This window comes from Schnuerera sp. xch1, assembly GCF_019931165.1.
Taxonomy (GTDB): domain Bacteria; phylum Bacillota; class Clostridia; order Tissierellales; family Tepidimicrobiaceae; genus JAIOUP01.
This window is the reverse complement of the sequence record NZ_JAIOUP010000014.1, coordinates 1-57,671: the sequence shown is the minus strand read 5'-3', so window position 1 is coordinate 57,671 and position 57,671 is coordinate 1. Positions and strand designations below refer to the sequence as shown.

Genomic DNA, 57,671 nt, shown 5'->3' with positions numbered 1-57,671 from the left:
TATGTAATCTGATTTATTATAGGGTCTGTTTACCGCTATAAGTAAATCTGATATCTCTCTACCGAAAGGAGTAGTTCTATAAATTGGTGATTTGCAGATATAGCCGTCTAAAAATATTTCATTAGGAGATTTTAAGTGTTCTTTTATTTCTTCTTCATCCTTTAAAAGCTTTATATCCCTTGCAAATACTGTCAATACTAATCTGCTAGAACCATTTTCATATCGATTATAAGAGCGCAATTGACCAGAAATATCTACATATGAACCCTCTGATAAATCAATGTTAATAATCAATCTTTCAGATATCGTTACTGGCAAAATATCTACAGATTCACTTAATCTTAAAACTTCCAAATCAAAATTATAAAATCCTTCTCCATACATCTCATGGCTAAACTCAATTGGGGTTATTATCTTCCCCGTAACGTCCACCTTGTTTGTTTCCATCAGATTTTTAACCACAAATATCATCTCCCCCTTATTCTTATGTTTCTAACAATCTATAATTATGTTTATTCAATGAATTTTATTATTATGATTAAGAGCATGAATTTTTTAATTATAGATAATTTATCATTAGCAAATTCCCTTGATAATATTTTATCAAATATAAAATGCTTTTTCTAGTCGATTTTTAGACTTTCTAAATAAATCAAAGCTTTTTTGTCTATTTACCCTTTATCTGTCTTCCTGTATTATCCATGTGAAAATCATCTTTATATATTAATTCTGACACGGGTACTAGCTCAAATCCTTCTTCCTGCAATCTTTCAATAACTATAGGTAGGTATTCTAATACATATTTCGCATTGTTGTGGAATAACACTATTGATCCGTTTTGTACATTTCTTGTCACTCTATCCACTACAGGTTGAACTCCTAATTCCTTCCAATCCAGTGAATCGACATCCCATTGGATAGCATAATAGTCGTTTTCTCTACATAGATTTACTATTCTATCATCATAGTCACCAAATGGTGGTCTGAATAATATAGGTCTTTCATTTATTAGTTTCTCTATTTTATCCGAAGTTGTATCTATCTCTTTTATTGCTTCTCCATCGGATAGTTCGGTCATATACGGATGATTGGTAGAATGGTTTCCTATCTCATGACCCCTTGCATGTATTTCTTTTACATCTTCTGGAAATTTGTCTACCCAAAATCCAACTAAAAAGAATGTTGACTTGACATCATATTCATCTAGTATGTCCAATATCCCTCTAGTAAACTCGTTTCCCCATGCTGCATCAAATGTAATAGCTATTTTCTTCTCTTCCGTATCTACACTATATATGGGTAATTCTTTGCTGTAAGAAAATGCCTCCAGAATATTATTATTTGTCTTTAAAGTCATATAAGATATAGAGATCATAACTAAAATTGTAATAATCATTATTCTATATAACATTCCATTTTTAGCTTTTATCACTTTCAATATATCCCCTCCCACAGTTTCTATTATTACAATCTATTCTAAAAAACTCATTATATTACTTTGCTGAATAGAATTTATTGATTTCTATGTAAATATTGAAAAATAACTTATAAGAGATAAGTAAAATTTTACTTACCTCTTAAATATGGTATAATTTAATATAATTACATAAAAGTTAAAGAGGTGTTAAACATGTTTTTCGAAAATAGTGAAGAGCTAGCACAAAATAAGTTGCTTTTATTATATATTATAGATAAATCCAAAAAATTACTTACAAATGAACAACTTACTGAATTTGTATTAAAAGAGGATTATATGAATTATTTTTTAGTTCAACAATACTTATCTGAACTTGTATCTGCTAATTTCCTAGAATATGCAGATACAAAAGACAAAAAAGTTTATCATCTGCTAAACAAAGGAAAAGCTACTTTATCATATTTTGAAAATAGAATTTCTCAAAGTATTAAAGACAACATTAATGATAGATTCAAACAGATAAATAAAAATGAAAAAAAAGCTACTCAAGTTTCAGCAGAATACTTTAAAAAAAATAATAATGAATTTGTGGTTAATTTAAAACTTATTGAAAATACTGAAACTCTTTTTAGCCTTTATCTAAATGTTGCTACAATCAAACAAGCGGAAAAAATCTGCGAGATATGGAAAGATAATACTGAATATATCTACAAGAATATACTAAATATGTTAGTTGATGATGAAATAACTTCAGTTTAGGGTTAGGATACCACTAGGCTCTTTTCCTACCTCTATGTTTTCTATGATCTTATTTGTGTTTATATTAAACAAGATCAACTTGTTGGTGGATAAATTGGAAATAAAAAGGATATTATCTCCATTCCATCCTAATTTATTAGGCATTCCTGCTAAATAGGTTTTGCTTAATAAATCCTTTTTCTCCAAATCCATCCTATATAAATATCCATTGTCCATACTGGTGATAAAGATTATTTCACTGCTATTTATTTTAAACATGTTATTGAATATCCCTTTAAAAACTCTACTATCCTTTTTCTTATGGGTTTTTATGTCCATTATAGAAATATTGCTATTGTTGATTATACTATTATTTATATTTGCTAATATAAACATCTGGTCTCTATCAATAACCATCTTTACTGGATTATTATCTAATTTTATTGTTTCTATGGTTTTTCCTTTTAAATCTATCATATCTATGCTATATCCATTGCTATTCGCAACATACATTTTAAAATTGTTTTCATCTATTTCAATGTCTATTGGTTTTTCCCCTACAGGAATATTTTCGATTAAAGAAAATTCATCTGCATCAACTATTGATATAGAGTTAGAATCACTATTGGTTATATAGAGTTTGTTTTGAAAATATTTTATACAGGTTGGATATTTCCCTACGGATATAATATCTACTATCTTCTTATGTTTCAGATCAATCTTCAAGACTGAATTATCATATACATTTGTACAATAGAGACAATCTTTTCTATTGTATTCTAAATCATAAGGACCAATTGGAAATCCATGAAATCTAATAGTTTGCCTATTACTGCTATTGATTGAGTCCTTTAAATCTAATGTGTCAATTTTGTTCCCATCTTTAAAGTCTATAAATGTTAATGTGTCATCTCCAGTATTGGCTACTATCACTTTCTCTCTTAATTGCAATTTATCACCTCCAACTGCTATATAAGTTAATCTATGCTTTATAGTAGTCAGAGGTGATGAAAAACACTAAATTATTCTTTCATTTTTCATCAAATATTCTTTTTATCAAAAAAGGTTTTTCTATATATAATTTTCTTCTTTTTATTTCCTGTATCAGTAAATCTACTGTAGTCAGTTTTCTCTTCCATTGCTCAAAGTAACCAGCTTTTTCTAACAATTTTAATCTATCCATTTCCTTTATAGTAATATCTATTAGCTCTCCGTCTCCCATTGACTTGTAAGGATAAAACTTTACATTATTCATAAAAAACCCTCCTATAGAATATATAATAATGTATATTCTATGGAAGGGTTACTTATAACTAGTAATTATTGAGCAAAATCCTTCTTATATTACCTATTAAATATAAAGATCCAGCAAACACTATTAAGTCATCATTGTCAGCTAATTCATAGGCTTTATCTATGGCTTTTTCATTGTCCTTTTCTATGTGAGTATTTTTATTATATTTATTTATTATTCTTTCTAGGTCTTCTGCTTCCATCTTTCTAGACATATTAACTTCTGTAACTATTATTTCATCAGCCATAGGAGTTAACATCTCTACCATATGTTCCACGTCTTTATCCTTCAGAATTGCTGTTCCAAGTATTAATCTATTGTATTCAAATCCCTTTAAGCTCTCAACTAATGATCTTATTCCCTGAATGTTGTGGGCTCCATCAATCATAAATGTAGGAGCTTTTTTTAGTATCTCCATTCTCCCTGGCCATTTTGTGTTTTTTAGTCCATCTCGTATATTATCTTCGGTTGCATTGACTAACCCTTTTTCCTTTAGTATCAATACTGCCGTTAGTGCTAAAGCAGCATTATAAGTCTGATGTTTTCCTAACAAACTAATTTCTATATTCTTAAATTCCTTGTCATTATATTTGAAATTAAATACTCCACCATGTTTAGTTAAATTTACTATTTCCACACTTTTCATAGGACACACTATTAGTTCTGCCTCTTTGTCAGCAGAGATTTCCTTTATAACATCTATTGCCTCTTTTTCCTGAGTATAGGATAATACTAGACCATTATCCTTTATTATTCCACCTTTTTCATATGCAATCTTTCCTAGTGTATGTCCTAATACATCCATATGGTCATAATCTATGGTGGTTATAATAGAAATTAAGGAATCTTTTATCACATTTGTAGAGTCAGCTCTTCCACCTAATCCAACTTCTAATACAACATAATCAACATTCTCTTCATTAAAATATACAAAAGCAATGGTAGTTACTATTTCAAAAGTAGTTGGGTGTTCATATCCTTCTTCTAACATAATTTGAATTCTATCCTTAATTCTCTTTGTTATGTCCGCTAACCTTTCATCAGGTATATCTGCTCCATTAATAGAAATTCTCTCATTAAACCTTTCCAAATATGGCGAAGTAAACAATCCTACCTTATAGTCTGATTCCTTCAATATATTTGCTACAAATGCTGCAGTGGAACCTTTACCATTAGTACCTGCTAAATGAATATATTTCATTCCCATATGAGGATTACCGAGTAAGTTTAGCAGTCTGTCTATTGTATCCAGTCCTAATCTTGACCCAAATTTATTCTTATCATTTATATAATTTAATGCCTCTATATAATTCACTTCGACCCCTCGTCTCATGTTAATATTAATTGGATTTTAAACCTTTAAGTCTTTCTAATACTTTCTTCATCATGTTTTCATATTTCTTTTCTTTTTCTCTTTCTTTTGCTACAACTTGTTCTGGTGCTTTGTTTACAAATCCTTCATTTGAAAGCTTACCTCTTACTCTTTTTAATTCCGAATCCAATTTTTCCTTTTCCCTTTCCAATCTTTCAATTTCCTTATCAAAATCTATTAAATCTTTTAATGGAATAAATACTTCACATCTATCTAGTACCACTGATAGGTTATTTTCTCCTAACCCTTCTTTGTTTTCTTGAATTATAATGTCATCGGCACTTGCTAAGTTAATGAAGTATCTCTTACCATAATCTATTATATCCTTTATAGTTTCATCCTTAGTTACAAACATAAGAGAGGCTTTTTTAGAGAGAGCAATATTCATCTCTTGTCTTGCATTTCTTATTCCCTTTATCGCTTTCATGATAAATGCCATTTTTTTTTCAGCTTCCCTATTAGTATCTTCTTCATTATAGTCTGACCACTGACTGATAATTAAAGGCTTCTCTCTTCCAGGTAAGTGTTGCCATATCTCTTCAGTGATAAAAGGCATGAATGGATGCAACAATTTTAGTGTATTTTCTAGAACATATAGAAGTACCTTTTCTGCTGTTTCCTTACTTTCAATGCTATCACCATATAATCTAGGTTTAACCATTTCTATATACCAGTCACAGTACTCATCCCAAATAAATTCATAGATCTTTTGAGCTGCTAAACCTATTTCATATTTTTCGAGGTTTTCCGTTACTTCCTTGATAACACTATTTATTCTTGATATTATCCATCTATCTTCTTCCTCTAATAGTTCTTTATCAATTGTTTCCATTGATATCTTTTCATCCAGATTCATGAGTACAAACCTAGTGGCATTCCATAATTTATTTGCAAAGTTTCTGTTTGCTTCGACTCTTTCCATATAAAAACGCATATCATTTCCTGGAGTATTTCCAGTAACAAGAGTAAATCTTAGTGCATCTGCACCATATTCATCAATAACATCTAGCGGATCTATACCATTTCCTAAAGATTTACTCATCTTTCTACCTTGAGAATCCCTTACAAGTCCTGTCAAAAATACATCTTTAAATGGTACTTCCCCCATCTGTTCTATACTTGAAAATACCATCCTTACAACCCAGAAGAATATGATATCATAACCTGTAATCAATACATCTGTTGGAAAGAAATAATTCAATTCCTCTGTGTTTTCAGGCCAACCTAATGTTGAAAATGGCCATAATGCTGATGAAAACCAAGTGTCCAATGTGTCCGGGTCTTGATGTATATTGGTACTGTTACATTTAGTACATCTTTTTGGTTTTTCTTTAGAAACCATTATTTCATCGCAGTCTTCGCAATAATAAACTGGTAATCTATGCCCCCACCATAGCTGCCTAGAAATACACCAATCTCTTATATTTTCTAACCAATGGGTATATATCTTCCCGAATCTTTTAGGAATAAAGTTTAATTTTCCTTCATTATACGCTTTTAGTGCAGGCTCTGCTAGTGGTTTCATATCTACAAACCATTGTTTTGATATTATTGGCTCAACTGTTGTTTTACATCTTTCACAATGACCTATGCTGTGATCATGGTCTTTTACTTCAACTAGATAATCCTGTTCTTCTAAGTCTTCTATTATCTTCTTTCTTGCCTCATATCTATCCAATCCATTATATTTACCACCATTTTCATTTATTCTAGCATCATCAGTTAATATCTTGCATTGTCCCAATTCATGTCTTTCTCCTACTTCAAAGTCATTAGGATCATGAGATGGGGTTATCTTAACTGCCCCAGTACCAAATTCCATCTCTACATATTCGTCAGCTATTATTGGTATCTCTCTGCCTACTAATGGTAGTATAGCAATCTTGCCAACTAAATCCTTATATCTGTCATCTTCCGGATGTACAGCTATGGCTAAATCGCCTAATATTGTTTCCGGCCTTGTGGTAGCTATTGTTATATATCCATCTTCATCCTTTAACGGATATCTTACATACCAAATATGTCCTTTAGTATCTTCATGTTCCACTTCTGCATCTGATATAGCAGTCTCACAATTCGGACACCAATTTATTATTCTGTCTCCTCTGTATATTAACCCTTTGTCGTATAGTTTAATAAATACCTCTTCAACTGCATCGCTTAAACCTTCATCTAAGGTAAATCTTTTCTTGCTCCAATCGCATGAAACACCTAACTTTTCAAGCTGATTGTTTATATTTCCACCGTATTTCCTGGTCCAATCCCAAGCCTCTTGAATAAATCCTTCTCGTCCAAGATCATCCTTATTTTTCCCTTGTTTTCTTATCTTTTCTACTACTTTTGCTTCTGTAGAGATACTTGCATGGTCAGTTCCTGGCTGCCATAAGGCTTCATAGCCTTGCATTCTCTTCCATCGAATAAGGATATCCTGTATTGTATTATTCAATGCATGCCCCATATGAAGATTCCCTGTTACATTTGGTGGGGGCATCATGATGGTATATGGCTTTTTATCTCTATTTACTTCTGCTTTAAAATATTCATTTTTGTTCCAAAAATCATATAATCTATCTTCAAAGTCTTTAGGGTTATATGTTTTTGATAAATTCTCAATCATCTTTTTACCTCCTAATTTTTTGTATGTTGTAATGCTTCACAGATCTTGAAAATGTCACTAATTACACAATTTACAATTTAAAAACCCTTCGTCCTTAATTGTCAAGGACGAAGGGTAATATTCGCGGTACCACCTTAATTCCATAATAAAAAATATTATGACTCTTGCAGATTTTAACGGCATTGCCGTTTAAGCCTACTATACATTCAGCTCAAATGCTCAGAAGCTACCTTCAGTAAATATTGACTAAAAAAGTCTTTCAGCCTTTGGACTTTTTTCTCTATATAGGATATTAACTTACTCCTCTTCTTCATAGCTTAATATAAAATTATTATCAATATTATATATACAAAGTTATTTCTTGTCAATATAGTTTTACAGAAAGTCTTCTTCTTTATCCTTGGATAGGAAAATTCTTAAATAATTCATAAAAGCTATTACATTTAATGATACTGTGATTATAATTAATACTTCTTGTAAACTGAAGAAAGATATATCCAGTACAATTGCTAATATAGCAACATAAAAGGAAATTGTAGCACCTTTGCCAAATTTATTGGATGGTAATACCTTATTACCTTTGAATAAATAAAGAATTAATCCGCCTGTAATCATCAATATTTCTTTTGCTCCAAGAATCAATAATACCCAAGATGGAATTAATTTTCCTATGGTAAAACTGATGAGTACAGCAAAAGTCATTAACTTATCTGCAAGAGGGTCCAAAGCAGCTCCTACTTTTGAAGTCAAATTATATTTACGTGCTATGCGACCATCTAGAGCATCTGTTAATCCTGCTATTATAAATATTATTCCTGAATAGAGTAGGCTGTTATTCTCGCTATTGAAAAAAAAGTATAAATACATTGGCACCAAAATAACTCTAAGTACAGTTAATATGTTAGGAATGTTCACATTAAGCCCTCTTTTCAATTATTAATATAGTTTAGTCACCAAAACATACGACTAGAATATTATAACTATATAACGATACTTATTATTTTTATAATATTACAGAGGTGATGGGATGTCAAAGGTTTTTAAAGTAATTTCATTGATTTTGTTACTGACTTTATTAATGGTTACTGTATTAACTGGTTGTCAACAAAATAAGAAACTAAGAAAAATTACACTAGTAGAAGTAACCCATTCATTATTTTACACTCCACAATATGTAGCTTTAGCTCAGGGGTTCTTTGAAGAAGAAGGATTGGATGTTGAGATTGCTGATGGAAAAGGTGCAGACAAGGTTATGGCAGCTCTACTAAGCGGTGAAGCTGATATTGGATTCATGGGACCTGAAGCTTCAATATACGTTTATAATGAAGGTAGGGGAAATTATGCTATTAACTTTGCACAATTAACTCAACGAGACGGTTCTTTCCTTGTAGGAAGAGAGCCTGATCCAAACTTTACATGGGATAAACTTGAGGGGAAGGAAGTCCTTGGAGGAAGAAAAGGTGGAGTACCTTACATGACTTTAGAATATGTTATCAAAAAACATGGATTGACACCAGGAGAAAATGTAAATCTAAGAACTGATGTACAATTTGATGTACTATCAGGAGCATTTGTTGGTGGCGAAGGTGAGTATGTTTCTCTATTCGAACCTGTAGCTTCTAGTTTAGAAAAGGAAGGCAAGGGATATGTTGTTGCATCAATAGGTAGAGAAGGAGGATATATTCCTTATACATGTTATTCTGCACTAAAAAGTACAATTGAAGAAGATCCTGAGCTAATCCAATCATTTACAAATGCATTATATAAAGGTATGCTATGGGTACAAAATCATTCTCTAGAGGAAATTGCTAAGGTAGTAAAACCATATTTCCCAGACACTGAAGATGATATATTGGTATCACTTATAGAAAGATATAGGGATCAGGATAGTTGGAAACCAGATCCTATAATATCAGAAGAAGGATTAGACCATCTGATGGAAATAATGGAAATGGCAGGAGAATTAGATCAAAGAGCAGATTATGATGAAATAGTTATAACTACATTTGCTGAAAATGCGATGAAAAATATTAAATTAGAGTAAAAACAGTGGAAACGATATTGGTTGTTTAAACAATCAATATCGTTTCTAAATTTTGAAATGCATAAATAAGTTACAAATTAGTTACATTTTCCTCTTTTCTTATTCTTAATTATAATATATACTAAAACATGTAAGTTAAAATGACAAAAAAGGAGCTGATTTGACAATGTTAAATATTAAACCTTTGAAAAATACAGTGATAGCTTTTACTATAGCTGGAGCTATATATATAAATCCCATGTCAGTACAAGCTGAATTAGGAGATAAAGTCCTAAAAAAAGGAATAACCCATGAAGATGTGCAGGTACTTCAACAACACCTAAAAGATTTAGGTTATTTAGAACTGGAAGAAACTACTACATATTACGGTGATATGACTTTTAACGCCGTAAAGGATTTTCAAAAATCTCAAGGGCTGAGTGTGGATGGTTGTTTTGGTTCTGCTTCATTTAAAACTTTACAGAATGTTTTGGACAAGCATGAACCTTTAGAATATAACCGAGTGCTAAAAAAAGACTTAACCGGAAAAGATGTACAAGCTTTACAAGAAAGACTTAAGAGTTTAGGCTTTTTAAAAATAGATAATTGCACTACTTATTATGGTTCAATGACTGAAGAAGCTGTTAAGAATTTTCAAGATGAATATAATATTAAAGTTGATGGGATAGCTGGACCTGAAACCATTAAAACTATAAATGGTGTATTAAGTGGAAAAATTCGCAAACCTGCTCCAACATCTAGTAGAGGCGGATCAACATCTAGTAGTATAGGAAAAAGAATTGTAGCAACAGCAAGAAAACATCTGGGTGTATCTTATGTATATGGTGGTTCTAGTCCGAGTGGTTTTGACTGTTCAGGATTCACTCATTACGTATATAAACAATATGGTATAAGTATACCTCGCTCTTCTTCATCTCAGGCAAGTGTAGGTACTAAGGTTAGTAAAGGAAACTTGCAGGTTGGAGATTTGGTGATCTTCAGCAATACTTATAAATCTGGACCTAGTCATGCTGGAATATATGTAGGAAATAATAAGTTTATACATGCTAGTACTTCGCATAAGGGAGTAATTATATCAGATCTTACTTCTAGTTATTATAGTAAGCATTTCTCATATGGTAGAAGAGTATTTTAATCCAATTTGCAATTTTTAGAGTCAAATAAGGAATGATCCTTGTGTGTCAGAAAGATCATTCCTTTGTTTTAATCGTAAATTATCTAACTATCTCTGTATAAATCCTACCTTTCTATATACTTTTCTTAAAGTTTTCATGGATATATAGTTAGCTTTTTCCGCTGCTTGTTTATATACTTTTTCTAGATAGTCCTTATTTTTCATGTAGTAATCATATTTTTCCTGAATTGGGGTCAATCCTTCTACTACTACTTCTGCTACATCTTCTTTAAATTTACCATATCCAGTACCTCCATATCTGTTTTCTATCTCTTGTATGGAATCGCCTGAAAATACGCTGTATATATTCATCAGGTTTTTGATGCCTAATTGTTCATCATTATATTTTACTTTTCCTATGGAATCGGTTACTGCTCTTTTTACTTTTTTTCTAATAACATCTGGCTTGTCGAGGATCAGTATATATCCATTTTCATTTTCATCGGATTTGGACATTTTACTTTTTGGATTTTGAAGACTCATAATCTTTGCGCCCTCTTTCTTAATTAAAGGTTCTGGAACTTTAAATGTTGGGCTATATCTATTGTTGAATCTCTCTGCTAAATCTCTAGCTAGCTCCAAGTGTTGCTTTTGATCTTCTCCTACTGGTACTAAATCAGTTTGATATAGTAGTATATCTGCTGCCATCAATACTGGATAGGTAAATAAACCTGCATTTAAATTTTCTTCTGATCTCTGTGATTTTTCTTTATACTGTGTCATCCTACCTAGTTGTCCCATATAGGATATGGTATTAAGTACCCAAGTTAATTCTGCATGTGCCGGTATATGAGATTGGATAAATATGGTGCTCTTCTCTGGATCGAGCCCACTAGCCAAATATATAGACAATAATTCTAAGGTATTTTTTCTTAAATCTTTAGGTACCTGAGGTACTGTAATAGCATGTAAATCAACTATACAATAATAACAGTCATATTCATTCTGTAGGGAAATCCAATTCTTTATAGCTCCAATATAATTTCCTATGGTTAAACTACCTGATGGTTGAATTCCACTAAATACGGTTTTCTTTCCCACTTTGATACCTCCTATCAATTCAAATATTTCTATAAAGTTTGTAAGATAATCATACTAGTGAAAAAATTAAACCCTTTCGTCTCTATATAGAGACGAAAGGGTTACTTCCGTGGTACCACTCAAATTGGCATATTGCCCACTTTAATCTTTTAAGGATGATTAGCCCTAATATCCTACTATGATTTCAGACATTACCTCTCAGGTCCATTCAGCATAATAGTATCATCAGGCTTCCACTATCCCCGATTCGCTGATAGACCTTTATTATGCCTACTAATCCTGATCAACGTGTTAGATTATATTTAATTCCATTATATACATTTTTTTATAAAAGTAAACCTTTTATTTTATTCTACTACAATTAATTCCTTATCATAATCATTTAATATTTCATGGCCATCCTCTGTTACAAGTACTAAGTCTTCAATTCTAACTCCAACTTCTCCTGGTATATATATTCCTGGCTCAACAGAGAATATCATTCCTGGTTTTACTTGATCTGTGTTAACTGAAGATACATCTCCAAATTCGTGTACCTCTGCACCTATAGAGTGACCAGTCCTATGAGTGAAGTATTTGCCATATCCTGCTTTTTCTATATGATCTCTCGCTGCAGCATCTATATCGCAAAATCTTACCCCAGGTTTTATTATTTCTATGGCCTTTTTATTTGCTTCTAGTACAATATTATATATTTCTTTAGATTTCTCAGATACTTCTTTATAGAATACAGTTCTAGTCATATCTGAACAATAGTAGTCCTTTACACATCCAATATCAAGTACTATGCTATCTCCAGGTTTTGTAGTAACATTTCCTGGTACTCCATGAGGATCTGCTGCATTGGCACCAAAGGCTATTATTGGATCAAAGGAAAATCCTTCTGCTCCAAGTTCATCATATATCCTGTTAAGTTCTTGTACTAAATCCTTTTCTGATAATTCGCTTGATATTACTTTTATTAATTTTTCTACTGCTTTATCATTAAGCCTTGAAGCTTCTCTCATCAATTCTCTTTCTTCTTCATCTTTACACATTCTTACCTGATCTATTAAAAATGATGAATTTACAAATTTTGATCCTCCACCTAATTCCATAAGTCTAAGTAAAAATCTTGATGGCCAGTTTTTATCTATTCCCATTACCTCGTCTTTTTCTACATGTTTTGAGATAATTTCTACAGCATCTTGTGTATCATCAAACCATGTGACTTCTATACCTAAATCTTCTGTAATAGGAAATAATTCATTGACAAAAAGTTTATAATTCCCATTAATATTTAAATAAAGAGCTAATAGTCTTTCTCCAGGATTTATCCATTTTCCTGTTAAATAAAATATTGCTGCTGGATCTGATATTATCATCTGGGGAATATCATTTTTCTTCATTTCTTCTAGGACTTTATTTACTCTATTTTCTTTCATAAAACCACTCCCTAAAATTTATTTAATTTTATTATTGATATTTTTATACTATATAATAATACCATATCCAGAGCAATTATGAAAATGTCTATTTTAGTATTTCTTTTATATCACATACATCAAATTGTCATCTCTGTTGTTTTTTACTACCTTGGCAGGCATACCTACAGCAGTGGTATATGGAGGTATATCGTCCAATACTACTGCATTAGCCCCTATCTTTGCACCTCTTCCTATGGTTATTGGACCTAGTATTTTAGCTCCTGAACCTATCATCACATTATCTTCTACGGTAGGATGACGTTTGGAATTAGGATCTCCACCAAGTCCTCCTAGGGTTACTCCATGATACATTGTTACATTGTCTCCAACTTCTGCAGTCTCCCCTATTACTACTCCCATACCATGATCTATAAAGAAATTTTTCCCTATTTTAGCACCTGGATGTATTTCTATTCCTGTTTTTCTTCTTGCTATTTGAGAAATAATCCTTGCCAATATAAATCTCTTCTTGTTATAAAGCCTATGGCATAATCTATGATATATTATTGCTTTTAGACAAGGATAACAAAAAATAGCTTCAAACATATTTTTTGCCGCTGGATCCTTTTCTAATATATTTTTTGCTTCCTCTTTTATAATCTTAAACATTAATATCACTCCTTATTGAATAAAGCTGTAGATAGGTATCTTTCTCCTGTATCAGGAAGTACTGTTACAACTTTCTTACCTTTACCTAATCTCTTTGCAATCATCATTGCAGCCTTTATATTTGAACCTGAAGATATTCCACAGAAAATTCCTTCTTTATCTCCAACTATTCTAGCTTGGGATAATGCGTCCTCATCTTCCATTTTAATTATCTCATCAATTATATCTCTATCTAATATACTTGGTATAAAATTAGCTCCTATTCCTTGTATTCCATGACTACCCGGCTGACCTCCAGATATTATTGGAGATTTACTTGGTTCTACTGCAACTATTAGTGTATTAGGATTTACCTCTTTTAACTTCTTGCCTATTCCTGATATAGTCCCTCCTGTTCCTACACCTGCTACAAAAGCATCTACATTTTTATTCATATCCTCCAATATTTCTACTGCCGTAGTTTCATAGTGAGCTTTTACATTGCTTAAATTATCAAATTGACCTGGCATAAAATATCCATTTTTATCTGCAAGCTCTTTGGCTTTATCTACTGCGCCTTGCATTCCAAGTTTTCCTTCCGTAAGAATTAAATCTGCACCATAAGCTTTCATCAGTTTTCTTCTTTCTATACTCATAGAATCTGGCATTACTATTATTACCTTATATCCTTTTGATGCTCCTATCATAGCTAGAGCTATACCAGTGTTTCCACTAGTTGGTTCTATAATGGTGCTATCTTCTTTAAGAACACCCTTTTCTTCAGCATCTTTTATCATATACAATGCTGCCCTATCTTTGACACTTCCTCCGGGATTAAATGATTCTATCTTTACATATATATCCGCCATATCTTCTGTAGTTATATTATTTAATTTAACCAATGGTGTTCTACCTATGGTTTCATAAATATTGTTATATTTCACTACTATTACCTCCATATATATTAATTTTTGTTACTTAATAATTTCATAATAATTCAATTAAAATAAAAGCTTATGATTAAATGGATATAATATATTATGCTCAAATTAGCAAAATAAAAAAACCCTTTACCTCATGTATATCACTATACAGAGGCAAAAGGTTAACTTTCGCGGTTCCACTCTGTTTAGGACAATATAGTCCTATCTTTTTCGAGTACTAGCATACTCTAGTTCTGTAACGGGAACTACCGTTTTAGTCTACTTGTATTTCGACCAAAAGCTCAATGGTGCACTTCAAATATATTCAGTATAGATTCATCTCACCATTTAGAATCCTCTCTGTGTTACTTCCTACATTCTACTTTACCATCTCACAGCTTTTAATATATAAATATATTATAATTAATTATACCACATTTTTTTTAAATTGAAACATTTCTATCAAAATTTATAAATTGAAATTTAATAATGCTAAAATTGAATAAACATATGAACTAGGTCTTTTATTGATATTTTCACCAAATGAATGAATTAAATTTTGATATTTTTCATAGATGTTTTCATCTTTTGTAATGCGATATAATTTGCTCAAAACTAAAATAGCAAATGAATTTCCTGAAGGTATTGCTCCATCATAAATATCCTTTGGTCTAAGTATAAGTTCCTCTGAAATATCACTGTAATAAAACATTCCTCCATCTTTTTCATCTAAAAATAGTTCTATCATATCATATGCTAAATTTTTACCTATTTTAAAATAAGCTTCATCTTTTGTTACATCATATAACGATAATAATCCAAATGTGAAAAAGGCATAATCTTCTAGAAAACCATAATTATAGCTTTCTCCTCCTATATGTGTGGACAATAGATGTCCATCTTCATCTACAGAATTAGCTATTATAAAATCTGCAGCTTCCTTTGCTTTATTTGTAAATATATTGTTATCCATTACTTTACCACCATAAGCTAAGGCTGCTATCATAAGCCCATTCCATGATGTAAGTATTTTTTCATCTCTGTGAGGTTTTGTTCTTTTCTCCCTGTAAGTAAGTAACATATCCCTTAGGCTGTCTAATCTATTCTTATTCTCTTCACTTATGGAATCTAAATCTTTATCTATCAAATTTGGAATATTCTTTCCTTCAAAATTCCCTTCGTCTGTTATATCATAATTATCACAATAAAATTCCCCAAGTTCTTCTCCTAAAAGACTTATTACTTCATCATATTCAAATATATAATATTTGCCCTCTTCCCCTTCACTTTCTGCATCCAATGCAGAATAAAATCCACCTTTGTCAGATGTAAGTTCTTTTAATACAAATTTAAATATCTTCTCTGCGACGTCTCTATATAGTGATTTTTTTGTTATTTCATATGCTTTAGTATATGCAATTCCAAGAAGAGCATTGTCATACAACATCTTCTCAAAATGAGGTACAAGCCACTTTTCATCTACTGAATACCTATAGAAACCAAAACCAACGTGATCAAATATTCCTCCCTTGTACATGCTCTTCAAAGTAGTTTCAGCCATATACAAAGCCTTATTATCATCTACACTTTGCCCATATTGTAATAAAAATAAGACGTATTGAGGTAACGGGAATTTGGGTCGTCGTGAAAATCCACCATTGTTTTCATCAAATATACTTTCTAACTCATCTTTTGTCTTTTTTAATATATCGCCATCTAAGTTTCCTTCAGATAATATATTATACCTTGAATTCACTTCCCTTACTATTTGGTTACTGTCTTTAATTATCTCTTGTTTCTTATCTTGCCACAAATTCTTTACCTTTGTTAATAAATCAATCAATCCTGTGAGACCTCTTTCTGACCTTTTAGGAAAATATGTCCCGGCAAAGAAAGGCTCCTTTTCAGGTGTTAACAATAGATTTAGAGGCCAACCAGCGCTTCCTGTCATGGCTTCTGAAAAAGTTATATATACCTTGTCAATATCTGGTCTTTCTTCTCTATCTACCTTTATAGGTATGAAATGACTGTTCAATATTTCTGCTACTTCTTCATCTTGAAATGATTCTCTGTTCATATTATGACACCATCTACAAGTAGAATATCCTATGGATAAAAATATAGGTTTATCTTCTTTCTTAGCTCTATCTAAGGCTTCCTCTCCCCATGGATACCATTTAACTGGATTGTAAGCATGTTGCAGTAAATAGGGGGATTTTTGATAGATCAATTCATTCGGATTTTTATTTTTATCTCCGCTCATTTTGCCATATCCTTTCTATTTTTATTCTTAGTTCTATTCTACCCGTACCTATTATCAATATTCCAAAATTATAAGGATTCCTTTTTACTCTCTAACCATAATAATTTAATTATAAATACTAGAAATAAGGAAAAACTAGATTGCGTATCATATTTTGAAATGGAGGTTTAGCATATATGGAATTATCTCCAAGACTATATCATTATTTTATTAGACCTAAATGGTTTTCGAATATATTCTATAATACATTATTTCAAGATTACTTTGAGTTTGAAGGAAAAAATGTTCTTGATTTTGGGTGCGGTATTGGCTCTGCTTCACATTTATTTGAACCAAAATATTATCTTGGAGTTGACTGTGACAATAGAAGAATTGAGTATGCTAAAAAATTATATCCTAATCATAATTTTATGGGAGTTCAAGATGCTCAACTTCCTATACCAGAAAACTCCATTGATTGTATTCTAATTTTGTCAGTACTTCATCATATACCTACTGAATCACTATTAAATTATCTAAAGAGCTTTCAAAATATATTAAAACCTGATGGTAGCGTAATAACTGCAGAACCATGCTTTTATAAAGATGCTCATTTACCTAACTGGTATATGTCCAATTTTGATAGGGGAAAATATATAAGATATGAACATGAATATTTAGATATATTTAGGAATGCTAATTATGAAATAAAATCTATAAGAAGATGTAATCAACTACTATTCTATAACAAAATTATATTTTCAGCCTCGCCTGTTAAATAAAAAGGAAAATCCTCTTAAAAGGACTTTCCTTTCTATTCTTTAAACACTCCTGATGTTCTATTAACATCCAGTACGAATATGATGCCTTTTCCTGGCTTATCAATATCAATTTTTTCTTTAATGGCATTTACTATTGAATCTGTATTTTTGACTTCTGATAGAATTAATATGATTTCTTTTTCTGGCTCTATTTCTATATTGAATAGCTTCGCTTTTTCTTTAGACCCAGCTCCTCTTCCATGAATCACTGTACCTCCTGTTGAACCAGCAGATTTTGCCGCCTCTATAACATCATCAGATACTCCTTTATCCACTATTATGAATATGGCTTCGTAACCCATATTATTTACACCTCTCTTTTCAGCTTTTAGTATATATTCATATTCTCTCATTCCTAACAAATATTTTATTGGCATAGAAAAAGCTATGCCGTGATTAGGCTTATGGAAACAAAACTTTTTTGTCAATTCATCATGAAAAGTTTCTTCTAAATTTTGATCGATTGCCATAATGAGTATCTCTCTTCTCATCTCATCAAGACCTAAAAAGTTTAACAATGGATTCTTAATTGTCCCTTTTCCTAATATGAAAGTTCCTCCAGTCGCACCTAGTTTTCTAGATTCCTGTAAAATTTTATCTCCTTTTCCAAAATCCACAATTGAACAAAATAATGAAAACTTTCTATTTGGATGATCCATTTATATGAATACCTCCTTTTTCTGCCTTTATTTTAAATATAAATCCAAGTATTTGTATTGCTACTAATGGAGTCATAGCAACCATTGCTATAACACCAAATCCATCTATTAACACATTTGCTGTTGGAATAGCTTCGGCAGCTCCCTGTGCAAAAGCTAATATAAACGTGGCGGTCATTGGTCCTGATGCAACTCCTCCAGAGTCAAATGCTATACCAACAAAAATAGGAGGAATTTTATAACTTAATAATATAGCTATTGCAAATCCTGGCAATAGAAAATGCCATAGTTTCAACTCTGGTATCATTATTCTTAACATGGACATAGATACTGCAAATGCAATTCCAATGGATAATGCTCCTAAGATAATCTTCTTTCTGATATGTCCTGATGTTACATCCTCTACCTGCTCTGTTAATACATATACTGCTGGTTCAGCAAGTACAACCATCATACCTAGTAAAAATCCAACAATTGGCAATATCCAATTAAATTCAAGACTTGCTATACCGTATCCAATCACTCTCCCTACTTCCATAAATCCTGCATTGACTCCGACTAAAAATAATACTAATCCAAGATATGTATATAGAAGTCCTTTTAGTATCTTATTCATATTTTTTCTATTTAATTTAAATTTAACCGCATTAAAAATTAAAAACAATAATAAAATGGGTAATAATGTTATAACAGATTCTCTCATTAGCTTTGGAAATTCTTCTAGGTATGGTCCTAAAATTCCAGCATGTAACACAAACGTTTCAGCTTCACCTTGTATATCGGCTACACCTGATAATATACTCATCATCATTACAGCAATAATTGGACCTGTCGATGCAATACCAACTAATCCAAAACTATCCTCTTCTGATGTTTTTCCACCTTTTAGCTGAGCAACACCTAATGCCAAAGCTAAAATAAATGGTGTAGTCATGGCTCCTGTAGTTGCTCCTGATGCATCGACTGAAATAGCTAAAAACTCTTCTGAAACCTGTAATCCTAAAATAAATATTATAAAGTATAGTATAGTAAATACCCTGTTTAATGGTTTTTCAAATAATATTCTAATCAATCCTATAGATACCATGGCACCTACTCCAATAGATACCACAATGATGATTGAATATGCCGGTATTATTCCTCCAGTTGCATCATTTACTTGATTAGCAAGTATCTGAAGATCGGGCTCTGCTATTGTTATTAGTAATCCTAAAACAAGCCCAAGTATTCCTACTATATTTACTTTATTACTTTTTGCTATTGTTTCACCCATTAGATTTCCTATTGGACTTATACCAATATCAACTCCAAATAGAAAAATCCCGAGTCCAATTATAATTAATATAGCACCTATTATAAATCTAACAAGTACCTCAGCTTCTATAGGAATTAAAGTAAAACTAAGTATAATTACAAATAAACTTATAGGTAGTACTGACAGCAATACCTCTTTAAATTTATTGAACAATAAATTCAAATATATCAGCTCCTTTCTAATGTTATGTGAAATCTTATCAATAGTAAAGTGAAAATTATATAAAAAATAGAATAGATATATATGAACGTCTTTAGAAACAAAAAAATGTGTTAAGACAACATATATATTATAACATATGGTATGTATAAATTGAATTAAATAAACAAAATAGGATAATGAAACTGTCATGCTTCGTAAAATGCTGATCGCCTTGCCTCTTACTAAATCAAGAGGCAAGGCGTCCCACAAAAATCATTCCCTTTTATTGCTTACCTACTGCTTCTTTTAATGTATGCCATGATAGTACTGCGCATTTTACTCTTGCTGGCATGTTTGAAATATTTTTGAAGACTATGGAATCTTCTAGGACTTCAAGTTCTTCTTCATCTGTTATTTCCTTTTTTATCATGGATATGAATTTCCCTGCTAATTCTAGAGCTTCTTCTAGAGTTTTACCTGTGATTAAGTCTATCATCATTGAAGTTGAAGCTTGAGATATGGCACATCCGCTTCCTGTGAATGAGGCTTCTTCAATTTTATCGCCATCACATTTTAATTCCAGTGTTATATCGTCTCCACAGCTTGGATTATGCCCTCTTTGGGTGCAATCAGCAGAATTTAAGTGTCTCTTGTTGTGTCCGCTCTGACTATGCTCTAATATTAATTCTGTATATAACTGATTAAGATCCATAACCTAACCACTTCCTTACATTCTTTAAACTATCTATAAAGATATCTATTTCTGATTTGGTATTGTAAATGTAAAAACTAATTCTTGATGTTGCAGGGGCATTCAGATATTTCATTAAAGGCTGAGCACAGTGATGTCCTGCACGCAGTGCCACACCATAGGTATCAACAATTGTAGATACATCATGAGGGTGACAGCCTTCTACACTAAAGGATATTACAGCTCCTCTATTATCTAAATCCTTAGGTCCATATATTTTTACATATGGAATAGCCATCAATTTTTCTAATGCATAGGATGTTAACTTATGCCCATGTGTATTTATGTTGTCAAGTCCTATTTCCTCTATATAGTCGATTGCAGCTGTCAAACCTACTGCACCTTCCACATTAGGTGTACCTGCTTCAAATCTATGAGGCAGTTCTGCAAATGTTGTATTCTGTTCTTCTACATATTCAATCATATCTCCACCCATTAAAAAAGGTGGCATCTCTTCTAACAGTTCTTCTTTTCCGTATAATACCCCTATGCCCATTGGTCCTAACATCTTATGCCCTGAAAAGACAAGGAAATCAGTATTTATATCTATAACATCTATTTTTATATGAGGAGCACTCTGAGCTCCATCTATAATTGTTATAGCCCCTTTAGAATGAGCATATTCCACAATCTGCTTAACAGGATATACTGTACCTAAAACATTTGACATTTGAGCTATCCCTACTATTTTGGTTTTATCTGTAATCTTTGTGTACACTTCATCCATATTCAGTCTATAATCTTCATTTAGATATATGAATTTTAACTTAGCTTTCTTCAAATTAGCAATTTTCTGCCAAGGCACTATATTACTATGGTGTTCTGATATACATACTACTATTTCATCATCTTCTTCTACATATTTCATCCCATAGGAATAGGCTATTAAATTAAGTGATTCTGTAGCATTTCTCGTAAATATTATCTCCTTATTAGATTTGGCATTAATAAATTCTCTTACCTTTTCTCTTGCATTTTCATATAATTCAGTGGCAGAAACTCCAAGATAATGAGCTCCCCTATTGGGATTTGCATTGTGTTTTTCATAGTAATCTATCATTGCATCCAATACAAAATTTGGTTTATGGGTTGTAGCTGCATTGTCCAAATAAACTAGTGGTTTTCCATTGACCTTTTGTGAAAGAGTTGGAAAATCTTTTCTTATTTGTTTTACATCAAATTTTTTCATCTATTTCCCTCCGTCACTAATCTATGATGAATCTCTTCCCTAACTATAGTTTTCAATTCATCTAAAGGCACTTTATCTATAATTGGATTAAATGAAGCTTCAACTATAATCTTCATTGCTTCTTCTTTATCAAATCCTCGACTCATCATATAGAATAGTTTCTCTTCGTCTACTTTCCCTGCACTTGCAGCATGTTGTCCCTTCACATCATCTTCAGTACATAGTAATAAAGGAACTGCCTGTGATTTTACATCCTTATCAAATAATATCACATATTCTTCTTCACTGCCTTCAGATTTACTGGAGCCTAGTTTAAAATCAATGGTCCCTTTGAAAGCTTTTTTAGCTCTATCCTTAAGTGCTCCTCTTGTTTGAATATTACTTATACTTTTTCTTCCAACATGGTTCATATAATAGTTTAAATCTATCCGTCTATCCTTATCTCCCAAATATATTGAATCTATGGAAGATTTACTTTCATCTTTTAAATTGCTAATATAGTTTGTTACGGATTTTTTGCTGCCAAATTCCACTTGTACATAGTTTACATTCGCTCCATACTCTATAATGGCTAGATTTGAATCAAAATGGTAGGATTTATCATTCATTCTCTGTATCTTTATGATGTCTACATTAGAACCTTCCTTGGCATATATCTTCATGGCTCCATTGTGAAAAGCATCTATATCTTCAGCCGTAGAATAATCTATTACAACCGTTATCTTACTATTCTCCGAGGCTATTATTACGTTATTATCTATGACCACATCATTATCATCATCTAATACATATTCAATCCTTATAGGTTCTTCTATTGTTACATTCCTAGGAACATGAGCAAATACTCCTGTATTATGAAAGTTCTCTGCTAATTCAACTAATTCTTTGGAAACTCCGTATTCACTTTCTTGTTCATTGAGTTTATCCATATATTGATTTAAAGAAATAACATTATTTATATTCCCGATCAGTATATTTTTGTCATTTACTTCTTTTAAGGATTTCTTGTTATATGGCTTTATACTTTTACCTATATCTTCTCCTAATTTTAGGTGGTTCAGTTTAAGCCATTTATATGCTTTTACAGGAAGTGAATTCATCTTTTCTTTAATCTGTATACTCACATTACTACCTCCTATCCTATACTTCCTTCAAGTTCTAACTTAATCAGATTATTCATTTCTACTGCATATTCTAGTGGCAATTCCTTAGCTATTGGCTCTACAAATCCTCTTACTATCATTGCTCTAGCTTCTTCTTCACTGATTCCTCTGCTCATTAGATAAAATATGGCTTCGTCACTTACTCTACCTATTTTTGCCTCATGCCCTATATCCACTTCATCATTTCTTATATCCAATGCTGGTATGGTATCCGATTTGGATTCATTATCAAGCATTAAGGATTCACAGGATACAGTTGCTTTCGAATTATGGGCATTTGGCATGATGTTTAATGTCCCTCTGTAGATTGCAGTACCTCCACCTTTGGATATGGATTTGGTATTTACAGTAGAAGTAGTGTAGGGTGCAGCGTGAACCACTTTAGTTCCTGTATCCAAAAGCTGATCTTTACCTGCAAAAGTGATACCAGTAAATTCGGATCTTGCTCCTTCGCCTTTTAATACACTCATAGGATATAGCATAGAAACCTTTGATCCAAATGAACCTGATACCCATTCAATAGTGCCATTCTCTTCAACTACAGCTCTTTTAGTATTTAAATTGTACATGTTTCTTGACCAATTTTCTATAGTGCTATACCTTAATCTTGCACCTTCCTTTACAAGAAGCTCTACGCATCCTGCATGAAGATTATTGACTGCATATTTTGGCGCTGAGCAGCCTTCTATAAAATGAAGAAAGGCTCCCTTTTCCACTATTATAAGGGTATGTTCAAATTGTCCTGCTCCAGGTGCATTTGATCTAAAATAGGATTGCAATGGAATATCTATGCTTACCCCTTCAGGTACATACACAAATGAACCGCCAGACCACACAGCTCCGTGTAGTGCTGCAAATTTGTGATCACCTGGTGGTACTACTGTCATGAAGTATTCTTTTATTGTGTCTTCATATTCTCTCATTGCAGTCTCCATATCTGTATATACAACCCCTTGTTTAGAGAGATATCCTTTAAGGTTATGATATACAACTTCTGAATCATATTGGGCCCCTACTCCAGCTAAAGATTTATGCTCTGCCTCTGGTATTCCTAGTGCAGTAAATGTATTCTTTATTTCATCTGGCACATCTTCCCAACTGTATTTCATATCTGTGTTAGGCTTTACATAAGTAACTATGTTTTCTATATCCAAATCATTCAAATTAGGCCCCCACACAGGAACATCTAATTTATTATATATCTCTAGAGATTTTAGACGGAACTCTGTCATCCAAGAGGGTTCATCCTTCTTTTTAGAAATCTCTTTTACTATTTCTGGTGTTAACCCTTTTTCTGCTTTATAACTATAGTTGGATTCATCCTTCCTGTTATATATTCCACGTTCTATATCCTCTACATAGGTTTTCTTTGTACTTCTATCCACTTATATCACATCCTATTCTTTAGAGCTTCAAATCCATCTTTTTCAATTATTTCAATTAGACTTGCATCTCCACTTTTAACAACTTTACCATCTATTATAAAATGAACATAATCGGGTTCTAAGTATTCCAATATCTTACTATGATGAGTGATAATTATAATGGAATTCTCGTCAGTTTTGTATTTTTTAACTCCATTAGCTACAATTTTTACAGCATCCACATCAAGACCTGAATCAGTTTCATCTAATATAGCTACTTTTGGTTCTAAAATTAACATTTGAAGTATTTCGCTTTTTTTCTTCTCTCCACCTGAAAATCCTTCGTTTAGATATCTTGAAGCGTATTCTTCATCCATCTCAAGTAATTTCATCTTTTCCTTTAACATCTTTTTAAATTTCATGATCTTAATTGGTTTATCCTCTATTGCCATCTTTGATGAACGCAAGAAGTTTTCAAGGGTAATACCTGGTACTTCTTCAGGGTATTGAAAAGATAAAAACATTCCAAGTTTTGCTCTTTCATCCACTTTTAAATTATTTATTTTTTGTCCCTGAAATTCGATTTCCCCTTCTGTGATCTCATGCTTAGGATGTCCCATAAGTATATTTGCCAAAGTGGACTTACCTGCCCCATTAGGTCCCATGATTACATGGATTTCACCCTTATTGACTTCTAAATTAAGTCCTTTCAATATTTCTTTGTCTGCTATCTTTGAATGAAGATTGTTTATTGATAAAAATTTATTCGTCATGATCAATTCTCCTTATTATTTAATTCTTACTGTTTTACTATGAATTAAGGATAACATAATTTTATTGCGTTCGCAACTATTTTTTATGAAAAAAGTTAATCCCATGGAATTTTCTATAAAAATTCATGGGATTAACTAACCAATTATGTTTTAACAACAGTCTTTATCACAAATAGCACATCTATTATTGTCTACTATAGAATGGCCCATTCTCTTTATTAAGTCTACAAATACCTGACCCTCCATGCCAGTCAAATTATTCAATAATTTATTTTCCCATTTATTCATCAAATCTAAAACCTTTGGTTTTATATCAATGGCTTTATCCGTTAAATATATTCTTTTGATTCTCTTATCGTTTTCATCTGGTCTTCTGATTACGTATCCTTCCTGTTCTAATTTTTTAATGGCTCTAGTAGTATTTGATCCATCTATGCTTAAATAGGATGAAAGTTTTTCTTGACTAATACCATCGCAATAATAGAGTTCCAATAAAAACATTATCTGACCACTGCCTATGTTATACTCCTTTAACCCTTCGTATACAAAACTTAATGATAATCTATGAAGTACGGAAAACCATCTTCCAATGTAATCGTCTGGACAATTTTTCAAGTTTATTCCTCCATTCTTTTCTTTAGTATAACATATTAAAATTGCGTGAGCAATTACTTGACTATTAGGTCTAATGAATATATATCTGTTCTTCTATGTTTAAGTAATGGCAATTCTTGTCTAACTTTTTGTATACAATCAAAATTGATATCTACAATCCTATATCCTTCTTTTTCGTCCATTCTTTCTATTATATTTCCCCATGGAGATACTACCATTGAATTTGCATATGATATATAATTAGAATCTTCATCTCTAGCTGGAGCAACTCCAATGGTATAAACTTGATTGTCCAATGCTCTTGACCTAAACATGATTTCCCAATGCGCTGGACCCGTGGTCATATTAAATGCAGCTGGTACTATTATAGCCTTTGCGCCTTTTTGTGCAAATATCCTTCCCACTTCAGGGAACCTGAAGTCATAACAGATTGCTAGTCCAAATTTGCCAAATTCAGTATCAAAAACATTTAACTCCTCTCCTGGAGATAGAGTGTCAGACTCTTTAAAGTATTGACCTCCTTCAACATCGATATCAAACAAATGCATCTTTCTATGTTTACCAATCTTATTTCCGCTTCTATCGAATACAAAGGACGTATTATATACTCTTCCCATATCCTCTTCAGGAACAGATCCAGCTACTAGATAAATATTATTTTCATCTGCTAATTTTGAAAGTGAAGTGTAAGTCTCTCCCCCTTCTTTTTCTGCATATTTAGGAAAATTCTCTGTATCATAAGGACAATTAAACATCTCTGGAAGTACTGCAATATCAGCTCCATTTTTAGTTACTTCTTTAATATAATCTCCTGCTCTTCTTATATTTTCCTTCTTATCCTCAACAACTCTCATCTGTATTATTCCTATTTTCACATTCTTCATAATACTTAACCCCTCCTATAACCTAATTAAAATCCATGCCACTTAACGCCAATAATACTTGCGAAGGTAAATAAAATAGCCATATTGATATAAGAGATATATTATACAATAGCCCATCTGTTATATTTATAATCCCAAATATATTATATAATGCTACATTTATATCACATAATAGAAAAAGAATCATACCTATAGCTACCATGATCCCATTTGGTTTTGGGTATAACCTGTGTGTATATGTCTTTATAGCTTTGATAACGCTGATTAGTAAGCATATGCCATAAAATATGGCTATCATAATCAATAAGTCTATCTTTATGAATAGCAAATTAGTAATTATGAAAGCTATTAATATAATTACTAAGATTATGGTAATATTTCTAACAGTTATCTTCCAACTTTCAATATCATATCTAACTGAATATATTATCTGAACTATACAAAATGCCCCTACTCCTAGTATATAATAACTATCTATCGTTAAAAGAAATAAATCTGCAACTACAGTAAAAAAAAGCCCTATTTGGAGTAATTTTATATTCACAGTATCAAAGACATTTTCTTTTCCTAATATGGAAACAGTAAAACAAAGTATTATAGATGTAAATTTAAGACTATCTGATAATCTGATTAACTGTGGATTCAATATATCTATGTATAGGAATGAAAAGTAAAGTACTATGATTAATATTAATAGGATTTTTATAGTTATTAAACTATAATGTCTATTTTCCATATGAAACATCCTTATCTTTAGACGAAAATAATGTCAAACCCAATTATATTAATTTGTCTATTTATCAAATATTATGCATATTTCATTATCAATTATATCATAATGCTCAGATGTTATTGCTTTCTTCTAAAAATGACCAATACATCATCAAAGCATTGTTTTCCGTAATATACTATTTATTCTACATATTTTTCATAAATCCTCCATAACATATTGTCCAAAGACTAAAAATATTAAAAATAGCATGTATTGACTAAATTAATTTTGTATGCTAGAATTTTACTAAGAAAGGAAGTGGACTGAAAAAGTGGACGATTCGCCTTACCCTGACCTGAATTTAGAATTTATTTTACATAAAACTGATTTGAAAAATATAATCAAAATTTACCAGACACGTAAATAATGGCATTTATCTGTAATTGCCCTTGTTTTTGTGTCTTTTTTTAACCCGTCTATACTATACTATTATTTAGGAGGTTGTTGAATTGTCAGACGTTTCTGTAGGGTGGCAACTTACCCTTCAAGTTGCTTTGATAATCATTAATGGAATCTTTGCATGTGCAGAAATTGCAGTTCTGTCAGCAAATGAAAATAGGCTGGAATCTATGGAAAAGGATGGCAACAAACGTGCTAAAAGAATTCTACACCTAATAGAAGAACCTTCGCGTTTTCTTTCAACTATACAGGTAGGTATTACTTTTGCTGGCTTTCTTGCAAGTGCTTTTGCTGCAGATAACTTTGCCAGTCGATTAGTAAATTTAGTTATAGAATTAGGAGTTAATATAAATCCTGCTACATTGAATACAATATCTGTAATAGTAATTACACTGATACTATCGTATTTTACTCTAGTATTTGGAGAATTAGTTCCAAAAAGAGTCGCTATGAAAAATCCTGAAAAAATCTCTTTAATTATTTCCGGTATTGTACTCACAGTTTCAAAGTTATTCAATCCTTTGGTATGGTTATTGACTAAATCCACCAATGGTGTCTTACATCTCATAGGAATAGATCCATTTGCAGATGACAATAAAGTTACAGAAGAAGATATACGTATGATGGTAGATGAAGGTAGTGTAAAAGGTTCTATCAATCCTAATGAGCAAGAGATGATACACAATGTATTCGAATTTGATAACAAATTTGCTGAAGATGTAATGACTCATAGAACTGAAGTAAGTTTATTATGGCTAGATGAAAGTGAAGAAGATTGGGATAAAACAATTTATGAAAGTAGACATACGTATTATCCAGTATGCCATGAAAGTACGGATAATATCATTGGAGTACTGAATACTAAGGATTATTTTCGACTTGAAGATAAATCTAGAAAAAATGTATTAGAAATTGCTGTACGACCTGCCTATTTTATACCAGAAACAGTACGTACAGATATATTATTTCATAACATGAAAAAAACTAGAAATCATTTTGCAGTCGTTTTAGATGAGTACGGTGGTATGACTGGTATTATAACTATTAATGACCTATTAGAACAATTGGTAGGAGATCTCGATGACGATAATACAATACCAGTAGAACCACCACCTATTGAAAGAATTGATTCTAGAACTTGGAAAATACAAGGATGTGCTCCTCTGGAATTGGTTACTAGACAATTGGATATTACACTCCCTGAAGATGAAGAATCCGACACTTTCGGTGGACTTGTGTTTGGATTATTGGGTACTGTTCCAGCTGATGGAAGCACTCCTGAATTAGAAGCTTTTGGTCTTCAAATTAAGGTAACATCCATCAAAGACCATCGAATGGAAAGAGCTGTGGTCTATGTACAACCAAAACAAAATAAAGAAGATGAAATGGATGAAACAAAAGAAAAAGAATAGGAGACAAATATTCATCTCCTATTCTCCTGATATAGCCAATTTCTTAACCTTTATGGATGGAGATCCTACTCCATTCATTCCAAATTTAAAGTCCTTGCCTACTTCTTCAATATCCATTAGGGTTTCAAAGAAATTACCAGCTATAGTTATTTGATTTATTGGTCTTTTTATTTTACCATCTTCTATTTTATAACCCTGAGCTGAAAGTGAATAATCTCCAGATACTGGATTTAACCCTGAATGCAATCCTTGGACATCAGTAATCATTACACCAGCATCCATAGTTGCTAATAATTCATCTAAGGACTTTTCTCCCTTTTCCACACATAAATTAGTAATAGACGTTGATATGGAAGATTTATATGAATTTCTAAAGCCATTCCCCGTAGACTCTACACCATCCTTTAATGCAGCTTTCCAATTATATAGATAGGTTTTTAATATACCTTTGTCTATTATCTTGTTGATTCTTGTTGCTGTACCCTCTCCGTCAAAAGAGCTGGCATTAAATCCTTCCTCTATAAAAGGATCATCTATTAATGTAAAGTTACTATTGGCAATCTGTTCTCCGACTTTATCCTTTAATAAAGATAGCCCTTTTTGAACATTTTCTGCAGAAAAAATGGATTGAAAAGCTCCTAATATATCTGCAAATACATCATTTCTTAGTACTACTTTATATTCCTTAGATTTTATTGATTTTGCGCCTAAACGCGATATTGCCTCATCTACTGCTTCCTTTGCTAATTTTTTATAATCAAGTTCTGAAAAGTCTTTAACTATTGCATAACTTAATCCTGTTTTAGTATCTTCTCCCACTTTTGCTACAACCATTATAATTGAGACAGCTAAATTCATATCATCTTTTAAGTTCAAGCCTCTTGTATTCATTAAATATCTACTATTTTCTATTTCTTGGTATTCACAATAATTTACTGTTGCAATCCTTGAATCAAGACTAAGTGCTTCCTTCTCCAAAGCTTTTACAAATTCAATTTTGTCTTCTAGGGGAATATTCTTGAGGTTTTCGTTGAAACTGTTTAATTCTTTATATTCTTTAGAACCTGAGAATATTAATTCCTTTTCTTTTGCATCTATATATTTACCATTCTCATAAGCATCTTCTATTAAAATATCAATGGAGGATTCATCTACTTTTTCAGTATATGAATAACCCATATTATCATTGCAAATTCCTCTTAAAGAAAGTCCCTCTGTGTCTGATATGTTATATTTATCTATTTCTCCTTTATATACTGCTATTTCAATTTCCTTGGATCTCTGTATATAGGTTTCCATATCCTCAAATCTGTCTTTCCCTGCTTCAAATATCTTTTTAGATAAGTTCTCATATTTCATATTATTCTTCCCCCTTTCTCCCACCAATGGTTAATGCTTTAACTCTAATAGTTGGCTGCCCTACATTGGTTGGTATGGAGCCGCTTTCTGAACCGCACATTCCTTGTCCACAGGTTTGATTATTGCCTACCATATCTATATTTTCCAATACTTTAGCACCAGTTCCTATAAGAGTTGCACCTCTTACTGGTCTAGTTATCTTGCCATTTTCTATTAAATAACCTTCCATTACTGCAAAGTTAAAATCCCCTGTAGCTGGATTTACACTTCCACCACCTAATTTTTTAGCAAATAATCCCTTTTGAGTACTTGATATAATATCCTCGAATGTGGATTCTCCATTAGCTATAAATGTATTACTCATCCTTGATGTAGGGGCAAACTTATAGGACTGTCTTCTTCCTGAACCAGTTGATTTCATCTTCATTCTTCTTCCATTCAATTTGTCTATTAGATAGGATTTAAGTATCCCATTTTCTATAAGTATATTTCTTTGAGTTGGTGTTCCTTCATCATCTATGTTTAGAGAACCCCAATTGTTCGGCAAGGTACCATCATCTATGGCAGTTACTACTGGAGATGCTATTTGTTGACCCAATTTGCCACTAAATACTGAATTCCTCTTAGCCACAGAAGTCGCTTCCAATGAATGTCCACAAGCCTCATGGAACAATACTCCTCCAAACTCATTATGGATAACTACTGGCATAACTCCACTTGGACAATAATCCGCCAACATCATTGTTTTAGCAATTCTTGATGCTTCATTTCCTATTTCTTCTACATTGATATCATCAAAAAATTCAAATCCCTTAGCCGCCCCTGGACCATAAAAACCTATTTGCATTTCTCCATTTTTAGATGCTACAGATTGAATTTTGCACCTAGTTCTTACGCGCTTATCCTCTACCATCAATCCTTCTGAGTTGGCTATTAGTATATTTTGTTCTTCATCAAAATAGCCAGCTGTAACTTGAGTTATAAGAGAATCATAATTTTTAGCATTTTCATATCCTCTTTTTAATAATTCTACCTTCTTACCTTTATCTATGGTATTAGGTATCACTTTTATTGGATTTATATTTCTTGTAGTTGATTTCATCAAATTTAATACTATATCTTTTTTGTTTGATTTTATGGCTAATGCTGCTTCTTTTGCTACCTTTATCAAGTTACCTTCTGTTGAATCATTGGTATAAGCATAAACACTATTTAATCCATCAAATATTCTAATTCCAATACCATAATCTCTACCTGATATGCTGTTTTCAACAAATCCTCCTACCATGTTAATGTTTGTATTGTATCTATCTTCTATAAATATCTCTGCAAAATCTCCTCCTGTAGAAAGAGCTGCACTAAGTACATTTTCTATAACTTTTTTACTAAGCAAAAAATTACCCCCTTTAATAAAAACTTCCTTATATCTTCTATTATAGATTGTTTCAAATAGCTTATTTAAATCTTTATCTATGGTTCCACGTCAATTCCTGCCATCTTCATAAGATAAAGGGCATTTCGTGTAGTTGAAGAACCAGAACGTAATTTGTAATCAAAGTATATTTTATTATGCTTGTAATACTCTTGAAAATGATAGTTTGCTATTCTGTCATTTTCCTCTTCCAAGTCGCAGAGTTCAAGGTCATGAGTAGATACCATTCCAATGGAATTGGTATGACTTAACTTATTAATAAGTACTTTAGCACCAGTATGGCGATCTAGAGAATTGGTACCTTTAAATATCTCATCTAGCAAGAAAAAAATCTTCTCTCCTGATTCTGATTCCTTTACAATATCCTTTATTCTTAAAAGTTCCGCATAGAAAGATGATATGTTATCACTGAGGTCATCAGTAACATTCATGCAGGTGTATATCTTCATAATAGATGCACGAAAATATTTTGCACATACTGGTGCACCTGCATATGCCAGTACTAGATTGATACCTGCTGTTCTTAGCAGTGTGCTCTTTCCTGACATATTCGAGCCAGTAATTAACATTACCTTTACATTTTTATCAATGGTCAAATCGTTATGCACTCTATCCTTTGTGATTAAGGGATGCCCTATATCTTTTGATATAAGTTTTGTCTCTTCATCATCAATTATTGGCATTACCCAGTCAGGGTTTTCAAATCTAATTATTGCAAGACTTGACAATGCTTCAATTTTTCCTAGAGCATCTAGCCAATTCTTAAGAAGATGCCCAGATTTATACTTCCATTTCTCAAGGTCTATAATAAGCTGAAAATCCCACAATGTTAATATATTAAAGATAAAATAAAGTGAATTCCTTCTATTTGAGATGGAGTCAATTATTGAAGATAAAGAATCTATTTGTTTATAGGCTTCAAGACCATTCTCGTTTTTAATTCCATCCTTTATTTTGTTGATATGTTTAGATTTAAAATTTTGTTCTTCAAATAATCTTAGCATATTATAATATATTCTCAAATCATTATTATAATTCTCTGATATATTGAACATCTGAAATCGCTCTATTCTTTTATGGCGAATCAAAACGTACTGAACTATTAATGCAATTATCGGCCAATACCAAGGTATTATATTCATTACAAGCCCTGTTAAAACAAAACCAATAGTGATACATGGCAATATTCTAAAAATAGTAATAACCCAAGGCTTTCTGAAGTCTTCATTCCTTTCATTCGCCCAAGTTATCAGATTTTCTGGATTATGCATTTTCTCTGATATAACCATTCCCTCTGCCAAAAATCTCTGTCTCCAATTAAGCATTGTGCCCAATTCTTCTATCGCCTCTTGTCTTTGATAAATGTCATCACTATTTCCAACTACTTCGGATAACAATTGTTTAAGTTTTTGTCTTCCAACAAAGGTATTAACTGCATTTATATATTGGAAAAGAGAGTTCTTGCCGAATATATAAAGGTCTACTAAATAGTTATGATTGTCATCCTTAAAGTCCTCTCCATCATCTTCAAATGTATTCCATTCCCCTTTTAGTCGTTTCAACGATTTAATATTTATGTCTCTAAGCAAAGCAGTATATTTTATCCTTTTTTTCAGCTTCTTATGGGATATAACAAGATAAATAAATGTAGTTACAAAAACAACCAAACTTAAAGCAAGAATTATAAATCTATGAGTCAAATAAGCATAAACAGCAACACTAATTCCTACTATAAAGATCAAAAGCCTTAAGTTGCTTATCTGTCGTTCTCCTTTTTTCTGTTTTTCTAGCAGTTTATTATAACTTTTCTTTCTTCTTTCGTACTTCCTTTTGATAGTTTCCAAATATTTAGTACCTCCTTATAAACTATACTACATAAATTACCATTCTTATTATGCTTTCCTTTTAATGAGGTATTAATGATATAAATTATTTAGATTTAATAGTCGAATAAAAAACAGTGCCTAGAATAATAATTCCTCCCAAAACTTCTCTTAAAGTTGGTATTTCTTTTACCAAAAAAATAGCGAAAATAATGCCATATACTGGCTCAAGACTCGATATAATTGCAGCTGTTTGTGTTTTAATATTCTTTAATCCATTTATGAATAAAGTATGAGAAATCCCAGTAAAAACTATTCCTAATAATATGAGTAATAGTATATCCTTAGGTTGAAAAACTGGCTTTTGTAAAAATAAAAAAGGCATTAATATAATTGTTGCCACAAATTGTTCGTAAAAAGCAATTAATGAACTTGAATAATCTTTTACATATTTTCTATTAAATATTGAAAGAACTGCATATGTAAAACCAGATATTAATCCTAGTAAAACTCCATGAGTTAAATTGTTTTCCACTTCAAACTTCGGAACGACAAAAACTACACCTAAGAAGGTAATGAGTGCAATTACAATATCTGATAGCTTAATTTTCTCCTTAAAAAAATATGGTTCAAGAAAAGTAACGAAAACTGGAAATGTGGAAAATGTAAGTAGTCCTATTGCTACTGTAGACACTTGAATAGATGCAAAAAAGGTACTCCAATGGATTGCTAAAATCACACCCATCACAACCAAATAAAAATAATCCTTATTGCATTTTAATTTTATATCCTTCTTAAAATATAACATTATACCCAATAAAAAAATGCTTGAAAAGAAAACCCTTCCAAGAACAATTATAATTGATGACAGAGATAATAATTTACCAAATAATCCTGATATGCCAAACAAAAAAACAGCTAAATGAATTTTTATCAGGCTTTTATCTTTCATATCCATAATGATCCCCCCCTAATATGACTATAAGTCTATATGAAAAATTGTATCAGTTAAATGGTGAAAATACAATAATAGACATGAACAATAATCAACTATTTAATAGTCCTACCTACAGCTTAATAAATACTGTATGATTTCAAGATGAACTAAACTTATCAGCCTCCAATAATTTCTTAGATGTTATTAAAATGGATAGAAAAATTATAATGGCACTGATAATCCAAATTCTAGGAATTGAAATATACTTTATCATAATGCTATTTGCTATAGAACCTAGTAACATGCCAATTTGTAAAATTAATGAATTTAATGATAATATGGATGCTCTGATCTTATTAGATATTTCTCTATTTAGAATAACGGCTTCAGGTATATTAGCCATTCCAAATATTAAGTATGTTATTATATAACAGACGATAAATGATGAAATATTTGTCTGCAACGCTGTAAATACTATTGAAATACTCATTAATACACGAAGAACTAAATATATCTTTCTAGAGTTGAATCTATCAATATTCTTATTTGAAATAAGGCTCCCAGCCATTGCAGCAACTAAATATAAAAAAGCAACAATACCAAGTAGAAACAGTTGATCATTATTAGTCTGTAAGGATATAAAATGAGGTTGCCAGTATGTCTCCAAAGCGCTTAAAAAATATCCTGTAGCAAAGACTGAAATAAAAATACATATTACATTTTTACTATTAACTATAAACAAAGAACTTCTTTTCACATGTTCAATTACTGATATTCTTTCTTCTTTTTGTTGTAGATTTGCTTCATTAACAAAAATTATCACAAGGATTATAAGGATTATAGTCATTACTATTTGAACAACAAGATTTAAGTCATATGTTCCAAAAATAGGAGACCAACCATTTGAAATTTCTGGCAAGATACCTCCTGATAAAGATCCTGCTGCTAAACCTAATGCATCCAAAACATTTATGCGAGTAGTAATATCATGCAGTTTATTCTTTCCAAATACGTCAATATAGCTGTCTATAAAAAGTGCATCAAAAGAACCTGTTGATATAGCTCTATTTAGTCCATATAATATTATTCCTATAGACATAATAAAAAAACCCCTACCTAGCAATATGACTAATGAACTTAATAATGATATAATTAATGATATACAAAATGTTTTTTTCTACCAATTACGTCTGACATAATCCCAGAAGGTAATTCAAAAGATATTATTATAAACGAGTATATACTCATTATGATAGACAAACTGCTTAACGATACTTCCTTTTCTAATAGTACTAAGCTTAATACTGGCACTAGTAGTCCTAATACATATGATCTTATGAAAAATATTAGAGAATAAATATTTAGTCTCATTTTGCTACTCCCTTCATCTATATAGGTCTGACCTAAATGCAATTAGAGCAAATTCAAATGGGTGAGTATCAGTAGATGCTTTTGAATGATTATTTATAAATTGATTAATTATGTCATATAACTCATTAGCATCTTCTGTTGTTAGATGAACTACACCAGATAAAAGATCTACTACTTTATTCCCCTTATTATACTCTTCAATTATTATAGGTCTCTTTTCAGTAATAAGGGCTTGGTAGTTATTATATGTTTCAAACAACATATTTTTCGCTATAGCATCCCGATCTAAAGCTAAATCATCATCTATATATCCTCCAATGCTAACAGTTTTTTCAGTTAATTTAAGATATTTGGCTCTTATACCATTTATGATTTCACTATGGTCAAATTCAATTATTCCTATTTCCTGCAGCTGCTTTATATGATGCTGCGCTGATGATGGAGATATATTGAGCTTATCTGCTATATGTTTAGAAGTAATAGGTTTGCCTTCTATCTCCATTTGCTTAATTATTTTTTGTCTAATAGGCGACATGAAAATTTTAAGTTCTTTTTCTGTTTTAAGTATAATTTTATTATTGTTCATATTTACCTCCCAATATATAATCGTTACATTAATTCTAACATTATACTTTCTATAATGTCAAGGGATATTTATCCAATAAAAAACCTGCTATAAAAGCAAGTTTTTTATGTCATACACCTAAGTAATTTAGTCTATTATTGCACAATATATAAATTATATCCCTTTCAATATATTAACCCCACCACGCTATCAAAACAATTAATGAAAATGCAGATATAACTATACCTATTAAAGCATTAATACCTAAGTATATATAATTTCTTTCTTTCGAACTTTATTTTGTTTATTAACCTTGGATACCAATATAGGTGAACTCAAGAAGAAAAGTATGCTAAGTATTGTTGCAATGCTTATACCTACCATTAAAGGTATAGTTAAATTATCATACAAAGAATAAGCAATGTCTTGAGCATATACTCCTAATGCAATAGCCAAAAACATGCTTCCATATAAAAGTAACCTTGCTTTATTTCTTTCTTTAACCAATATTTTCACCTCTATTAAATTTAATTTAGTTGTTATACATTATACTACTGATATAAAAATAAAATCCTTAATACTAATTATCTATTTCTCGTTCAAAAATAATTTCAAACTCCATTGGTACACCGTTAGAGGCATATTTCACAGGAAAAATTTGTACTAATCTCCAACCTTCTTTAGCATATTTATCAATGATTTCATTATGATTTTCTAAGTCTGATACAAAAAATCCTTTTAGAGCTAATTTTACACTTTTATATTGATACATAGGTTTTCCTCCCACTATCTAATATTAATCTCTTTAAATACATTTCCTTCAAGATCTTTTATTGTAAAAACATCTCCTTCTAAAACGCCATAAGTATGTGGGTTATTTTCCTTTGGTAATGTGATTGAACCTGGATTTATTATAAATATATTATCTTTCTTTTTAGCTACAGGTATATGAGTATGTCCGTATATGAATATGCTTCCATCACCTAATTTTGGCATATTGTTTTCATTATATATGTGACCATGAGTTAAAAACAATCTCTTATTTTTATAAAGAATTGTAGAGTATGTTGCCATAATTGGAAAGTTGATTACCATTTCATCTACTTCGCTATCACAGTTTCCTCGTACTGCTATTATTTTATCTGCAAATCTGTTAAGCGTTTCGGTTACCCTTTTTGGATTATATTCTTTAGGCAGTGGATTCCTTGCTCCATGGTATAATTCGTCACCTAATATTACTATATAATCCGCCTCTTCTTCTTTAAATCTTTCCAATGATTTATTTAAAAAATAAAGTGAGCCATGTATATCTGACATGAAAAAAAGTTTCATATTTATTCATCCTCTCTTATGCAATTTTACTTAATGTCCTCTACAAACTGAATTTTTAGACCGTTAGGATCTTCCACAAAGAAAAATCTTACGTGTGGATTTGGTTCAAATGGACCACTATGAATATCTACACCCTTTTTCTTTACAAATTTCATCATTTCATCTACTGAATCCACTTTAAAACCTAATGAAATATCCTGTCCAATATTTACATTATCATTCTCCATATTGCATATTAACTCAATATTAATTTCGCCATCTCCTAGAAATATGATTTCAAGTTCTGGGCCAGCCTTAAATCTATTACTTTCTTTGAGCCCAACTATTTCCTTATAAAATTTTAAAGACTCTTCCATATTTTTAACATGAATTGTACACCAACAAAATTTCATTTTATATCCTCCTAATATTATAATCTTATAAAAATATCTTATATAAAAATTGTATCAATTAAGTAGTTGAAATACAACTAAAACCACATCTTTATTATAAATATGCTAATAAATCTTAATGTTTATTCCTTGATTAAAATTTATTAGTTTATGGTATATATAAGTTAAAAAATAGATTTCCCTCACATTTATATAAAAACCTATGGTAAGCAAAATTTTGTGTTTGCCATAGGTTTACTTTCGTCTTCAATGAACACGAAGACAGGTAATTTGTCCACTTGATATTAAAACATTGTAAGGGATATAATAATATATAGAAAAATAAGGAAAAGGAGGTTTTAATTTGATTGTTGGTCTCGATATGGGTGGAACTAATATAGATGGAGTTATTATAGAAGATGGCAATATCATAAATACCATAAAGAAACCTACGAATAGGGATGACTTATTTGGATCTATTTGGTCTACCCTTAAGGAACTTCTTACAGGATATGATAAGACTAAAATAGATAGGATAAACCTAAGCACTACTGTATCCACTAATGCTATTGTTGAAAATAAGACTTCCTCTGTAGGTATGATTATACAATCCGGTCCAGGAATAGCTAATGATTTTTTAGCATGTGGTGATGAAAATGTATTCATATCCGGTTATGTTGACCATAGGGGCAATGTAATTGAAGGCTTGAATTTGTCCGAGGTAAAAAATGCTGTTAAACTATTCAAGAAGAAAAATATTGATTCTTTTGCTGTTGTCACCAAATTCTCTACTAGAAATCCTGAGAATGAAATAAGGATAAAGGAAATACTAGAAAACTTCTCTCCCATTACTATGGGACACACTGTATCTGGTAAGCTGAGTTTCCCTCGTAGAGTATATACATCTTACCTGAACTCAGCTGTACATAGTACATTTAATGACTTTGCAGCTAATATTAAAAAATCCATGGAAATTGAAGGCATAAACGCCCTTATATTCATACTTAAGGCTGACGGAGGTACTATGAATATGAATACAGCAGAAGAGAAACCAGTGGAAACTATACTTTCTGGACCTGCTGCAAGTTTTATGGGAATTACCGCTATGCTTCCTACGGATAAGGATGCAATATTGTTGGATGTTGGAGGAACTACTACAGACATATTTTTCCTTGCAGATGGAGTGCCTTTGTTTGAACCATTAGGAATTAAGATTGGAAAATATAATACTCTAGTAAGAGCTATTTACAGTGTCTCCATAGGTTTAGGCGGAGACAGTAGCATTAATATTAAAAATGGTAAAGTTAAAATAGGCCCAAAACGAGAAGGAAAGCCTTATGCATTTGGTGGCCCCCAACCTACTCCTACCGATGCTATGATTACATTAGAGTTAATTGGTTATGACCACGATTATAAGAAGAAAGCTCATGAATCCATGAGCTTATTGGGAAAGGAACTTAATCTATCAGCAGAAGATATGGCAAAATTAGTTCTTGAAACCATGGGTAATATGATTAAGTATAAAATAGATAAACTTCTAGAAAAAATAAATAGTCAGCCTGTTTATACCATAAAGGAACTATTGTATGGGAAGAAATTAGAGCCTAAACTCATAAATATAATCGGAGGACCTGCTGAAGTATTAACCCCTATACTTAAAGATAAATTCAATCTACCTTGCTATTATCCTGAAAACTATCATGTGGCTAATGCTGTAGGTGCAGCTTTGGCTCGTCCCACTGCTGAAATAACAATGCATGTGGATACATCTAAAAAAACTCTTTCTGTTCCTGAATTGGAGATTTATGAAAAAGTGGATCGTAATTATAGTCTAAATTTTGCAAAGGAAAGAGCTCTAAGATTGATAAAAGAATCCGCTATATCAATAGGTGAGACTAAAGATGAAATTGATGCTGAGATAATTGAGGAAAACAGCTTTAATATGGTAAGGGGTTTTTATACTACTGGTAAAGATATAAGAGTAAAAGCTCAAATAAAACCTGGTCTTATCCATCAATTGGGAGGTGATAACAATGCTTAAGGCAAAGAATAGATTAGGACTTGTATTCTTTCCTGCTTTTGATTGGGCTATTAGCCCTACTCATCCAGAAAGGGAGGAAAGACTTCTATATACTAGAGATCAATTATTTGAAGAAGGAATAGAAGATATCGAAGGTGTAGAATTTTTTAATCCAATTGTAGCCGATGAGAAGGATATTGAAAGAGTTCACTTCTGCGTTCCTGATGTGAAGTCAAGGGTTACTCAATCTCATCTTATATCTGCAGGAGGAGCCATTAAGGCTCTACAAATGATACTGGAAAACAAAGTGGACAAATCCTTTGCACTTACTCGTCCACCTGGACATCATGCCCATAGGGTTGTCTATGGAGATAGAGGCTTCTGTATAATAAATATTGAAGCTGTGATGCTTGAAAGAATACGTCAGGAATATGGGAACTTGAGAGTTGCCATTGTTGATACAGATTGTCACCATGGGGATGGTACTCAGGACATATTTTGGAATGACAAGGATACATTGTTTATATCCTTCCATCAGGATGGAAGAACTCTATATCCTGGAACTGGTTCTATAGACGAATTTGGTGGTCCTGGTGGATATGGCTATAATATAAACATACCTTTACCACCTGGAACTGGAGAAGATGGATTCCTTTACGTGCTAGACAATGTGGTAATGCCAATACTGGATGAATATAATCCAGACATTATAATAAATTCAGCTGGCCAGGATAATCACTATACAGATCCTATTACTCATATGAATTTTACAGCACAGGGATATGCAGAGCTTAATTATCGGCTAAATCCTCATATGGCAGTTTTAGAAGGAGGGTATTCTATAGAAGGTGCTCTCCCCTATGTTAATCTTGGAATAATACTGGCCATGGCAGGACTCGACTATTCAAATGTTCATGAACCAGACTATAATAAGGAGAAATTAAGACAATCTAGAGATATTACTGAATATGTAAAAAAAGTATGCGAATTGGTGTATAGCAGATGGAAGAATAAGGATGGCTTAAGACTGAAGGATTTAGGAAATGCAACTCATATAGATAGACAAAGACAAATCTACTATGACACTGACGGAATACTTGAAAATCAGGTGCAAAATTTTAAGGTATGTAAGAAATGCTCTGGAATAAATACTATTGATTCTAGAAATGATAAAGGATACCATATATTTGCCATTACTATTCCAAGGGATGCCTGTAATAGTTGTGTAGATGAAGGACATAGATTGTATAAAAATACTCCCAATTCATTTACAAATGTATATTTACAGGATAGAGTTAATGATGAGTTTTATGCTAAATAAGACACGATGAGATACCGTGTCTTACTCCACATATTGATTATCCATATTTGGTATCTTTGTAAGTATAATTATATACCATATTGTTAAAACGATTCCTTTCAACATGCTGCTTATAGTTATAGTCCACCATACTCCATCCAATCCCATGGATGTAGAAGAGAGTATCAGTGCTAGAGGAATACGCAATGCATTAAATATTATTCCAACAAGTGAAGGTGGAATAGTCCTTCCAAGACCATTGAAAGCTCCCCGACTTGCAATTTCAAAAGTCATCAGAATCTGGGATACACCTAAAATTCTAAGATATCTTACTCCAATTTCTAGAGCTTCTGGATCATCAGGTATGAAAAATCTGAATAGAGGGTCTGCTCCAAATATGAGTAATATGGTAGCAAAAACTCCTATGCAGCTCACTATCTGTAATCCTTTTCTATAACCTTTCTTTATTCTATCCCATTTTTCCGCTCCATAGTTCTGACCCATAAATGCAGATATGGCAGTGGAAAATCCAGCAGCAGACATCCATGATATGGATTCTATCTGAGTCCCAACCTTTTGTACTGCAATAGCTGTAGGACCCCATTGAGCAATTATTCTAGCTAATAACATACCAATACTTGAGAAGATTCCTTGTTGGACAGCCGCAGGAAGTCCTAATTTGAATATAGTCTTAACATACTCCTTATCAAAAGGTTTTTTAAATATATTCAAATCCTTAAATATTCTATTTTTTTGTCTGCTAGTGTACACAAAGACAACGGTTACTGTAAATTGGGCGATTATTGTAGCTAAAGCCGCCCCTTTAACTCCCATTTCAGGGAACGGCCCAATTCCCATAATCATCAGTGGATCAAGTATCATATTGGTTGCTAATCCAATTGAATTTACCTTAAATGGAATAGAACTATCGCCGGTACCATTAAAAATACCTGAAAAAACGGGATTTAAAAAGAAAAATATAAATCCAAAGGATATAATCAACAGATAATCTGTTGCCATATTTATTACTTTCATATCTCCTAAATTAAAAAATCCTATAATCTGATGTCTAAAGATTATAAGAATCAATGAGTATGTTAATGCAATGAATGTATCAAGTTTTAAGGTGTTTGATACAAACTTTCTGGCTGATTCCATATCTTCTCGTCCATAGGATTGCGCAACACCAACTTCCGCCCCAATTTTGGATATCATGAATAATGCTGATGCAAACCATGTGAAAAATCCTGCAGTTCCTGAAGCAGCTACTGCATTAGTACCTACTCTACCAAGCCAAATCATATCCATCATATTGTATGCTACTTGAACAAAAGATGTAGCCATAATAGGTATAGCAAGTTTGACCAATTTACCCGTTATGCTGCCTTCCGTAAGTCTATTGTTCTCCATAACCTACTCCCCCATCTATTGCTGATTAGTTTTATTTACTTCGTAACACTAAGTAATACTATTCTACAATATAGTTAGATTTTGTTCAAGTAAATTATTACAAGCAATAAAGAATCGCAAATTCTATATAGAATTTGCGATTCTTTATCTAATTTTTAGATGTATTTTACCATCTGCATCCTCTCATCATACCTCTACCAAATCCATTTCTTCTACCATAAAAACCTTTACCTGGCATGAATCCATCCTCATTATGGAATTCCTCCATGTAGTCGAAATGATCATACAAATTTTCAGCTTCTTCTTCAGTAATTAAGCCTTCATCTAAAGCTTCTTCAATTTGTGATTTTTTCCACTCCATTTTTTCCTCAAACCATTCTGTCCATGATTCCTCATCAACATTTTGTGTTGTTTCGGAGGTTTCAGCATATGCAAAAGTAGCTGTTAACCCTACTACTAATACTAATGATAGAACCGTTAATACTTTCTTCATATAATCATCTCCTTTTATTTTTCTATTTTTATTATAAAATTTAAATATGGAGGAAATATGAAGAAGAAAAATTCATCTTCTTTTTTTCATAATTATAGTTATAATTTAAATAAGATACTTCGACAATCTTGAGATGACAATTGTCAATTTTTTTGGGTATCATATATATGAGGTGATTTTATGAAACAGTTAAACATCTTAGTTGTAGAAGATGAAAGAAATATTTTAAAAGTAATAAAAGCATATTTAGAAAAAGAAGGATATACAATTTTTACTGCTGAAGATGGAGAAAAAGCTTTAGAAATATTTAATAACGAAGAAATTCATTTAATAATTTTAGATTTAATGCTGCCTAAATTATCAGGTGAAAAAGTATGCACCACAATAAGATCCAAGTCAAATATTCCAATAATAATGTTAACCGCAAAAGTTGAAGAGGATAATAAAATTGAAGGTCTATCAATTGGTGCAGATGACTACGTAACTAAACCATTTAGCCCAAGAGAATTGGTAAGTAGGGTTAAGGCACTTATAAGAAGAAGTTATAACAGTTCTAGTCCTCTCGCTGAAAAATTAGTATTTAATAATGGAAACTTAGAAATAGATATAAATAAAATGATTGTCAAAAAAAAGAAAAGAAATGTAGAGCTAACTTCAAATGAATTTAAAGTTTTAACAGCTCTATTGACAAAACCAGGTCAGGTATTTTCACGGGAACAATTAATAGAAATGGCTTTTGGATATGAATATGAAGGATTTGATAGGACTATAGATACACACATAAAAAATATAAGACAAAAAATAGAAGATGATGCAAAAAATCCAACTTATATAATTACGGTATACGGAGTTGGATATAAGTTTGGGGGAATATAAATGTCCATATCTAAAAAATTAACAATCAGCTTTATCTTTGCAATAATAGTTTCTATTCTTATAATTGGCTTTATATCTAACACTATGATTAATAATAGATTCGATAATTATTTAATAGAAGAACAGAATGAAAAATTCGAAAGAGTAAAAGAAAACATCAACAATTTATATATTGAAATGGGAAACAACATCACTGATCGAGATATATCGAGTTATGCTTCAATAGAAAGAATCTATATAGAAATTAGAGATTTAAATGATAATATTGTAGCTAGCTCCAACAATCAGAATTATCTTCATAGAGGTATGCATCAAAATATGATGAAACCTGGGCGAATGATGCATCAAGGTTCTAACTATATTGGAGAATATGTAGAAACATCATTTCCTATAGTAGATGATGATAAGGAAATTGGAACTCTAGTTATTGGATATATTGACAATTCATTTATGACAGAAGGCGCTTTGATTTTCAAAAGTACATTAACCAAATCAATTTTTATATCAAGCATTATTACCATTATCATTGGACTTATAATTTCAATATTTATATCAAAAGGTTTGACAAATCCTATTATAGAAATTACTAACACAGCAAATCAAATGCGTGATGGTAATTTAGAATATGGTTCAGATGTAAAAACTAATACAAAAGAGATTTCTCAATTATCTTATTCCATAAACTATTTAGCTGAAACTCTAAAAAAGCAAGAAGATTTAAGAAATAGGTATGCAACGGATATAGCTCATGAGCTTAGGACCCCTTTAACTACATTAAAATCTCATGTAGAAGCTATGATTGATGGAATATGGAAAGCCAGTAATGAAAACCTCCTTATCTTAGATGAGGAAATCGACAGATTGACTAAATTAATAGAGGATTTAAAGAACACATTCAAATCATTAGAAGTACAATTAAATATAAATAAAACCAATTTTAATATATCAGATGAATTAAAAAATATAATTTCTACCTTTAATCCATTATTTGAAAAGGAAGGTTACATTCTAAAATCAGAAATTGAAGAAAATATTCATATATCTATGGATAAAAATAGATTGAAGCAAATCATGTACAATCTTCTATCTAATGCTTTAAAATTTTTAAAGGATGAAGGAAAGGTTACAGTTAGCTTGTCTAAGGATAAGGACTATGTGAAAATCATAGTAGAAGATAATGGAATAGGTATAAAAGAAAAGGACTTACCTCACATATTTGAAAGATTTTATAAGTCTGATATGTCCAGAAATAGGAACATAGCCGGAACAGGATTAGGGTTGTCCATAACTAAGGCTTTAATAGATGCTCATGGAGGAGAAATTTCTGTAGAAAGTCAAATTGCTAAAGGTACTAAGTTCATCATTTTATTGCCTCATTGATTTATTAATATTTTTTAAATTCTTTTTTCTAAATAAATAAACTATTGATATAATTGAAGGAACAACTATTATAGATGAAACTGATACTGTCATCATAATTTGTTGAATAGGTTCATCTACAGCTACTACTGGTCTTCTATCCTTTATAAGTAAAACTATAATCAATATTGCAATAGCTATTGGAATTGTAAATTTCTGATTTCTTCTATTAGCCACTTTACCTAATGCTACTGATGTAAAATATATATATGCTGAGATCTTTATTATATGTCCCAATATCCATGAGCTTATATACAATGCATCAAACCCTTGAGCCTCACCAATACTTATTAATCTAGCAAAGGTAAAATAGGGAAAGTTTATACGTTTTACATATTCTATACCAAATGTCGCTTGAACAACTATTGATGCCAATATGATAATAAAAATTGAGTAAATTAACGCCCTGATAAAGATTTTATTTACATTCGTTTTGACATCCAAATTAGGAACGATCATCGCTATAACTAATATATCCATATACCTTAAACCTATATTAATAGCTCCTGCATTTATTTCTGTGAATGTAGAGTCGCTAAGAATTGGTAATAATACTGTAAAATCGTAATTATCATACGCTAATATTGCTAGTATGAAAAAAACAAGTAATATAATAGGAACAATAATCTCTACTAATCTTGCCATATTCGTTAATCCCTTATTCACAATATAAGCACATGTAACCAATAATATGGACACGCTTACTATAGTTGGAGTCCTACGAAATAAAGAGGAATCTAATATTTCTACAAATACACTTGAAAAAAATGCAGCAAATATAAAGAAAGTGATAGAATAAAATACTGCTATAATTCTTCCAAAAAATTTCCCCATAATCCTTTCCGAAACCTCTAATAGATTATATTCGTTGAATTTATTGCTTAAATATAACAAAGGCAAACAAAATATAATAGTATATGGAATTGACATTAAAAGCACAATCCAAGAATCTTGATTGGCAGGTGAGATCTTTGATACTGGTAAATATGTCAATCCCACCATCATTCTCAAAATTACAATTAATAATAATATCTGATGATAATATACTTTATCTTTTTTTCTCTTAGTATGCATAGTATTTCCCCTCATCGTGCCAATGGCTTATTTATTAAACCAGTTCTTATAATGTGAGTTTTAACATCTATTTGAAAATCAGCATCTGCAAAAATTTGATCCCAATTTTCTTTTATTTTCTCCCATTGTTCTGGATATTTTCTATGAAATACAAGTCCAAAGCCAAATATATCTAATTCATATTCTTTCTGCACTTTTTCAACTGCTAGCTTAATGCCTTCTTCTACTGTCTTAGAACATGCTTCTTCCATTTTCTTTAAGTTCTCTTCTTTAGATACATCAATATCTCCTATTACTTCTCTTAAAGTCCCCCTTATATTAACTTCAGTTTTAAGTATTAATCTATCTCCTCTTATTTCCACATCATTTTTTGTTCTATTTCTGATTATAGATATTGAACTTAATCTCTCCTCATTTTGAACTAATTTCTTCCCTGTCTCCTCATATGATAGTGGACTAGGAAAAGTAATAGGTGATACTTGTATATTATCTATAATAAAATTATAAGATTTAGTATCATTTCCGTTCAAATATCCTGCTAAACTATCTCCTTTAAATATTGCAGAACCTAAAACTGATAATTCAGTTTCTCTGGTTCCTGTCTTCTGTTCACTCTTATCTATGTCCCTTCTTTGTCTTCTTTCTACAACACCTACAACAGGATGTTGACCTAGATTATAATAATATTTAAGATATTCTGCTATATTGGTATCAACAGTCTTTGGATTAAATTCTATATTTTTAATAAGTCTATGTACATAATCTGCAGGCAATTCTTCCAAGCCGCTATTTATTCCCATTACTTCATAGGCTTTTGATCCCTTTGCTATCAATATATAAACAGTCTCCCTCTGCTCCCTATCTCTAAATAATTCATCCATATACAAAACAACATCCTTCTTAGCAAAATCCTCTCCAAATATTATCACTTTATTATGAGATAAATAAATTCGACGATCAAATTTTAAGGTAATATCTCTTAAGGCTTCAAATATATTGCCCCCAGTACCTTGCACATATTTAACAGAACCATCACTTCCTACTTCATTCTCTTGCGCTGAAACTGAAGGATCAACTACTTCTGCTGTTACTAAAATCCTATTATCTTGCAAATCTACACCTATAACCAATGAAATTCCAAGATCATCTAATTCCCTAGCATCAAAACAACCAGCTAGGAAAGCCATCAATATACTACATGCTATTAATAAGATTACCTTATTTCTCATAAGTTCACTCACCTTTCGGAGGCTCTTGCCTTTTTACATTTTCCTTAGCTATAGCTTCTGGTCTAAATATAAATCTCTTTTTATGTAGTCTTACAACAGTATCTTTGAGTCCTCTATTGTTCCTTGGCGCTATAGGCCAACCAAAAGGTACTCCAAACGAATTTAAGGATATAATGTGCATTGTTATAGCAGCAAATGCACAGACTACACCATAAAGACCAAAAAATCCTCCTAAAAAAATAACTACTAGTCTATATAAAACTATACCTTGTACTAATTCAGGAATAATAAATTCTGTAAGTGCTGTTATAGAAATTAGTATTACTGTAAGAGCACCAATCAACTTTGCCTGTACTGCTGCCTGCCCTAGTACTAATGCTCCTACAATACTTACTGTTGCACCTATATTTTTAGGTAATCTAAGTCCAGATTCCTTAGTTAATTCTAAGACTATAACCATTATAATAATTTCTATAGCTACAGGGAGGGGTACTCCTTCCCTAGCTCCCGCTGCACTTATCAATAATACAGTAGGTATCATCTCCTGATGATAAAGCATTAATGCAACAAATGCTCCTGGTAGATATATAGTTACAAAAAAAGCAAAAGCTCTTAAAAGTCTTAAGAATGAACTAAAATAAGGTCTTCTGTAATAGTCTTCACTGCTCATAATACCTTCTATAAAAAGTGTAGGCACAACAAGTACATGAGGAGTTCCATCAGTAAATATTGCTACCCTGCCTTCTAATATCTTACCTGCTATAATATCTGGCTTTTCTGAGTTACTTACGGTAGCAAAAAATGAATTTGTATTATCTTCTATTAATTCTTCTATATATCCACTTTCTAGTACAGCATCTATATTTATCTCTTTTAACCTATTTTTTACTTCATCCAATACATCTTGATTAACTATTCCCTTAATATATGCTATACTAACCTCTGTATTAGTTTGTTTCCCAAGTCTATAATCTTCAAATATTAGATTACTATTTTTTATCTTACGTCTTAACAGAACTTTATTTACAGCTATATCTTCTATAAATCCTTCTTTAGGTCCTCTAACTACTGATTCTGCTTGTGGCTGTTCTACAGCTCTTTTATCCCATTTACTTAGTTCCACTGTATAACAAGTTCTACATCCTTCCATAAATATAACAATGTTGCCACCAATTATTTCTTTCTCTATATCTTCCATATTATTTAGTTCATTGACTTTTGAAGTTAAGATGACATCCTTTATATCTTTATGTTTGTCTAAATAAAAAATTAAAGCTTTTAGTATATCCCTATCGAATAAATTCTTATCTATTAGTCCTTCTATGTAACAAGCCATCATCTTTATCTTTGATTTGGTTTGAAATTCATAAGCTACTAAATCTGGAACATTGTTAAAAATATTTTCTATTTCTTTTTTATTCACATCAATCTTTTTCGATATCATATAATCATCCTTAATATTACATTTATAGTTAGTATAACCATATCTATTATAATTATGTTTGGTAGTAATGAATTGGGCAAGTAAATACTTGCCCAATTTATTGTTATTGCATCTTTGTATTTGCACCGTTTAATCCAGATTTTACTTGTTGCATGTCACTGGCATTAGCTGTTGGCGCTGGTGTATAGTATCCTTTTTGTTCTGCTGTTTGGAATAATTGATATTGGAATTGCTCAGCTTCATTTCTTAGTTGTTGTAATGTGCTTCTTAATTGTTGGTTGGCACTCTCCGTTATAGCTGTATTATAGCAATTTAAAGCTGTTTTAGTTGTATTAATAGCATCATTTAAAATATCTTTTTCTTGCATCTATTTCCCTCCTATTTTAATGAATTTGTTAAACTACTAGCAGTGGTTTCAGCATCTTGTGCAGATTGTTGAAACATTTGTTTCAACTTTTGATCTTGACATTGATTGGCAAATTCCTTATATTTAGTAGCCATATTTTGATGAAGGCTTGCTATTTCTCGTACATGTTGTAGCTCCATTTGATTAATATTTCCTAAATTAATGGTATTCTTAAGTGCCATAAAATTACTCCTTTCATTAATTTATTTAAACTACATTAAATATTTTGTCTCTTAAATTTCAATTTATTCATGGAAAAAAACTGATAAATATTATCTTAAAATAAGGAAATACTAATCTTAAACGGAGGTGAAAAGATGAAAAATAAAGTAGTAGTTGAAAATACTTTAACACCATATATCGAACATTTAAAAAGTGCTGGATATGATGTTCATACTTTATATAAAAATAGCAATTTAAAAAATATAACTTCAGATCAATACAAAGCTGTTGTTGTTTCAGGTTTAGATAATTTAGGTTATAGAGAAGGAGATAGCAATAATCCACCTGTACCAATTATTGAAGCAAAAGGCAGTACTCCTCAAGAAGTTCAAAATATTATAGAAAATAAACTTGAATAAGTATTTGTATGATTACGAAGATATTTGACAAATAATAATATTAGTATTAAAATATATTTTAATAACAAAATTAATAATACGCTCTTATCAAGAGTGGTGGAGGGACTGGCCCTATGAAACCCGGCAACCTGTATGTGCAAGGTGCTAAATCCAGCGACATTGTATCGATGTCGAGAGATAAGAAAGAGAACAAACCTCTTTCTTATAAGAGGTTTTATTATTTAACCTCTATATTTTATAGAGGTTTTTTTATTACCTATTTGACATAAGGGGGAATATTTGTTGATTAAAATTAAAAATTTATCTAAAAGTTTCAGCAATGGAAGTACTAAAATAGAAGCTATAAGCAATATTAACCTTCAGATAAATAAAGATGAAATATTTGGAATAATTGGGTTAAGTGGAGCAGGCAAATCAACTTTGATTCGTTGCTTAAACAGGTTAGAAGAACCTACAGAAGGTAACATTTTCATTGAAGAAAAGGATATCACTACTTTTGATAAAAAAAGTTTAAATCAATTAAGAAAAAGTATTGGAATGATTTTTCAACATTTTAATTTGTTATCACAAAAAACAGTTTACAAAAATATTGCATTTCCTCTGGAATTAGAAGGTCTGTCCAAAGATAAAATCAATTCAAGGGTAAATACACTTTTAGAATATGTAGAACTGAAAGACAAAAAATACGCTTATCCATCGCAGTTAAGTGGTGGACAAAAACAAAGAGTAGCTATTGCAAGAGCACTAGCTAATAATCCAAAGATACTGTTGAGTGATGAAGGCACTTCTGCATTGGATCCTAAGACAACGAGATCAATCCTGAAGTTACTTAATAAGATAAGAAAAGAGTTTGGATTAACTATAGTACTTATTACACATCAGATGGAGGTCATAAAGGATATATGTGATAAGGTGGCAATAATTGAAGATGGGAAGATAATAGAGATAAATACAGTAGAAGAATTGTTCAAAAACCCAAAAACTCAAACTGCTATGGATTTTATCAGTGGATTAAAATCAAATATTAAGAACGAAATTATAAATCCTTTTGACTTTAAAGGCACTATAGTTAGACTAGGGTACTCTGAAGATAACGCAAAAGAACCCATAGTATCCAATATGATTAAAAATTTTAACATACAGGTAAACATATTGTCTGGGAATATAAATAAGTTAATGAGTACAAGTATAGGACATCTAATCCTTGAAATACAAGGTGAAGATGGTGAAGTAAATGATGCTATCAAATATTTAAATAATAAGAGTATAAATGTGGAGGTGATATAAATGGCTGAATTGATTGTTCCTGCTCTATTGGAAACATTATATATGGTATTCTTTTCTACAATTTTTTCATTATTATTAGGGTTACCTTTAGGAGTTCTACTGGTTGTTACTGAAAAGAACAATATATGGGAAAAGCTACAATTGAATAGAATTTTAAATGGAATCATAAATATATTGCGTTCATTCCCTTTTATTATACTTATGATTTTACTATTCCCACTATCAAAGATAATCGTGGGAAAGACCATTGGTACAACAGCAACTATTGTACCTCTATCAATTGCTGCGGCCCCTTTTGTAGCAAGAATAATTGAAGGTTCTTTAAAAGAGGTGGACAAGGGAATAATTGAATCAAGCCTAGCTATGGGAGCTAGTGTAACTGAAATCATATTTAAAGTACTTATACCAGAATCCATGCCTTCCCTTATATTGGGCATAACTACTACCATTATAAATTTAGTTGGATATTCAGCAATGGCTGGAGCCATTGGTGGTGGAGGTTTAGGTGATGTGGCTATTAGATATGGATTATACAGGTTCCAAACCGATGTAATGATAATATCAGTAGCTATAATAATAGTTCTGGTACAGGGAATACAGTTTTTAGGAAATAGGTTATCATTAAATATTAATAAAAAATAAGGAGGAATTAATATGAAAAAATTTGCTTCATTAGTCTTAATTATAGTACTAACTTTTACCTTTACAGGATGCAATGGAACTGAAACTACAGAAAATACAATCAAAATAGGAGTGACTCCAGAGCCTCATGGACAAATTATAGATTTTATTGTGGATGATTTGAAAGACAAAGGAATAGAAATTGAAATAATTGAATTTACCGATTATGTTACACCAAATATGGCCCTAACTGATGGTGACTTAGATGCTAACTTCTTTCAGCATAAGGATTATATGAATAATTTTAAAAAAGAAAATAATATAGATATAGTATCAATTGGAGCAGTACACATAGAACCACTGGGACTATATTCTTCAAAATATGAATCCATAGATGATTTAGAAGATGGCTCAGAAATCATAGTTCCAAATGATGCTACCAATGGCGGTAGAGCACTGATTCTTCTTGAACAGGCGGGACTTATTACATTAAATAAAGATGCAGGAACATTAGCGACAGAAAATGACATAGTAGAAAATCCGAAGAATTTGAAATTTACTTCATTAGAAGCCGCTCAAATTCCTAGAATTGTAGAAGATGTAGATGCGGCAATTATTAATGGAAACTTCGCACTTTCAGCAGGATTAGTTCCCGCAGAAGATTCTATTCTTTTAGAAGATAAGGATTCTCCATATGCTAATATAATAGCTGTAAGAAACGGTGAAGAAAATGAGGAAAAATTCGCTAAACTTTTGGAAACTTTGCAAAGCGAAAAGGTAAGAGAATTTATTGAAGAAAATTATGAAGGCGCAGTGATACCAGCATTTTAGTGGGATTATAAGTCGTACTTTGGTGGTGAGCCGCGACTCACCACCAAAGTATTACGCACTTTTTATCAAACCTACATTGTCACTCTTTTATGTATCCTTTCTTAATTGCATCTTCTATCATATTTGTTGTGAACTCCCAAAGCTCATCTGAAGCCTTTTCTATTGGGGCAATTCTTTTATACACTTCTGCTTTTGTAACATTAAATTTTTTCCAAGTACCACCATCAGAATAGTAATTGCTAAAAAGTGGTTGTAGCCTATCCATAGCTGCTGCAAATAATGCTTCTTTTGTCTTCATTTCTTCAAATTCGTCCCATAGATTTCTCAATTCTTGACCTTTGTCCTCTTTCAACATTCCATATATTTTATCTGCTGCTTCCAGTTCTCTTTTCTTTTTGCTTTTATTTCCTTCCACATCATAGCAGAAAGTATCTCCAGCATATATTTCCACTAAATCATGAACTAATAACATTTTAATTACTTTACAAACGTCTATATTTTCATTGGCATATTCTGAAAGAACCATTGCCATTACAGATATATGCCAAGAATGCTCAGCATCATCTTCCCTTCTTGATTTATCTATTAAATTGGTTTGCCTTAATATAGATTTCATCTTATCCAATTCCACTATAAATTCGATGTCTCTTTTTAGTCCATCCTTTATCATATAATCATCTCCTAAAAGCATTTCATTATTATTCTTTCCATATAAGTGTAACATATTTTATTTAATTCGGTAAATACTATTAATAAACCTTTTCCGTTGGGAGGATTTAAGTGAATAAAAAAATAGATAACAAATTTAAACAGAAAAAAATGTCAATTCCAATTGAAGAACAAAGATATGCAGCTTATTATGATATTAAAAATTTACAACCTGAATCAAGAGTTCCGATTCCAACATTAGAAGGAGTAGTAAGGGCAAAGGAATGGGTTGAAGAGAATCAAAAATAGGAGCAGATTTTCTGCTCCTATTTTTATTCTATATTTTTTAATAAATTTGCCACCTCTATCGCCGTAATTGCTGCATCATAGCCCTTATTTCCACTTTTAGTTCCTGCTCTTTCAATAGCCTGTTCAATATTATCTGTTGTTAATATTCCAAATATAACTGGTATTTCCGTATCTAGTGAAATATTTGCTATTCCCTTTGATACTTCATTAGATACATAATCAAAATGAGGAGTTGAGCCTCTAATCACAGCGCCAAGACAGATGACAGCATCATATTTATTGGATTTGGCTAATTTCTTTGCAATTAATGGAATTTCAAAGGCTCCAGGAACCCAAGCAATTTCTATATCCTCTTCTTTAGCTCCATGTCTTTCTAATCCATCTATAGCTCCAGATAATAATTTACTTCCAATGAATTCATTAAACCTTCCTACTACAACAGCAAACTTCAAGCCTTCTGCTATCAATTTTCCTTCATAAGTTTTCATAATTTCATCCTCCTTATTTTATGTTTAATATATGCCCCATCTTGTTCTTTTTAGTCTTCAAATAAAAATAGTCTTTTTCATTAGGATCTATTTCTATAGGAATTCTTTCAATAACTTCCAATCCATAGCCAGATAATCCATGAATTTTTTTAGGATTATTGGTCATTAGCTTTATCTTCCTCGCCCCAAGATCTGATAATATTTGAGCACCTATTCCATAATCTCGTAAATCTTCTGGATATCCTAAGGCTAAATTGGCCTCAACTGTGTCCATTCCCCTATCTTGAAGTCCATATGCCTTTATCTTATTTATTAAGCCTATTCCTCTACCTTCCTGTCTCATGTATAATAATATTCCTTTTCCTTCTTCACTTATTCTCCTCAATGCCTCATGAAGTTGTTCTCCACAATCACATCTTAATGAACCAAATACATCTCCTGTCAAACATTCAGAATGAACTCTTACAAGTATTGGTTCATCTTTCCTAATATCTCCTCTATATAGTGCAACATGATGTTCTCCATTTATCTTGTTCACATATCCTGCAATATTAAAATTACCATAGGCAGTAGGTAATTTCGCTTCTGAAATCTTTGTTACTAAAATTTCATTTTTTCTTCTATAACCTATCAAATCTGCAATGGTTATTATCTTAATATCAAACTTTGTTGCATATTCCATAAGCTGTGGAACTCTTGCCATTGTTCCATCTTCATTTGTTATCTCACATATCACTCCTGCAGGATATAAACCTGCTAGTCTTGCAAGATCAATAGCAGCCTCTGTATGCCCTGCTCTTTTTAATACACCGCCTTCTCGGCCTTTAAGTGGAAAAACATGTCCAGGACGTTTGAAGTCATCAGCACATACATTTGAATCCAATACCTTTTTTATAGTTAATGCTCTTTCCTTAGCTGAAATGCCTGTAGTAGTATCCTTATAATCAATAGAAACGGTAAAAGCTGTTTCATGATTATCCGTATTTTCGTTTACCATTTGATCTATATTAAGCTCCTTTAGCCTCTCTTCAACTATAGGCATACATACAAGACCTCTAGCATATTTAATCATAAAGTTTATCTTTTCATCTGTAACCTTTTCTGCTGCTAATATTAAATCTCCCTCATTTTCCCTATCCTTATCATCTACAACTATTACAAAATTACCATTTCTTAATTCTTCTAGTGCTTCTTCTATGGTATTAAATTTGGCCATTTTATCTCCTCCTATATAAATCCATTTTCTTTTAGTAATTTCATATCTATACTACTTTCATCCTCAACGTCTTTATACTTCAAAAATTTTTCAATGTATTTTCCAACTACATCACATTCAATATTAACTAAATCCTTTACCTTTTTCTTAGTTAATGTAGTAACTTCTTTAGTATGAGGAATTATAGAAACCTTGAATATTTCATCATCTACATAATTTACAGTGAGACTAATCCCGTCTATGGCAACAGAGCCCTTATAAACTACATACTTTAATATTCCTCCAGTAGCAGATACGCTTACCTGTATAGCATCTCCTTCTTTTTCAAATCCTTCTATAACACCAATTCCATCTATATGCCCAGACACCATATGCCCTCCTAATCTATCTCCAACTCTTAATGCTCTTTCTAAATTTACTTTGCTATCTATCTTCAAAAATTTAATATTTGTTTTCCTTATAGTTTCAGCCATTACATCTACCTTAAATGAATTACTGTTGAATTCTTTTACAGTTAAACAAACTCCATTTACTGCTACGCTATCCCCTATGGAAATGTTGTTAACTATCTTCTCACACTCAATAGTAATAGTCCAAATATCATTCTTCACGACTATATCCAATACCTTCCCTACTTCTTCTATAAGCCCTGTAAACATTTCATCACTTCCTTTACTTTATATAACCTTCAATCATTATATCCTGGCCAACATTAGATATCTGTACATCCTGTAAGTTTATGACATCCTTCATATATGCTATTCCCTGTCCTTCAACAGGAGTCTTAGCATTTAAACCTCCTATGATTTTGGGAGCAACAAAAAATACAGCTTTGTCTACTAAATTTTGTTTTAAAAAGCCAAAGTTTACTTCCCCGCCTCCTTCAATGAGTAAGCTATCAATTTTTCTTCTTCCTAATTCCTCCATAAGAAATTGCAAATCCACTTTTCCATGACTAGCTGTAGTTACTATTACATCCGCTCCTCTCTTTTTAAAAGCCTTAATATTTTCATCAGGGGCAAGATTTGTTACTGCAATAATAGTATTGATAGGATTTCTAGTTAGCACGTTCGATGTAAGAGGTGTTTTACCGTGACTATCTAATACTATTTTTAGTGGATCCTTGCATTGAATTTTATCTAATCTTGTATTCAACATGGGATTATCCATTATTACTGTATTTATTCCTACTAATATGGCAGAAACTTTCTGTCTCAATAGATGCCCATATTCTCTTGAACTTTTACCTGTTATCCACCTTGATTCACCTGTATGTGTAGCTATTTTCCCATCTAAGCTCATCCCAGCTTTCAAAATAGTGAAAGGCCTTTTAGTCTTTATATACTTAATAAATATTTCATTTAACCTTTCTGCTTTTTCTCTTAGAACTCCTACTTTCACTTCTACTCCGTTCTCCATTAATATTTCTAATCCCTTTCCTGAAACTATAGGATTAGGATCCTCCATAGCTACTACTACTCTTTTTATTCCACTTTCCACTATTGTATTTGCACAAGGTGGAGTCTTTCCAAAGTGAGAACAAGGTTCTAAAGTAACATACATAGTAGCCTCAGAAAGATCTTGATCTGCGCTATTTATTGCATTGGCCTCTGCATGACTTTCTCCATATCTTTCATGATATCCTCTAGCAATTA

At 31.5% G+C, this 57,671-nt stretch carries 59 protein-coding genes, 1 riboswitch and 3 other annotated features (1 of these 63 running past the window's edge); of the genes, 14 read left to right on the top strand and 45 right to left on the bottom strand.

Annotation, left to right across the window (positions count from 1 at the left end; genetic code table 11):
• Together K8M07_RS10075 and K8M07_RS10070 are read right to left on the bottom strand one after the other, a co-directional pair.
• Positions 1 to 471 carry the 5' portion of a single-stranded DNA-binding protein gene (locus K8M07_RS10075; protein ID WP_411741967.1) on the bottom strand. It extends 216 nt beyond the left edge of the window, so 471 of the gene's 687 nt are visible here — the first part of the coding sequence; its start codon is at positions 469 to 471; the stop codon falls past the left edge of the window.
• Between the two features lie 196 nt (positions 472 to 667).
• On the bottom strand, positions 668 to 1,432 hold the full coding sequence (locus tag K8M07_RS10070; protein ID WP_223378459.1) for a polysaccharide deacetylase family protein: 765 nt from the start codon (positions 1,430 to 1,432) through the stop codon (positions 668 to 670).
• Positions 1,433 to 1,630: 198 nt separating this feature from the next.
• Between K8M07_RS10070 and K8M07_RS10065 the strand changes: the two genes are divergently transcribed.
• Positions 1,631 to 2,176, top strand: coding sequence for a DUF4364 family protein (locus K8M07_RS10065; RefSeq protein WP_223378436.1), 546 nt, complete (start codon positions 1,631 to 1,633; stop codon positions 2,174 to 2,176).
• Here K8M07_RS10065 and K8M07_RS10060 read toward each other — a convergent pair.
• The 5 genes from K8M07_RS10060 to pgsA form a co-directional block, all read right to left on the bottom strand.
• On the bottom strand, positions 2,168 to 3,106 hold the full coding sequence (locus K8M07_RS10060; RefSeq protein ID WP_223378434.1) for a YncE family protein: 939 nt from the start codon (positions 3,104 to 3,106) through the stop codon (positions 2,168 to 2,170). The genes K8M07_RS10065 and K8M07_RS10060 overlap by 9 nt on opposite strands.
• Before the next feature lie 79 nt (positions 3,107 to 3,185).
• A complete protein-coding gene (locus K8M07_RS10055) occupies positions 3,186 to 3,410 on the bottom strand; it encodes a hypothetical protein (protein WP_223378432.1) in 225 nt (74 codons plus the stop codon).
• A gap of 58 nt (positions 3,411 to 3,468) precedes the next feature.
• A complete protein-coding gene (locus tag K8M07_RS10050; protein WP_223378430.1) occupies positions 3,469 to 4,764 on the bottom strand; it encodes a bifunctional folylpolyglutamate synthase/dihydrofolate synthase in 1,296 nt (431 codons plus the stop codon).
• 25 nt (positions 4,765 to 4,789) lie between these two features.
• Positions 4,790 to 7,438 carry a valine--tRNA ligase gene (locus K8M07_RS10045; protein WP_223378428.1) on the bottom strand — a complete coding sequence of 883 codons (2,649 nt, stop codon included), beginning with the start codon at positions 7,436 to 7,438 and terminating at the stop codon, positions 4,790 to 4,792.
• Positions 7,439 to 7,538: 100 nt separating this feature from the next.
• Positions 7,539 to 7,761, bottom strand: a binding site (T-box leader).
• A 52-nt stretch (positions 7,762 to 7,813) separates the two neighbouring features.
• The gene (pgsA, locus tag K8M07_RS10040) at positions 7,814 to 8,353 is read right to left on the bottom strand and encodes a CDP-diacylglycerol--glycerol-3-phosphate 3-phosphatidyltransferase (RefSeq protein ID WP_223378419.1); all 540 of its coding nucleotides are present in this window, start codon (positions 8,351 to 8,353) and stop codon (positions 7,814 to 7,816) included.
• 112 nt (positions 8,354 to 8,465) lie between these two features.
• Here pgsA and K8M07_RS10035 point away from each other — a divergent pair, with 112 nt between their 5' ends.
• Positions 8,466 to 9,482 (top strand): ABC transporter substrate-binding protein, encoded by a 1,017-nt coding sequence (locus K8M07_RS10035; protein ID WP_223378417.1) that lies wholly within the window; start codon positions 8,466 to 8,468, stop codon positions 9,480 to 9,482.
• A gap of 166 nt (positions 9,483 to 9,648) precedes the next feature.
• Positions 9,649 to 10,617, top strand: a complete 969-nt coding sequence (locus K8M07_RS10030) for a peptidoglycan-binding protein (protein WP_223378415.1) — start codon at positions 9,649 to 9,651, stop codon at positions 10,615 to 10,617.
• An 87-nt stretch (positions 10,618 to 10,704) separates the two neighbouring features.
• Here the strand turns inward: K8M07_RS10030 and trpS are convergent, their stop codons facing one another.
• The 5 genes from trpS to K8M07_RS10005 all read right to left on the bottom strand — a co-directional run bounded on the left by trpS (position 10,705) and on the right by K8M07_RS10005 (position 16,937).
• Positions 10,705 to 11,697, bottom strand: a complete 993-nt coding sequence (gene trpS / locus K8M07_RS10025) for a tryptophan--tRNA ligase (protein ID WP_223378413.1) — start codon at positions 11,695 to 11,697, stop codon at positions 10,705 to 10,707.
• 85 nt (positions 11,698 to 11,782) lie between these two features.
• Positions 11,783 to 11,993: a binding site (T-box leader), on the bottom strand.
• Between the two features lie 51 nt (positions 11,994 to 12,044).
• Positions 12,045 to 13,121, bottom strand: a complete 1,077-nt coding sequence (locus tag K8M07_RS10020) for a M24 family metallopeptidase (RefSeq protein WP_223378412.1) — start codon at positions 13,119 to 13,121, stop codon at positions 12,045 to 12,047.
• Between the two features lie 105 nt (positions 13,122 to 13,226).
• Positions 13,227 to 13,772 carry a serine O-acetyltransferase EpsC gene (gene epsC, locus K8M07_RS10015; protein ID WP_263282517.1) on the bottom strand — a complete coding sequence of 182 codons (546 nt, stop codon included), beginning with the start codon at positions 13,770 to 13,772 and terminating at the stop codon, positions 13,227 to 13,229.
• A gap of 5 nt (positions 13,773 to 13,777) precedes the next feature.
• Positions 13,778 to 14,710, bottom strand: a complete 933-nt coding sequence (gene cysK / locus K8M07_RS10010; protein ID WP_223378407.1) for a cysteine synthase A — start codon at positions 14,708 to 14,710, stop codon at positions 13,778 to 13,780.
• A gap of 131 nt (positions 14,711 to 14,841) precedes the next feature.
• Positions 14,842 to 15,079, bottom strand: a binding site (T-box leader).
• Positions 15,080 to 15,143: 64 nt separating this feature from the next.
• Positions 15,144 to 16,937, bottom strand: coding sequence for a thioredoxin domain-containing protein (locus K8M07_RS10005; protein WP_223378406.1), 1,794 nt, complete (start codon positions 16,935 to 16,937; stop codon positions 15,144 to 15,146).
• Positions 16,938 to 17,113: 176 nt separating this feature from the next.
• On the opposite strand from K8M07_RS10005, the gene K8M07_RS10000 reads away from it, so the two are divergent.
• Positions 17,114 to 17,698: a class I SAM-dependent methyltransferase gene (locus K8M07_RS10000; RefSeq protein WP_223378404.1), complete on the top strand. Its 585-nt coding sequence runs from the start codon at positions 17,114 to 17,116 to the stop codon at positions 17,696 to 17,698.
• Positions 17,699 to 17,730: 32 nt separating this feature from the next.
• Here the strand turns inward: K8M07_RS10000 and K8M07_RS09995 are convergent, their stop codons facing one another.
• The 10 genes from K8M07_RS09995 to K8M07_RS09950 all read right to left on the bottom strand — a co-directional run bounded on the left by K8M07_RS09995 (position 17,731) and on the right by K8M07_RS09950 (position 27,327).
• Positions 17,731 to 18,396, bottom strand: coding sequence for a P-II family nitrogen regulator (locus K8M07_RS09995; RefSeq protein ID WP_223378402.1), 666 nt, complete (start codon positions 18,394 to 18,396; stop codon positions 17,731 to 17,733).
• The gene (locus tag K8M07_RS09990) at positions 18,380 to 19,873 is read right to left on the bottom strand and encodes a DUF1538 domain-containing protein (RefSeq protein WP_223378400.1); all 1,494 of its coding nucleotides are present in this window, start codon (positions 19,871 to 19,873) and stop codon (positions 18,380 to 18,382) included. Before K8M07_RS09990 ends, K8M07_RS09995 begins: the two co-directional genes overlap by 17 nt.
• 262 nt (positions 19,874 to 20,135) lie before the next feature.
• On the bottom strand, positions 20,136 to 20,564 hold the full coding sequence (gene sufU, locus K8M07_RS09985) for a Fe-S cluster assembly sulfur transfer protein SufU (protein WP_223378398.1): 429 nt from the start codon (positions 20,562 to 20,564) through the stop codon (positions 20,136 to 20,138).
• Positions 20,554 to 21,792 carry a cysteine desulfurase gene (locus tag K8M07_RS09980; RefSeq protein WP_223378396.1) on the bottom strand — a complete coding sequence of 413 codons (1,239 nt, stop codon included), beginning with the start codon at positions 21,790 to 21,792 and terminating at the stop codon, positions 20,554 to 20,556. Before K8M07_RS09980 ends, sufU begins: the two co-directional genes overlap by 11 nt.
• Positions 21,789 to 22,916 (bottom strand): Fe-S cluster assembly protein SufD, encoded by a 1,128-nt coding sequence (sufD, locus tag K8M07_RS09975; protein WP_223378394.1) that lies wholly within the window; start codon positions 22,914 to 22,916, stop codon positions 21,789 to 21,791. The genes K8M07_RS09980 and sufD overlap by 4 nt, the downstream gene beginning before the upstream one ends.
• A gap of 11 nt (positions 22,917 to 22,927) precedes the next feature.
• Complete coding sequence (gene sufB / locus K8M07_RS09970; protein ID WP_317845495.1) at positions 22,928 to 24,340, bottom strand: Fe-S cluster assembly protein SufB; 1,413 nt, start codon at positions 24,338 to 24,340, stop codon at positions 22,928 to 22,930.
• A gap of 5 nt (positions 24,341 to 24,345) precedes the next feature.
• Positions 24,346 to 25,092 carry a Fe-S cluster assembly ATPase SufC gene (sufC, locus tag K8M07_RS09965; protein ID WP_223378392.1) on the bottom strand — a complete coding sequence of 249 codons (747 nt, stop codon included), beginning with the start codon at positions 25,090 to 25,092 and terminating at the stop codon, positions 24,346 to 24,348.
• A gap of 150 nt (positions 25,093 to 25,242) precedes the next feature.
• Complete coding sequence (locus tag K8M07_RS09960) at positions 25,243 to 25,707, bottom strand: MarR family winged helix-turn-helix transcriptional regulator (RefSeq protein ID WP_223378390.1); 465 nt, start codon at positions 25,705 to 25,707, stop codon at positions 25,243 to 25,245.
• 53 nt (positions 25,708 to 25,760) lie between these two features.
• Complete coding sequence (locus tag K8M07_RS09955) at positions 25,761 to 26,591, bottom strand: carbon-nitrogen hydrolase family protein (protein ID WP_223378388.1); 831 nt, start codon at positions 26,589 to 26,591, stop codon at positions 25,761 to 25,763.
• 22 nt (positions 26,592 to 26,613) lie between these two features.
• Positions 26,614 to 27,327, bottom strand: a complete 714-nt coding sequence (locus K8M07_RS09950) for a lysoplasmalogenase family protein (RefSeq protein ID WP_223378386.1) — start codon at positions 27,325 to 27,327, stop codon at positions 26,614 to 26,616.
• A gap of 485 nt (positions 27,328 to 27,812) precedes the next feature.
• Here K8M07_RS09950 and K8M07_RS09945 point away from each other — a divergent pair, with 485 nt between their 5' ends.
• Positions 27,813 to 29,174 (top strand): hemolysin family protein, encoded by a 1,362-nt coding sequence (locus K8M07_RS09945; protein ID WP_223378384.1) that lies wholly within the window; start codon positions 27,813 to 27,815, stop codon positions 29,172 to 29,174.
• An 18-nt stretch (positions 29,175 to 29,192) separates the two neighbouring features.
• Here the strand turns inward: K8M07_RS09945 and K8M07_RS09940 are convergent, their stop codons facing one another.
• From K8M07_RS09940 to K8M07_RS09890, 11 genes are all read right to left on the bottom strand, one after another.
• On the bottom strand, positions 29,193 to 30,533 hold the full coding sequence (locus tag K8M07_RS09940; RefSeq protein WP_223378382.1) for a TldD/PmbA family protein: 1,341 nt from the start codon (positions 30,531 to 30,533) through the stop codon (positions 29,193 to 29,195).
• A gap of 1 nt (position 30,534) precedes the next feature.
• Complete coding sequence (locus K8M07_RS09935) at positions 30,535 to 31,926, bottom strand: TldD/PmbA family protein (protein ID WP_223378380.1); 1,392 nt, start codon at positions 31,924 to 31,926, stop codon at positions 30,535 to 30,537.
• 77 nt (positions 31,927 to 32,003) lie between these two features.
• Positions 32,004 to 33,809, bottom strand: coding sequence for a MutS family DNA mismatch repair protein (locus K8M07_RS09930; protein WP_223378372.1), 1,806 nt, complete (start codon positions 33,807 to 33,809; stop codon positions 32,004 to 32,006).
• 85 nt (positions 33,810 to 33,894) lie between these two features.
• Positions 33,895 to 34,746 carry a DMT family transporter gene (locus K8M07_RS09925; RefSeq protein WP_223378370.1) on the bottom strand — a complete coding sequence of 284 codons (852 nt, stop codon included), beginning with the start codon at positions 34,744 to 34,746 and terminating at the stop codon, positions 33,895 to 33,897.
• A 136-nt stretch (positions 34,747 to 34,882) separates the two neighbouring features.
• Positions 34,883 to 35,824 carry an MFS transporter gene (locus K8M07_RS09920; protein WP_223378368.1) on the bottom strand — a complete coding sequence of 314 codons (942 nt, stop codon included), beginning with the start codon at positions 35,822 to 35,824 and terminating at the stop codon, positions 34,883 to 34,885.
• A 53-nt stretch (positions 35,825 to 35,877) separates the two neighbouring features.
• The gene (locus K8M07_RS09915; RefSeq protein WP_223378366.1) at positions 35,878 to 36,096 is read right to left on the bottom strand and encodes an MFS transporter; all 219 of its coding nucleotides are present in this window, start codon (positions 36,094 to 36,096) and stop codon (positions 35,878 to 35,880) included.
• A gap of 13 nt (positions 36,097 to 36,109) precedes the next feature.
• On the bottom strand, positions 36,110 to 36,682 hold the full coding sequence (locus K8M07_RS09910; protein ID WP_223378364.1) for a winged helix-turn-helix domain-containing protein: 573 nt from the start codon (positions 36,680 to 36,682) through the stop codon (positions 36,110 to 36,112).
• A 243-nt stretch (positions 36,683 to 36,925) separates the two neighbouring features.
• The gene (locus K8M07_RS09905) at positions 36,926 to 37,168 is read right to left on the bottom strand and encodes a hypothetical protein (protein WP_223378362.1); all 243 of its coding nucleotides are present in this window, start codon (positions 37,166 to 37,168) and stop codon (positions 36,926 to 36,928) included.
• A 73-nt stretch (positions 37,169 to 37,241) separates the two neighbouring features.
• Complete coding sequence (locus tag K8M07_RS09900) at positions 37,242 to 37,433, bottom strand: DUF4177 domain-containing protein (RefSeq protein ID WP_223378360.1); 192 nt, start codon at positions 37,431 to 37,433, stop codon at positions 37,242 to 37,244.
• A 14-nt stretch (positions 37,434 to 37,447) separates the two neighbouring features.
• Entirely contained in the window at positions 37,448 to 37,993 is a 546-nt protein-coding gene (gene yfcE / locus K8M07_RS09895) for a phosphodiesterase (RefSeq protein WP_223378358.1), read from the bottom strand.
• Between the two features lie 26 nt (positions 37,994 to 38,019).
• Entirely contained in the window at positions 38,020 to 38,385 is a 366-nt protein-coding gene (locus tag K8M07_RS09890; RefSeq protein ID WP_223378356.1) for a VOC family protein, read from the bottom strand.
• A gap of 343 nt (positions 38,386 to 38,728) precedes the next feature.
• Between K8M07_RS09890 and K8M07_RS09885 the strand changes: the two genes are divergently transcribed.
• Together K8M07_RS09885 and K8M07_RS09880 are read left to right on the top strand one after the other, a co-directional pair.
• The gene (locus K8M07_RS09885) at positions 38,729 to 40,405 is read left to right on the top strand and encodes a hydantoinase/oxoprolinase family protein (protein ID WP_223378354.1); all 1,677 of its coding nucleotides are present in this window, start codon (positions 38,729 to 38,731) and stop codon (positions 40,403 to 40,405) included.
• On the top strand, positions 40,398 to 41,705 hold the full coding sequence (locus K8M07_RS09880) for a histone deacetylase (protein ID WP_223378352.1): 1,308 nt from the start codon (positions 40,398 to 40,400) through the stop codon (positions 41,703 to 41,705). Before K8M07_RS09885 ends, K8M07_RS09880 begins: the two co-directional genes overlap by 8 nt.
• Before the next feature lie 21 nt (positions 41,706 to 41,726).
• Here the strand turns inward: K8M07_RS09880 and K8M07_RS09875 are convergent, their stop codons facing one another.
• Complete coding sequence (locus K8M07_RS09875; protein WP_223378350.1) at positions 41,727 to 43,094, bottom strand: MATE family efflux transporter; 1,368 nt, start codon at positions 43,092 to 43,094, stop codon at positions 41,727 to 41,729.
• A gap of 166 nt (positions 43,095 to 43,260) precedes the next feature.
• A complete protein-coding gene (locus K8M07_RS09870; RefSeq protein WP_223378348.1) occupies positions 43,261 to 43,587 on the bottom strand; it encodes a YckD family protein in 327 nt (108 codons plus the stop codon).
• A 180-nt stretch (positions 43,588 to 43,767) separates the two neighbouring features.
• Between K8M07_RS09870 and K8M07_RS09865 the strand changes: the two genes are divergently transcribed.
• Together K8M07_RS09865 and K8M07_RS09860 are read left to right on the top strand one after the other, a co-directional pair.
• Positions 43,768 to 44,463: a response regulator transcription factor gene (locus K8M07_RS09865; RefSeq protein ID WP_223378346.1), complete on the top strand. Its 696-nt coding sequence runs from the start codon at positions 43,768 to 43,770 to the stop codon at positions 44,461 to 44,463.
• On the top strand, positions 44,464 to 45,843 hold the full coding sequence (locus K8M07_RS09860; RefSeq protein ID WP_223378344.1) for a sensor histidine kinase: 1,380 nt from the start codon (positions 44,464 to 44,466) through the stop codon (positions 45,841 to 45,843).
• On the opposite strand, the gene K8M07_RS09855 is transcribed toward K8M07_RS09860, so the two are convergent.
• From K8M07_RS09855 to K8M07_RS09835, 5 genes are all read right to left on the bottom strand, one after another.
• Entirely contained in the window at positions 45,829 to 46,956 is a 1,128-nt protein-coding gene (locus K8M07_RS09855; protein ID WP_223378342.1) for an endospore germination permease, read from the bottom strand. The genes K8M07_RS09860 and K8M07_RS09855 overlap by 15 nt on opposite strands.
• Positions 46,957 to 46,967: 11 nt before the next feature.
• Positions 46,968 to 48,185: a Ger(x)C family spore germination protein gene (locus K8M07_RS09850; RefSeq protein WP_223378340.1), complete on the bottom strand. Its 1,218-nt coding sequence runs from the start codon at positions 48,183 to 48,185 to the stop codon at positions 46,968 to 46,970.
• Between the two features lie 4 nt (positions 48,186 to 48,189).
• A complete protein-coding gene (locus K8M07_RS09845; RefSeq protein WP_223378339.1) occupies positions 48,190 to 49,629 on the bottom strand; it encodes a spore germination protein in 1,440 nt (479 codons plus the stop codon).
• Positions 49,630 to 49,732: 103 nt separating this feature from the next.
• Complete coding sequence (locus tag K8M07_RS09840) at positions 49,733 to 49,996, bottom strand: spore coat protein (protein WP_223378337.1); 264 nt, start codon at positions 49,994 to 49,996, stop codon at positions 49,733 to 49,735.
• Positions 49,997 to 50,007: 11 nt separating this feature from the next.
• The gene (locus tag K8M07_RS09835) at positions 50,008 to 50,217 is read right to left on the bottom strand and encodes a hypothetical protein (protein WP_223378335.1); all 210 of its coding nucleotides are present in this window, start codon (positions 50,215 to 50,217) and stop codon (positions 50,008 to 50,010) included.
• Between the two features lie 135 nt (positions 50,218 to 50,352).
• On the opposite strand from K8M07_RS09835, the gene K8M07_RS09830 reads away from it, so the two are divergent.
• From K8M07_RS09830 to K8M07_RS09815, 4 genes are all read left to right on the top strand, one after another.
• Positions 50,353 to 50,616: a YkuS family protein gene (locus K8M07_RS09830; protein WP_223378333.1), complete on the top strand. Its 264-nt coding sequence runs from the start codon at positions 50,353 to 50,355 to the stop codon at positions 50,614 to 50,616.
• A gap of 81 nt (positions 50,617 to 50,697) precedes the next feature.
• A riboswitch (SAM riboswitch) is annotated at positions 50,698 to 50,800 on the top strand.
• A gap of 98 nt (positions 50,801 to 50,898) precedes the next feature.
• Complete coding sequence (locus tag K8M07_RS09825; RefSeq protein WP_223378327.1) at positions 50,899 to 51,903, top strand: methionine ABC transporter ATP-binding protein; 1,005 nt, start codon at positions 50,899 to 50,901, stop codon at positions 51,901 to 51,903.
• The gene (locus tag K8M07_RS09820; protein WP_223378325.1) at positions 51,904 to 52,545 is read left to right on the top strand and encodes a methionine ABC transporter permease; all 642 of its coding nucleotides are present in this window, start codon (positions 51,904 to 51,906) and stop codon (positions 52,543 to 52,545) included.
• 12 nt (positions 52,546 to 52,557) lie between these two features.
• Positions 52,558 to 53,355, top strand: a complete 798-nt coding sequence (locus K8M07_RS09815) for a MetQ/NlpA family ABC transporter substrate-binding protein (RefSeq protein ID WP_223378323.1) — start codon at positions 52,558 to 52,560, stop codon at positions 53,353 to 53,355.
• Positions 53,356 to 53,434: 79 nt separating this feature from the next.
• Here K8M07_RS09815 and K8M07_RS09810 read toward each other — a convergent pair whose 3' ends face one another.
• On the bottom strand, positions 53,435 to 54,025 hold the full coding sequence (locus tag K8M07_RS09810; protein ID WP_223378321.1) for an HD domain-containing protein: 591 nt from the start codon (positions 54,023 to 54,025) through the stop codon (positions 53,435 to 53,437).
• 110 nt (positions 54,026 to 54,135) lie between these two features.
• Here K8M07_RS09810 and K8M07_RS09805 point away from each other — a divergent pair, with 110 nt between their 5' ends.
• On the top strand, positions 54,136 to 54,312 hold the full coding sequence (locus K8M07_RS09805; RefSeq protein ID WP_223378319.1) for a DUF3787 domain-containing protein: 177 nt from the start codon (positions 54,136 to 54,138) through the stop codon (positions 54,310 to 54,312).
• 23 nt (positions 54,313 to 54,335) lie between these two features.
• Here the strand turns inward: K8M07_RS09805 and ribE are convergent, their stop codons facing one another.
• The 4 genes from ribE to ribD all read right to left on the bottom strand — a co-directional run.
• Positions 54,336 to 54,800, bottom strand: coding sequence for a 6,7-dimethyl-8-ribityllumazine synthase (gene ribE / locus K8M07_RS09800; protein ID WP_223378317.1), 465 nt, complete (start codon positions 54,798 to 54,800; stop codon positions 54,336 to 54,338).
• Between the two features lie 13 nt (positions 54,801 to 54,813).
• The gene (locus K8M07_RS09795) at positions 54,814 to 56,016 is read right to left on the bottom strand and encodes a bifunctional 3,4-dihydroxy-2-butanone-4-phosphate synthase/GTP cyclohydrolase II (RefSeq protein ID WP_223378315.1); all 1,203 of its coding nucleotides are present in this window, start codon (positions 56,014 to 56,016) and stop codon (positions 54,814 to 54,816) included.
• An 11-nt stretch (positions 56,017 to 56,027) separates the two neighbouring features.
• Positions 56,028 to 56,675, bottom strand: a complete 648-nt coding sequence (locus tag K8M07_RS09790; RefSeq protein WP_223378313.1) for a riboflavin synthase — start codon at positions 56,673 to 56,675, stop codon at positions 56,028 to 56,030.
• Positions 56,676 to 56,688: 13 nt separating this feature from the next.
• Positions 56,689 to 57,671, bottom strand: a 983-nt coding sequence (gene ribD, locus K8M07_RS09785; RefSeq protein WP_223378312.1) for a bifunctional diaminohydroxyphosphoribosylaminopyrimidine deaminase/5-amino-6-(5-phosphoribosylamino)uracil reductase RibD, incomplete at its 5' end; no start/stop codon positions are given.

Excerpts from the sequence above, each read along its gene's own strand:
- K8M07_RS10065 (WP_223378436.1), top strand. The coding sequence starts at position 1,631 with ATGTTTTTCGAAAATAGTGAAGAGCTAGCACAAAATAAGTTGCTTTTA.
- K8M07_RS10055 (WP_223378432.1), bottom strand. The coding sequence starts at position 3,410 with ATGAATAATGTAAAGTTTTATCCTTACAAGTCAATGGGAGACGGAGAG.
- K8M07_RS10045 (WP_223378428.1), bottom strand. The coding sequence starts at position 7,438 with ATGATTGAGAATTTATCAAAAACATATAACCCTAAAGACTTTGAAGAT.
- K8M07_RS10035 (WP_223378417.1), top strand. The coding sequence starts at position 8,466 with ATGTCAAAGGTTTTTAAAGTAATTTCATTGATTTTGTTACTGACTTTA.
- K8M07_RS10030 (WP_223378415.1), top strand. The coding sequence starts at position 9,649 with ATGTTAAATATTAAACCTTTGAAAAATACAGTGATAGCTTTTACTATA.
- K8M07_RS10020 (WP_223378412.1), bottom strand. The coding sequence starts at position 13,121 with ATGAAAGAAAATAGAGTAAATAAAGTCCTAGAAGAAATGAAGAAAAAT.
- epsC (WP_263282517.1), bottom strand. The coding sequence starts at position 13,772 with ATGTTTAAGATTATAAAAGAGGAAGCAAAAAATATATTAGAAAAGGAT.
- cysK (WP_223378407.1), bottom strand. The coding sequence starts at position 14,710 with ATGGAGGTAATAGTAGTGAAATATAACAATATTTATGAAACCATAGGT.
- K8M07_RS10005 (WP_223378406.1), bottom strand. The coding sequence starts at position 16,937 with ATGAGCGGAGATAAAAATAAAAATCCGAATGAATTGATCTATCAAAAA.
- K8M07_RS10000 (WP_223378404.1), top strand. The coding sequence starts at position 17,114 with ATGGAATTATCTCCAAGACTATATCATTATTTTATTAGACCTAAATGG.
- K8M07_RS09995 (WP_223378402.1), bottom strand. The coding sequence starts at position 18,396 with ATGGATCATCCAAATAGAAAGTTTTCATTATTTTGTTCAATTGTGGAT.
- sufU (WP_223378398.1), bottom strand. The coding sequence starts at position 20,564 with ATGGATCTTAATCAGTTATATACAGAATTAATATTAGAGCATAGTCAG.
- K8M07_RS09980 (WP_223378396.1), bottom strand. The coding sequence starts at position 21,792 with ATGAAAAAATTTGATGTAAAACAAATAAGAAAAGATTTTCCAACTCTT.
- sufC (WP_223378392.1), bottom strand. The coding sequence starts at position 25,092 with ATGACGAATAAATTTTTATCAATAAACAATCTTCATTCAAAGATAGCA.
- K8M07_RS09955 (WP_223378388.1), bottom strand. The coding sequence starts at position 26,591 with ATGAAGAATGTGAAAATAGGAATAATACAGATGAGAGTTGTTGAGGAT.
- K8M07_RS09950 (WP_223378386.1), bottom strand. The coding sequence starts at position 27,327 with ATGGAAAATAGACATTATAGTTTAATAACTATAAAAATCCTATTAATA.
- K8M07_RS09940 (WP_223378382.1), bottom strand. The coding sequence starts at position 30,533 with ATGAAATATGAGAACTTATCTAAAAAGATATTTGAAGCAGGGAAAGAC.
- K8M07_RS09925 (WP_223378370.1), bottom strand. The coding sequence starts at position 34,746 with ATGGATATGAAAGATAAAAGCCTGATAAAAATTCATTTAGCTGTTTTT.
- K8M07_RS09920 (WP_223378368.1), bottom strand. The coding sequence starts at position 35,824 with ATGTCTATAGGAATAATATTATATGGACTAAATAGAGCTATATCAACA.
- K8M07_RS09915 (WP_223378366.1), bottom strand. The coding sequence starts at position 36,096 with ATGAGACTAAATATTTATTCTCTAATATTTTTCATAAGATCATATGTA.
- K8M07_RS09910 (WP_223378364.1), bottom strand. The coding sequence starts at position 36,682 with ATGAACAATAATAAAATTATACTTAAAACAGAAAAAGAACTTAAAATT.
- K8M07_RS09900 (WP_223378360.1), bottom strand. The coding sequence starts at position 37,433 with ATGTATCAATATAAAAGTGTAAAATTAGCTCTAAAAGGATTTTTTGTA.
- yfcE (WP_223378358.1), bottom strand. The coding sequence starts at position 37,993 with ATGAAACTTTTTTTCATGTCAGATATACATGGCTCACTTTATTTTTTA.
- K8M07_RS09890 (WP_223378356.1), bottom strand. The coding sequence starts at position 38,385 with ATGAAATTTTGTTGGTGTACAATTCATGTTAAAAATATGGAAGAGTCT.
- K8M07_RS09880 (WP_223378352.1), top strand. The coding sequence starts at position 40,398 with ATGCTTAAGGCAAAGAATAGATTAGGACTTGTATTCTTTCCTGCTTTT.
- K8M07_RS09875 (WP_223378350.1), bottom strand. The coding sequence starts at position 43,094 with ATGGAGAACAATAGACTTACGGAAGGCAGCATAACGGGTAAATTGGTC.
- K8M07_RS09870 (WP_223378348.1), bottom strand. The coding sequence starts at position 43,587 with ATGAAGAAAGTATTAACGGTTCTATCATTAGTATTAGTAGTAGGGTTA.
- K8M07_RS09865 (WP_223378346.1), top strand. The coding sequence starts at position 43,768 with ATGAAACAGTTAAACATCTTAGTTGTAGAAGATGAAAGAAATATTTTA.
- K8M07_RS09860 (WP_223378344.1), top strand. The coding sequence starts at position 44,464 with ATGTCCATATCTAAAAAATTAACAATCAGCTTTATCTTTGCAATAATA.
- K8M07_RS09855 (WP_223378342.1), bottom strand. The coding sequence starts at position 46,956 with ATGCATACTAAGAGAAAAAAAGATAAAGTATATTATCATCAGATATTA.
- K8M07_RS09850 (WP_223378340.1), bottom strand. The coding sequence starts at position 48,185 with ATGAGAAATAAGGTAATCTTATTAATAGCATGTAGTATATTGATGGCT.
- K8M07_RS09845 (WP_223378339.1), bottom strand. The coding sequence starts at position 49,629 with ATGATATCGAAAAAGATTGATGTGAATAAAAAAGAAATAGAAAATATT.
- K8M07_RS09840 (WP_223378337.1), bottom strand. The coding sequence starts at position 49,996 with ATGCAAGAAAAAGATATTTTAAATGATGCTATTAATACAACTAAAACA.
- K8M07_RS09835 (WP_223378335.1), bottom strand. The coding sequence starts at position 50,217 with ATGGCACTTAAGAATACCATTAATTTAGGAAATATTAATCAAATGGAG.
- K8M07_RS09830 (WP_223378333.1), top strand. The coding sequence starts at position 50,353 with ATGAAAAATAAAGTAGTAGTTGAAAATACTTTAACACCATATATCGAA.
- K8M07_RS09820 (WP_223378325.1), top strand. The coding sequence starts at position 51,904 with ATGGCTGAATTGATTGTTCCTGCTCTATTGGAAACATTATATATGGTA.
- K8M07_RS09815 (WP_223378323.1), top strand. The coding sequence starts at position 52,558 with ATGAAAAAATTTGCTTCATTAGTCTTAATTATAGTACTAACTTTTACC.
- K8M07_RS09810 (WP_223378321.1), bottom strand. The coding sequence starts at position 54,025 with ATGATAAAGGATGGACTAAAAAGAGACATCGAATTTATAGTGGAATTG.
- ribE (WP_223378317.1), bottom strand. The coding sequence starts at position 54,800 with ATGAAAACTTATGAAGGAAAATTGATAGCAGAAGGCTTGAAGTTTGCT.
- K8M07_RS09795 (WP_223378315.1), bottom strand. The coding sequence starts at position 56,016 with ATGGCCAAATTTAATACCATAGAAGAAGCACTAGAAGAATTAAGAAAT.
- K8M07_RS09790 (WP_223378313.1), bottom strand. The coding sequence starts at position 56,675 with ATGTTTACAGGGCTTATAGAAGAAGTAGGGAAGGTATTGGATATAGTC.